Source organism: Pedococcus sp. P2_E4 (genome assembly GCF_056403935.1).
The window spans coordinates 1-41,549 of record NZ_JBFUEO010000031.1 but is presented as its reverse complement, the minus strand read 5'-3'; the positions used below and the strand labels follow the sequence as shown (position 1 = coordinate 41,549).

The following is a 41,549-nucleotide window of genomic DNA, read 5'->3' as shown; positions in this document are numbered from 1 at the left end:
GACGTCGCCGGGCCGGGCACCGTCGCGCAGCACCGGCTGCCGGCCCTGGAGGTCGCCGAGCGCGGTGATCGACACCATGAGCGTGCCTGCGGGGGCTGACGACAGGTCTCCGCCGGCGACGGCGACGCCCGCTGCGGCGGCACCGTCGCCGAGCGCACGGGCGAACTCGACCGCCCAGTCCGCGGGGGTCTGCGGGTCGGCCACGAGCGTGACGAGGATCGACGTCGGGACACCGCCCATGGCGGCGACGTCGGCGAGGTTCTGGGTGAGCGCCTTGGCGGCGACGTCCGAGGCAGTCGACCACTCGTCGAGCCAGTCACGCCCGCGCACCATCGAGTCCGTCGTCGCCACCACGCTGCCTGAGCAGGCGAGCACCGCGGCGTCGTCACCGGGACCTACGAGGACACCGGGGGTCGCCGCGAAGAAGGGGAAGATCTCGGCCAGCAGTGCCGACTCGCTCAGCTGCGCCAGGGTACGACCAGCCGTGACCATCACTTGACCTCCTGTGCACCTCCCGGGGGAGACGGGTGGGACACCGGCACGGTAGCGTCTGCCGTGGCCGCGGGTTCCGCCGCGGTCGGTTCTCCCGGGGCAACGATGTCCCGGCCAACCGGACATGACACGTTCCATCTTCGACAGAATTGTGAGGTTCCTCGTGGTGGTCCAGGCCTACATCCTGATCCAGACCGAAGTCGGCAAGGCGGCGTCCGTTGCCGAGGCCATTGCCGGTATTGCCGGTGTGGTGCTGGCCGAGGACGTCACGGGTCCCTACGACGTGATCGCCCGCGTCGAGGCCAACACCGTCGACGAGCTGGGCAAGCTCGTCATCGCCAAGATCCAGGACGTGCCCGGCATCACGCGCACGCTCACGTGCACCGTCGTCCACGTCTGAGCCTGACGCTGACCCGCATCGTCGTCTGAACGTGACCCGCGCCGCGCGTCGGCGCCTGCTCTTCGCAGCCGCCGGCCTCCTCGTCCTCGGGGTGGCCGGCGCTGTCATGTATGCCGTGTGGCCGCGTGGCGTCTCCGTCGCGGTCCCGTCGTACGACGGTCGTGGCTGCTCTTCGATCGGTTGGCCCTCGACCGTCGGCGGTCAGGAGATGACGGCGACCACTCCCCTGTCGCCACGCGCTGCCTCGTGGGGCGACCCGGCCATCATCGCGACCTGCGGCTGGCCGGCAATCGGTCCGACGGACAGGGAGTGCCTCGACGTCGACGGCGTGTACTGGGTGGCCGAGCCGCTGTCGGACGGGGTTAGGTTCACGACCTTCGGGCGCGACCCGGCGATCGAGGTCCTCGTGCCGGACGCGTACAAGCCAGAACCCTTGCTGTTGCCCGCTTTCCGACACGCCGCAGAGACGCTGCCGACCAACGGCCGCAACTGCGACTGACGCGGGCTGGCCTCCGTGCCGTCGGGGCGCGGTCAGCTCTTGGCCGTCTCGAAGCGTTCTGCGCTGATCGCCTCCTGGGCGAGACGCCGCAGCGCGAGGATCACCGGGTCGGTGAGCGCAGTGCCCAGGATCGCGAACTGGAGCGCCTCGGAGGGTGAGAGCCTGCCGAGCCTCGGCGACACGTCTGCGCGCGCCTGGATGAGCGCCGCCCTGGCCCACGCCTTGAAGGACCGCTCGCTGACGTCCCACCCTGCAGCTCGCGCCTCGGCGAGGGCAGTCGCAACCTGTTGGCTCGCGGACGACTGCGGGTGCGCCGGCCACCCCAGATTCAGCAGGAACGGCTCGTCGACAGCCGCGGACTCCCCCACGTCGGTCGCGCGCGGCGCGAGGACACGGTGCGCCGTGCCGAGCAGCTCATGGCGCGATGTGGGCGGGTCGTCGAGCGCGCGGGTTACCTCCCGCACCTGTTCGATGCCCAGACCGCCGACCGTGATCAGGGCGCGGACCAACTGGACCCGGGCCACGTGGCCCTCCCCGTACGACGCCTGGGTCGCCCCATGCCTCTCACCTGCGGGCACCAGACCCTCACGCAGGTAGTACTTCAGCGTGGCGATCGAGACACCGGTCTGCTCGGCGAGCTCGGAGATCCGCACCTTCTTCTCAACCCTTCGGCAGGTCGAGCGCCACCCGGCCAGCTGGGTCGACGCGCTCGGGGACGCCTGCGCGCCCCAGGAGTCGGATCACGGCTGACACGCCTGCCAGACCGACCACGACGATGCCGAGCGTCAGGGCCGTCATGCCGAGCCAGCTCTCCTGAAAGGCTTGCGGCACAAGGCGGCTCGGGACCGCGACCACCCCGATCAAGGCTCCCCACAGGCCTGCATAGGTGCCGATCATGTTGCCCGCGTGGGCGCGGATCCTGCCGCGACGCGCGTTCCACAGCCCCAAGGTCAGGGTGACGATGGTCAGGACACTCAGCCCGTGGATCCAGCTGAACTGACCGGGCCGCAGCTGCTGGATCCAGAACGAGCTGAATGCCGTGAAGTACATGAGCACCAACCACGCCCGCCCGATGGTGCGATGGGCAAGGTCGCCCCGGCGACGACGTGCCAGGTTGGTCGCGCCGAGGACGAGGCCGAGCGTCGCCGCCACGGCATGCGTGCCGATGAGAACCGTCCAAGCGTCGCGCATGGTGCCTCCCTCGTCCCATTGGATAGTGCCACTATCCAACCTAGCGCACCTTTCCGCAAGCGCTCCGGTTGGGCCCGCGTATGACCGGAATTGCGCGATCCGTCACCGTGCGTCCCGATGATGACGATCTCGAGGTGGGCTCGAAACGACCCCCCTCCGGATCGCGCCCCCACGACGTGTTGATGGGTGAGACTCTGGATCGGAGAGACCCATGGACACGTTGCGAGACCGGCTGTCGGAGCTGGCGGAGGACGCACCCACAGGAGGTGCACCACCGGCCGAGCTCTGGGCGCGCGGCAAGCGGGCCCAGCGCATCCGGGCCACGGCGTTTGCAGCTGCCGCGCTGGTGGTGGGCGCCGTCGGCACGGGAATCGGCATTGGCCTTGCCGATGCCGGTCCCGACCGTTCCGACCTCGCGCCGGCGAGGACCGTCGGCTTCGCGCTGCCGATCACGTACCCGGAGGGGGCGGCACTGCCAGACCTCGGGAACACACCGGGACCGCTCGCGGCGGTCTGGCTGGTGCCTCGCGAGGGAGACACGCTCGAGGCCGTCGGCCTGGTCGCGAAGACGGGGACGTTCGGCAGGCTCCCCATCGACCTCCCGCGCGACGACCCCGAGGCCCCGTGGAACCTGAAGGTCGCACTGTCGCCCGACGGCCGCAGGATCGCCTACCCCTCCGCCGAGGGCCAACAGGGCGTGCAGGACGCGGCGCGGAACCCGATCGTCCGCGACCTGGTCAGCGGTGAGACCCACACGTGGGCCTTCGGGTTCGACACCCGCGGGGTGGGGCTGTGGGCCGACGCCACGCACCTGTTCGGCCACGTCGCGGGAGGGAGCGACGGCGAGGGATGGCTGTGGGAGCCGGGCCAGTCACCCACGCGGGTCAACCCGTATGACGTCTCCTACGTCGGGTCCGAGGTGTCGGTTGCGAGCTGGCCGGCGTTGATGGCCCCAACGAACTTCGGGGACGGTTCCGGGTCTTGCACGACGCTGTCCGTCTACGAAGGCATGGGATCACCTCCCGCAGACGTGCCGGCGCTCTGCAACGTCCTGGGAGTCATCGGCTCCGACGTCCTGCTCGGCCACCGCCATGATGCGAGGGACAGCGACGGCACGGTGGTCGCCCTGCAGTTCGACGCCACAACACCCTTCTGCCCGTCGCCCCCTCAGCGGTGCACGCTGTCGGTCAACGACGCCCACCGTCGGGTCGTCGCCACAGCGGGAGCCCCCGGGCGGGTCACCTTCGCCACCGACCTGATCGGCGCGGCGCTCGATGCCAAGGTCGGCCGGTCATGACCGGCTACGCCAGCTTCGAGGAGTTCGTGGTCGCGCGCCGAGGCGCGCTGCTGCGCACCGCATACCTGCTGACCGGGAACCACCACGACGCCGAGGACCTCGTGCAGTCGGCCCTGGTCAAGGTGGTGCCGAAGTGGTCGCGGATCGAGGAGCGCCCCGAGGCGTACGTCCGGCAGGTGCTCGCGCGCGAGTCCGTGAACCGCTGGCGCAGTCGCCGCTGGCGTGAGATCGCCACCGACGTGGTCCCCGAGGTCGCGTCACACGGGAGTGCCGACGACGTCGACCGCATCGCTCTGCTCGAGGACCTGCGCAGGCTGTCGCCCCGCCAGCGCGCGGTGCTGGTGTTGCGCTACTTCGACGACCTGACCGAGGCCGAGACTGCTGCGGCTCTCAACATCTCCGTGGGAACGGTCAAGTCCCACGCCCGCGATGCACTGACGCGCCTGCGTCACCAGCGGTCCGACGAAGAGCAAGCAGCCGCCACGACGTGAGGCCCATGGGCCCTTCTCAGCCGTCGCCGGTCGAGTCGCCGTCCCGCTGAGTACTGCGCCCCATATTCGCCCTCGATGTCAGAGTTGGCGCTGACCTTGGGTGAACCGCGCCGCGCCATACGTCTCGTCGACAAGCCGGCCAGTGGCTGCTCGCCCAAGCGGCGTTCAGACGCTCGGCGTAGAGTAGAAACTCCAGGGCCGAACGCCCGGCGGACCTAGGCCACCTTCCAAACTCTGCACCACTCCAGTCATTCGACCAATGCGGCGCGCGACCCCCAAACCGGCGGGGACCCAGCCAGCACACGCCAACTTCACCGCCTCGATGCAATCCACGGAGTCGGGTCATGACCTCACCACATGACGAGAAGCCCCAAACCGGGAATTTTGCTGAGCTGTCGGAGGCCGAGTGCAAGGAACTCCTGGCGGAACACACGGCCGGCCGGGTCGGTTTCATGGCTGGCGAGGGTCCCCAGATCTTGCCAGTGACCTATCAATACCGCACCGGCAGCGTGATCTTCCGGACTTCCCCCTATGGCCCCATGGCCGGGCTCGCCCGCCGAACCAGTGTCGCCTTTGAGGTCGACGCAATCGATGAGCAGAACAAATCCGGCTGGAGCGTTCTCGTTCTCGGATTCGCAGAGGCGATGGCACACGACCACCTGCTCACGTCGGCTTGGGAGACCGGACCGGTGCCATGGGCGGACGGGGCTCGCAACCTCTTCATTGAGATCAAGCCGCGCAAGATCACCGGCCGCGCGGTCAGGTAAGCCACCAGCGCGTGACACCCGCGGACACGCCGGCCCTGCAACGATGAGCGCTGCTTGACCGCGGTTATGCGAGCCGTTTCCAGTTCCCCTCGGTCACGACCTCCACCCTGCCGGCGGCCACCTTGATGGCCGTCTGGTCGTCGATGGCGTATGCCGGACCCGCGATGTCGGCAGCCCACGGCTCCGCCTCGGCCAAGGTGTTGCCCGGGAACACGTCCAGGTGCGGGAAGATCGAGAAGTCAACGACCCCCAGGGTCCTGTCATCCGGCGCGGAGGGCCATTCCACGAAGTAGGCACCGATCCGCGGAGTCATCACCATGCTGCCGGCGCTCACTCCGACCCAGACCATCTCGGGCAGTGAGGGCAGGAGGTCCGCCAGTCCGGACTGCCGCATCCAGTGACACAGGTACGTCGCATCGCCGCCGTCCACCAGCAGGACGTCGGCCTCGCGCACCCACGGGACCCAGCGCTCTTCGCCGATGCTCGGCAGTGCGGTGAGCTCCAGGACGCCAAGCGACTTCCACCCCAAGGAGGACATGCCACCCCACGGGGGCAGGCCGCTGATGAGGCCACGCACCGAGACCGGCCCACACAGCGGGTGGCCCCATTGTGCGGTGGGGATGCAGAGGGCAGTGGATTCGGCGATCGGTTTGCCCAGCAGGTCGACCAGTGCATCGCGGATGCTCGCGTTCGTGACTCCACCGGATGTGAGAAGAAGCTTCACGATGCCTCCCGAATCGACTGCGCTGGATGGATGTGATGTAGACCGAAGGCCCTGGCCAAAGTCATCGCTGCTGGAGGAGATACAACCACTCCTGGGCGTGATGGCCTCCCTGGCGGTTGCGCGCCCCACCGTCGCAACCGCCGTGGGTCCGACCCTTGCTCTGAAGACCCACCCGCGGTTCCCTTGTAGGGATGCCCGACTGTGCCCGTGCTGGCGTTGCGGTAAGAGGAAGGTGACGCATGAACGGCGTGGCCGAGTTCGTCCTCATCATCGACGCCGTGATTCTGATTTGCGTGGCGCCGGTCGAGATGTTCTTTCTCGACCGGCCGTGGGCCAAGAACGTCCTTGGAGTCGAGTTCACCGACCGGAGTGACGTTGAGCTATGGGCGTTCTGCATTGGCGCTCGGAACTTGCTGGGCGCCGCTGCAGTCTTCGTCGGCGCGTGGATGCTGCACAGCGATCATCCGGGTTCGGGGCTCGTGGTCATGGTTGTGGCCGCCTGGTATCTCCTGCTGTCGAGCCTGGCGATGGGACTGGCCGATCTGCTCGGCAAATGGCACCCCCGTGGGGGGAGCATCCGGGGAACGGTGGGATCGAGCGTCCCACCCCTCGTAGCGCTGGTGGCCCAAGGGTTCTGGGGCTGACGATCTGGTGGGCCACGTCCAGCAATCCCCTTCGCGGCGAAAGACGCCCGCCTCGGTACGCGGCATTCGGCGCGATGCATTTCTGGGAGAGAGGCATGATGCATTCGTGCCTCGCGACGCCGTTCACACGCTCGAGTCTCGACTTCGACGGATGTCTTCAGAGGACCAGCGTCAGACGGCCATCGAACTGGCCACCGTGGTACTTCCTCTTGCGGAACTGACGCCCCTGGGCCAGCCGTCTGCGGGCCTTGGTGCCGTCGCCGACGCGATCCGGGCGCGGGTCAGCATCACCTCGGTGGACGAGGCGCGCCACACTCTGCTCGCCATACCGGAATTTGGCGAGGAGGAGGAGCCCGAGGGACTTGCATGGTTCACGTTCGGGGCAACCGTCGCCTGGGTCTACGCGGCCGATGCGAACACAACCTCGCCTGGGGACGGGGTTGTCCACACCTTCAACCGCGTTTCTGACCTGTTGGATGCGATCGACGGGGACCTCGAAGATACCGGGCTGATGAATCWGTTGTTGGCAGCCGTTGACGACATGGGCAAGCCAACCGAGTCCTGGTCGGCGCTGGTCGAGAGCGTGCAGGAAGCCGTCCATCGGCTTCGCTCCAGCTAACCGGAGGTACGCCCGCTGTTTGGGTCGATCGGGCAGACCGGCGCCTTGTCGCGGCGGAGGACGCATCTCAGTCGTTGGAATGGGAGGGGGCCGTTATCGGCCGCTGCCCAAGGGCTGCCAAGCGGGCGCTGCCTGGCGCAGTCCTGGCGTCGGTGCCACCACGCGCCGGTCGGAACCGTCGGTGCGGATGGTCTGGACGTAGCGCTGTCCAGTCGGAACGGGCCCGCCCGTGCCTGTGAAGGCGATCTGGGTGCCGTCCGGGGAGAAGGCCGTTCCGAATTCCTGGTTCGGGCTGGCGGTCAGGTTGACCTGGCTCGTGCCGTCGGCATTCATGATCCAGATGTCGTCGTCCGCGGCATACGCAATCTGCGCGCCGTCTGGGCTCCAGTCCGGAGTCTGGTCCTTGAACGTCGGGTCGAAGGTGAGCTGGGTCTCCTCCCCTGTGGAAACGTTCTTGGTCCAGAGCTGTCCGCCCGAGAAGCCGCCCGCGATGCGAACGAACAAGATCGTGCTGCCGTCGGGCGCCCAGACAGGGTTCTCCTCCAAGGTGTCCGGAGACCTCGTGAGCTGGGTCGGCGCACCGCCGCTGGTGGGCACGAGCCACAGGTCGGTGTTGGTCTGCCCCGACGGCCTCGCGGAGAAGGCAAGACGACCGCCGTCAGGCGAGAAGTCCGGGAAGACCGCGTAGGTCCCCAGCTGGGTGACCTGGCGCTCGTGCTTGCCGTTCGCGTCCATCACCCAGATCTCGTAGGCACCCGTCCGATCGCTGCAGAAGGCGATGTCCTTGCCGTCGGCGGAGTATGCCGGACAGATGTCGTGTCCGGGGGCGTCGGTGAGCTGGTGGAGGTCCTCCTCGCCCGGGCGGCTGGACCAGATGTCGGCCTGCCTGTTGCTCGCGAAGAAGGCGCCGAAAGCGATCCGGCCGTTGTTGCCTTCGAAGGTGGCGGCTGCTGGTGTGGCGGCGGCGCAGGCAAGCGCCAGCGCGCCGAGCATGCCACCGATGGTGAGACGTGCGGTCTTCGTGCGCATCACGATGCTCCTCTTGGGTTGTGCGGTTGGTCGTGGAGGTGACCCCTTCGGGGTCTTGGCCTTGGGCCGCGGCCTAGGGTTGCCAGTCGACGTACGCGGCGTCACCGGTGAACGAGATGGTGCGCACACCGTTGCCGGCGATGGTGACGACCTCGGCGTTCACAGCGCCGTGGGAGCCTCCCGCCGTGACGATGCGAGCGCCGTCGGGGGACCAGCTGATTGACCGGCCCTGGGTGCAGTCGGTGGTCAGCCTGGTCAGGTGGCGCACCTCGGGGTCGCTGCGGTAGAGGCACCCACCGTCGAAGTCGGCCTGGAAGGCGATCTGGGCTCCGTCCGGCGAGTACCGAGCGCCGGAGCCGAAGTCGCCGTCCTCCGAACGGAGAAGGCGCTGCCCACTCCCGTCCGGAGCCATGGCCCACAGCGCTGCGTGTCCGCCATCAGAGTCGTCGCGAAGGAAGAGAAGGGTTCCCCCGTCGGGAGACCAGTCCGCCAGCCACACCCGGTGTGATCCAGTGGGGATGATCGAGTCGTTGCGTCCGTCGCGCTGCATGACGTGGATGGACGGCAGGGACTCCCCACCGGTGCTGGAGGTGTACGCCAGGCGCAAACCATCGGGAGACCAGACCGGTCCTTCCTCCGTCTCCGGACTGTCGGTGAGTCTGGTCACGTCGGAACCATCGGCGCGGACGATGAAGAGGTCCGACTGGCTTCCGTCCCCTCCTGTGAAGGCGATCCACTGTCCGTCCGGAGACCACCTCGGCCAGCTGTCCGGTCCGGCGGTGTCGACCAGACACCGATCACCGGACCCGTCGGGCGACATGATGTGCACGGCGCCATCGGGTCGGGCGCTGGAGCCTGAGCTGGTCGCGGTGTAGGCGATCGCGTCGCCCGGCACCGTGGCCTGGACGGCACACGCGTTGGTCACCCGTGCGCGAGTGGTGGACTGAGCTGGCTGTGGGGCAGGCATCGCGTCGCGGCCCGACTGGTTCAGGGCAAAGCCGATCCCCGCGGCGACAACCACAGCAGCCGCCGCAGCGCCGGCGGCCCAGCCGAGGCGGGCCCTCACCTTGAGCGCATCGCCGCGCTGTCGGATGGCGGCGAGGTCCGGCAGATCGGGCGGATCTCCAGCGGCCTCGTCGAGCAGGGTTCGCAGATCAGGCATCGGTACCCACCTCGATGTCAGTTCCGATCACTGCGCGCAGTCCCACGAGGCCGCGTGCCGTGAGCTTCTTCACCGTTCCTGCGCTGCACCCCATCAGCTCACTCGTCTGCTCGACCGACAGGTCCTCGAGGAATCGCAACAGGATGGCGGTCCGCTGTCGGGGGCTCAGCGTCCGCAGGGCCTGGTGGACCCTCAACTGGTCGCTGAGGTCCGGCCCTGGCTGCGGGCTGTGCTCCACCAGTACGTGGAGCCGACCTCGTTCCACCCGCCGGTGCCGGAACTGGGAGTTGGCCAGGTTCACCGCGACCCGCTTGGCCCACAGGTCCGCCCGGTCCATCCGCTGGACCGTGCGCCAGTGTGCCCAGACGCGAGCCAGAGTCTCCTGGGTGACGTCTCGGGCCGTCTCAACGTCGCCGCAGTACAAGGTGAGGAACCGGAGGAGTGCCGGGTTCTGGCGCACACAGAACGCCTCGAACTCCAACGACTCATTCATCCCGCGCCTCCTCGCTCGTCATTGAAACGCGCAGGTGCATCTCGGGGTACCCCTCGTCACCGACGTGCTTCGGACGAACTCTGTGTTCGCGCCTCACCTCGCCACGGCGGCGCTATTAGTGCCGGCCCCACTAGTCTCGCGGTGTGCCCGAGTTCAGCTGGCGACCGGCCAACGACGCGACGAGTGAGGACATCGAGGCCGTGTTCGACACCGGCGGCGCCCGCAAGTGCCGCTGCCAAGCGCTCAAGGTCCCGGGCTGGATCTGGCGCGACACGACCCAGGAGGAGCGCGACGCCGCTCTCCTGGAGCAGGCCGGCTGCGGTACCAGCGGTCCCACGTCCGGTCTCGTCGGGTACCTCGACGGCGAGCCGGTCGGCTGGGTCGCGGTCGAGCCGCGGGAGAACTACCCGAGGATCTGGGCCCGGCAGAAGTCGTGGATGCGGACTGACCCCGACCTCGAGGGCGTCTGGTCCGTCACCTGCTTCGTCGTGCGCAAGGGCTTCCGTCGACAGGGACTGATGTACGAGCTCGCCGCCGCCACGGTCGAGTACGGCAGGCAGGTCGGCGCCCGCGTCCTCGAGGGCTACCCCACCGAGCCGCCCCCGGGGAAGACCGTCATCTGGGACGAAGCCTCGGTCGGGCTGCTCCAGGTCTTCCTCGACGCCGGCTACCAGGTGGAGGCGTCGCCCACCCTGCGCCGCAGGGTGGTGCGACAGCGACTCGGTGCGTCGTCCTGACGATCAGTGGCGCACCCTTATCGCGAATGACATTGCCCTGCAGCGGTTTTGCCGGCTTGTATGCCGGGTGATTCGGGCTCACTCAGACCCTGTGGGTACCTCTCGGGAACCTGCGTCGGTCTCGCGGGTGGTCAGGCTCTCGAGCCATTCCTCCGGCCGTACCCAGCGCGCAGGTGCCTTGGCAACCAGCTCGATGATTGGGTCGACGATGCTCCTTGGCTCGTCAGGGGCGTACCAGCCGAATCGGGCGAGATGGGCGCTGGACCCGACAGCTGCCATGACCTCGGCGCTGGGCGCCAGCTTGTTCTGGAACTGGAGCTCTTCCAGTGCAGGAGGGCTGGTCAGGTTCCGCCAGTCCGTGAGGGACCGCATCTGCCCCACGTCCAACCGCCTCAGATTCGCTAGTCGGGACAGGTCCGGCAGGTGTGTGAGCTTTGCAAGCCCATACAGGGAGAGGATCTCCAACCCGGAAAGCCGACTGACGGGATCCACGTCGGTGAGTCCGCGCACCTGGTTGATGCAAAGCCCCCGCAGGGTGACGCACTCACCGACGTCGTCGACATTGCTCCGGGTGCCCCCGCGCAGATCCAGCCACGTGAGCTGCAGTTCTGCGAGTGTCACCCCAGGCCCGAGGCGGACATTCCAGAGAGTGAGCCAGCGAGTGCCGTTGAGTCGCTGCACCGCGTCCCTGTCGAGGGTCAGATGCGACAAGAACGCGGATCCGTCAGGCTTCTGGTGCCATCGCGACTCAGGCCTCCCCATGGACCCACCCTGCCATGTTGCGCCTTGTCGCTGGAGCCAGCGCCACCCTGGCACGTCGGGGCCCGGAGTCGCGAGTGAGGTCCAGCGACAGTCGTGAGAGCCGGGCCGATGCATCCGGCGCTAGGGCGAGGAGACATTCGACGGCCGTCCGCAGTTGCTCGAGCGTGGCCGCGTTGGGGTCCAGTGCCGTCCCAAGGCCCGCCGCCTCGATCCCGGCCGCGCCGGCGAACTGATCGGTCGACAGGGGCAGGAGGAGCAGAGGCACGCCGGCTGCCATCGCCTCGGTGACGCTGTTGTTGCCACCGTGGGACACCGCCAGGGCGGCCTGGCCAAGGACCGTGACCTGGGGAAGCTCGCGACGGACCAGCCACGACGGTGGGATCGGACCGAGCTCGTCACGAGGTGTGGAGCCGGCCGTCAGCGCGACCCGCACCTCGAGGCTGCGCAGGGCTGCCGCGACTCTGGCGAGCACGTCCGACCGCACGGAGAGGAAACTGCCGAGGCTCACGTAGACGACGGGTTCGCGGCTGCGTGCGAGCCACGCATCCACCTCCTCATCGGGTTCCTCGGAGCGGACCGAGGATCCGAGGAAGGCGTGCCGCGGCAGCAAGGCGGTTCTCTCGGGCGGGTGCAGCTCTTCGGGGTAGTTGAGCAGCAGGACGTCGCCAGTCTCGGCGAAGGCGTCGTGGCTGGCGGCCGCGCCCGGGTCGAGGGTGGCCAGCACGGTGTTCCACTGCTCGGTGAACGCATCGCGCACACCCTCACACTGGCGGCGGAGGGCGCTGAGAGCACCCAGGTCGGGCTGCAGCCTTCTGGGCCAGGCCGGCGGGTAGCCGTAGACCTCGTCACCCACTGTCAGCGCGGAGGGGTGCCCAAGGACGACGTCCGCGTGGGGCACTTGCGCGCCCATGAGCCCTAACCTGGCGCTGAAGGCCAGGTGGTCCACGACGATCTGGTCGGGTCGGATCCGATCTACGAGGTCCTGCACCTCGCGCGCGACCCGCAGTGGCTCCCAGAGCAGGTCGTCGCCGCGTGCGGCCGCCTGGAACGCCAGGGTCGGCACGGCCCCGAGACGGGTCGCCTCGAAGAACCCCCGCAGGGCCTCGTCCTCGCCGCGGGGCTGGTCCTCGGCGCGGATCACTCCCGGGTTGGACCCGCGCCCCAGACGAAGGTCCTCGCGCTCGAAGCCAAACCTGCGCACGATCGCCTCCGTCGCCGCACCGGTGGCGACGACGACCCGTTCGCCCGCCTCGGCCCATGCGGTGCCGAGTGTGGCGAGTGGAAGTAGGTGCGAGGCGTAGTCAGGACTGATGACGAGCAGCGTCATGGGTGACCTCCGAGTAGACCGTGGCGAGGGACGAGGCCATCGTGGCGATGCTGAACTCATCGGTCACGACGGCTCTGGCGTGGTGGGCGCGTGCGGCGGCGTCCGGGGCGGCGGCCAGGCCCAGGGCGGTCACGACGGCACCGGCGAGCACGTCCGTCGATGCGGTGTCGATGAGGAGGCCTGTCACTCCGTGCTCGACGTAGGTGGCCGGTCCACCCCCTCCCGGGGCGACCACGACGAGTCCCGACGCCATCGCCTCGAGGATGGCGATGCCGAACTCTTCCTTGAGGCTGGCAGACACGTACACCCCACCCGGCGCGCTGAAGCCGGCCCTGCCCAGGCGGACGGCTGCCAACCAGATGGCGACCACTCCGTTCGGGCGGTGACCCGCCAACAGCAGACCGCGCTCGGCGGCCTCTGGGCGGGGAACCGAGGCATCGATGCGGGCGAGCTGCTCGGCCTCGTCGTCGGAAGGGTCACCCAGGTCGCCGCCGACGACGAGTAGGTTGCACCGCTCGGCGCACGTTGGGTCGGACGCCCACGCCTCCACGAGCGTCGCCATGCCCTTCACGCGGTGAAGCCGCCCGACGGTGATCGCGAGCGGGAGCGTGCGGCGCTCGGGAGGCAGGGTCGAAAGCAGGAGGTCGAGCTCGGCCAGCGCACGTCGAGCCGCTGCGGGGACTTCGCCTCCGTGAGCGGCCGCGGCCACCTCACGTGCGGCGCGGTCGAGGGGGGCGAGGTCGATGCCCTCGGGCACGACGACGGGACGGGCGCCCGCGTCCGGGTCGAGGTGCAGGAGGTCGCGCAGGTCGCGCTCGAGCTGCGGCCGAGGGAAGACGACGAGGCCCGCCGCGGCGGCGGCCAGCTCGCGCAGCAGAACCACCCGGAAGACGAGGTGCTCCGCGTGGTCTGCGGAGCCGAAGTTGGCGCGGGTGAGCATGCCCGACGCCTGACGTGCGGCGATGAGCGCGTGCGGGTCCGGCGCGAGGGTCAGCACCGTGGGAATCCCCATCTCGCGCGCCACCTCCGCCGCGGCCCACGAGCCGACGTCGGCCATCCGCAGGTGTAGGACGTCGACGGGAGAGGCTGCGCGGAGGGCGCGGCGCAGCCCCTGCCGGACGGGCACCCGAAGCGGCCAGGTGGCCGCGGCGGGAAGAACGGGTCCGGGAAGGGAAATGCCGAGGTAGTGGTGGCCGGGTGCCTGCCGGTCCTCGGGCCTCCGACCGCCAGCGTCGTGGCGGCGCGAGAGGGTCAGCACCCGCGCGATCCGGGGGTCGTCGACAAGCGAGTCGCCCAGTTGGACGAGCAAGGTCGCGATCCCACCGGTGTCGCCCTTACCCGCGTTCATGAGGCTCCCGTCGATGTCGGCATGCAGGAACAGCTGAGCGACCGTGAGGCCGGACGGGTGGGGGTCCGCGGGACGCGCCAGGAGAGGGTCCGCGAGGTCATCCTCGTCCGGTCCGAGGAACCCCCAGGCCTCAAGCGTCGACTCGGCGAGCATGCCGACGAAACCGCCTTCCTCCATCGTCACTCGCAGGGTGGCGAGGGCATCCGGCACCACGGGGCACAGGCGCATGGCCCACACGGCGTGCTCCCGGAGGAAGGGCACGGGGGAGGTCAGCAGGGGAAGCACGAGCGCGGCGGCCACGGCTGCTCCCGCGGCAGCCGCCGCGTGCACCGCGACAATCGCCGTCAGTTGGTCGGTGTGGTCGTCGATGGCGTCGCTCAGCGCGCACTGGGCGGCGTCGCCGTCGACGCGGACGATGTCCACGAGCGGATCGATGAGGTCGATCGCCTGGAGGAAGGAGGGTGCGGACCGGACCGCATCGAGCCGCCCCAGGGTCGGCGCAGGAAGGGTGGACGTCACGCACGCATGGTAAGTCGAAACCTTGGACAAACCCTAGACATGATCGGGTGTGGATGCCGCCGCACTCTCGGATGAACGGGCAGCTCAGCGCAAGAGCAGGTTGAGACCGACTGTCAGCACGACCGAGAGAAGCACTGACACGAGGATCATCGTGAGGCAGCCTGCAGTGCCCCCGAGGGGCCGGACGTCGACTCTTCCCATGCGCATGCCGCCTCTCTACCCCGTGCTGGCTACATCCACACAGTGCGCGTAAGCCCGGGAGCCCAGTGGGGCCGTCACGGCTGCGGCGTCCTCCAGCAGAGGCATGCCCCCACTGCTCCTACGCCGCGGAATGACGCGCATTACAGCCCACGGAACCGACCGGCCCGCTGTCCAGGCATCTGTGCCTGTCTCGATTGGCGCAGACTTCGACCCGGAGTTACTCCGAAGGTGCGCTCGACGGGTTGCCGAGGTGTGACAAGTCCACCCCGCTCTCCGGTAACGCAATCACGGGTTCGATGATGTCTTTGAACTCGTCGGTGTCATCCGCGAAAGCGGTGAGGTTCACCGGCTCGTAGCCACCCTCCTGGAAGTGCGTGACGGCGCTGCTGGCAACGCGGACGGACAAGGCACGCTCGTTCGTGAGGCGACGCATCCCGCCACTGAAGCCGCTGCTCTTCGTGCTCCTCACCTTCGACTTCGCGGTGAGAACCAGGTTGTCCATCCTGTACATGCGGTTGAGGGGATTGTGTCGAATTGGGTCAGAGCCGCTGTTCACGTAGTGGTTCAAGAGCGGTACGTCGAACACCAGGCCGGCGTCGTGGGCTTCCCGTGCCATCCACAGCAGCGACGTGTCCGAGAGCCCGGTCTCGGGGTAGCCGCCTCCAACGTCGGAGTGCGCACCCTCGAACCAAACCTGCTTGACCCGCCCATCCTCGGTTGGTGCTACCGGAGGTTCGCCCGGGGCTTCCCAAAACGTGGGGGCGAACTTGAGGCGCGTCTCGTCCAATGCAAGCGCGTGCCGTGCGCGCAGTACCTGTCCGCTCAGCTGGATGTCGTGGAATCGTGGGGCACGACTCATGAAGCCCGGCACGCCGAGGGCGCCCACGGTGTCGAATACGCCGAGGAAGTTCACCTTGGCGGGATGGCAGTGGTCGTGCTTGAAGTCGTTGACACTCCCTCCAAAGGCGCCTCCAGGCATCTCCGTCCCCTGATAGAGGTGCACTGCAGCGGGCAGCCGCTCCTCGACGAGGGCCAACTTGGTGAGCAGCCCTACCCGCCCGACCATGCCGGCCACTGAACGCGCCGTGTAGGCCCCGCGGCTGAAGCCGATGATGAAGATCTCGTCGCCGGGCTCGTAGTTCTGGGCGAGGAACCGATAGCACGCGATCACGTTGTGGAACAGGCCGAACCCGAACGCACCACCCAAGAGTCTGTCGGCCGCGTAGCTCCCCGCCCCGACGCCGCTGACGTAGTACACGAGCTGGTACGCGCCGCCCGTCGCACCTGGGTCGCTCTGCACCGTGCGAGCCAGCTTCTCGACATTGGTGATGGTTTGGTTGTCCGGCTTGTTCCACGTCCCGTCGCAACAGACCACCAAACGCTTCATACGGTCGATGCTCGCAAACCTGAAGGTGTTGTGCACGCCCTGATCAACCATGACGCCATGTCACAGACTCAGCTCTGTGCCGACTGCAGCGAGAAGTCGTCGCGCGGCCACCTGGCTCCCGTTCGTGCGCTTTCGGGTACGTGCTCACGAAAACCTGGGCCAGCTCCTTCAAATCCGCACCCCTAGGCTGCTGCCATGTCGATGGTCCACGACGACGCGGTGTTCTTCGAGGACGACAAGGCCTTCGAGACCTGGCTCGTCGAAAACGCCTCGACCGCCACGCACGTCTGGATTCGGATGGCCAAGAAGGGCACCGGCGTCGCGTCGATCAACTGGACGACGGCCGTGGACGTTGCCCTTTGTTTCGGCTGGATCGACGGCATCGCCCGGCGGCTCGACGACGAGTGGTACGTGCAGCGGTTCACCCCGCGGCGCGCGAAGAGCCTCTGGTCGAAGATCAACCGCGAGCGCATCGAGCGGCTCACCGCCGAGGAGCGGATGCGCCCCGCCGGCCTGGCCGTGGTGGAAAAGGCGAAGGCGGACGGCCGCTGGGACGCCGCCTACGACAGCCCGGCTACCGCAGTGGTGCCCGACGACCTTGCCGCCGCCCTGGCTGCGCGCGACCTCACCGACGTCTACGCGGCGCTGGACAGCCGCAACCGCTTCGCCTTCCTGAATCGCATCCAGACCGCGGTGCGCCCGCAGACCCGCACCCGTCGCATCGAGCAGCTCACCGACGCCCTCGCCCAGGGCAAGACCCCATTCCCTGCGCCGACGAAGAAGTCCGGCACCTAGGGCTCGGACACCAGACTGCCGGAACGTAGCCGGATGCACCCCCACCAGGCGCCTCGACGTCGTAGCCCCATCTGGGCGACGTGACGCGCCCGGGTTTCGCGCCTCAGCGCAGGCCGACGGGGCGCTCGAGGGCGAGCTGAACCAGCTCGTCGATGAGCTGGGGGTACGCCAGCCCGGTGGCCTCCCACATCTGCGGGTACATCGAGTGCGGCGTGAACCCAGGCATCGTGTTGATCTCGTTGATGATCACGTCACCGGTGTCGGTGTAGAAGCAGTCGACCCGAGCCAGCCCCTCACATCCCAGCGCCTCGAACGCCGCTCCGGCCAAGCGTTGCACCTCGAGGGACACCGACTCCGGCACGTTCGCCGGGCACGACAGCACCGCCCCGTCGTCGAGGTACTTGGCCTCGAAGTCGTAGAACTCGTGACCACCCTCGGCGGTCACCTCGATCTCGCCGACGTGCGACACCCGCGGAGCATCGGTGCCTCGCCCCTGGAGGACGGCGCACTCGATCTCGCGGCCGAGGATCCCCTGCTCGACGATGACCTTCCGGTCGTGCTCGCGCGCGAAGTCGATCGCGGCCTCGAGGGCCTCAGGAGTAGAGACGCGCGAAATGCCCATGCTCGACCCGGCCCGCGCCGGCTTCACGAACACCGGGTAGGTCAGCGCGCCCACCGCATCCATCGCGGCCGCCTTGTCGCGCCGCCACTGGGAGTCGGTGATCACGGCGTACGGGCCGACGGGGAGCCCGGCCGACGCGAACACGACCTTCATGTAGTGCTTGTCCATGCCGGCCGCGGAGGCGAAGACGCCGGACCCGACATACCGGATGTCGGCCAGCTCGAGCATCCCCTGGATCGTGCCGTCCTCACCGAAGGGCCCGTGCAGCAACGGGAACACCACGTCGACCTCGCCCAGCGACTCCGGCACCTGCGCGGGCTCCAAGGTGGTCAGCGTGCGGTCGGTCGTGGCCAGGGGCACGACGACCCCCGCCCCGGACGGCGCGACCTCGGGGGTGCGCTCGGCGGTCAGCTCGAGGTGGGCCGGGTCCCCGTCGGAGAGCACCCAGTGCCCGTCGCGGGAGATGCCGATCGGGATGACGTCGTAGGCGTCGCGGTCGATCGCGCGCATGACCCCGGCCGCGGTCGCGCACGAGACGGCGTGCTCCGAGGAGCGTCCGCCGAAGACGATGGCGACGCGAGGCTTGCGGGGTGCGGGCTGGTCCGTAGTCATCGCCCGTGAGCGTATCCCGCCCACCCGCCGGGCAGGCACAGCGGCGCGTACCGGGCCCCCCTACGCTGACCTGCGTGAGCGACCACGACCTCGACCGCCTCTCCCCCGCCTCCCTCGTGGTGGCCTTGGGCCGCCAGGACCGTACGCCGGGTGCCGGCGTCAACGCGCCCCTCGAGTTCTCCTCGACGTACGTCGCCGACGGACCGGTGAACTACGCGCGCGGGGGCAACCCGACCTGGTCGGCGTTCGAGGAGGCGCTCGGTGGCCTCGAGGGCGGCGACGCCCTCGTCTTCGCGTCGGGCATGGCCGCCGTGAGCGCCGCCCTGTCACTGGCCGACCACGGCGCCGTCGTCGTCGCGCCACGGTCCGCCTACAACGGCACGGTGGCGACCCTGCTCGAGGCCGAGCGCACCGGACGGTTCGAGATGCGCTGGGTCGACCCGTCCGACACTGCCTCGGTCACGGCGGCCCTGGACGGGGCACACCTGGTCTGGCTCGAGTCGCCGAGCAACCCGCTGCTCGAGGTGGCCAACCTGCCAGCGCTCGCCGGGGCGGCCCGCGAGCACGGCGTCATCTCGGTGTGCGACAACACGTTCGCGACCCCACTCGTGCAGCAGCCCCTCAGCCTCGGCGTCGACGTCGTCGTGCACTCGGTGACCAAGTACCTCAGCGGTCACAGCGACCTGATCCTCGGCGCCACCGTCACTGCCGACACCGAGCGCGGTCGCGCGATGGCCGAGCGGCTGCGCACCCACCGCCTGCTCGCCGGCGCCATTGCCGGGCCGATGGAGACCTGGCTGGCCTTGCGCGGGCTGCGGACCCTGCACGTGCGGATCGAGCGGGCCACAGCCAACGCCCAGGAGCTCGCATCGCGGCTCGCCGAGCACCCGGCGGTGACCAGGGTCCGCTACCCCGGCTTCGGCGCGATCGTGTCCATCGAGGTGCCCGGGGGTGCGGACGGTGCCGAGCGCGTGGCTGCGGCGACGGCCCTCTGGATGCACTCGACCAGCCTCGGCGGGGTCGAGTCGCAGATCGAGCGGCGGCGCCGACACCCCGCGGAGCCCGAGGTCGTGCCCGAGGACCTGCTGCGGCTGTCRGTCGGCATCGAGGACGTCGAGGACCTCTGGCGCGACCTCGATGCGGCACTGCGCACGGGCGCCACCAGCGACGCCGACGCCCCCGGTGGGGACACAGAGGCCGGCTGAGCCGGCGCCGACCGGAAAGGGCGTCTACGCCGTCTCGGTCTTCAGCGAGCGCAGCATCAGGGCCCCCACGACGTCCTCGGGCGAGCGCCCGTCGTGCACGACCGCGGCGACCTGCTCGATGATCGGCACGCGCACGCCGTGGTCGTGGGCCAGCTGCAGGATCGACTCGCAGGACTTCACGCCCTCGGCGGTCTGCTTGGTGACGGCGATGACCTCCTCGACGCTCATCCCCCGCCCGAGGTTGAGGCCGAAGGTGCGGTTGCGCGACAGCGGCGACATGCAGGTGGCGATGAGGTCCCCGACCCCGGCCAGCCCCGCGAACGTCATCGGGTCGGCCCCGAGCGCGAGTCCGAGCCGGGTCGTCTCGGCCAGGCCACGCGTGATGATCGACGCCTTGGAGTTGTCGCCCATGCCGAGCCCCTCGGCCATGCCGACGGCAAGCGCGATGACGTTCTTGACCGCGCCGCTCAGCTCGGTGCCGACCACGTCGGTGTTCGTGTAGGGGCGGAAGTACGGCGGGTTCGACGCCTCGGCGACCATCTCCGCGGTGGCGGCGTCGACGCAGGCCACGACGCTCGCGGCCGGCTGCTTGAGCGCGATCTCCTTGGCCAGGTTGGGCCCGGAGACGACGACGATGCGCTCGGCCTCGACTCCCCCGACCTCGGCGATGACCTCGCTCATCCGCTTGGTGGTGCCGAGCTCGACGCCCTTCATCAGCGACACGATGGCGGCCCCGCGCGGCAGGACCGACCCCCACTCGCCGAGGTTGGCGCGCAACGTCTGCGACGGCACCGCGAGCACGACGATGTCGGCCCCCTCAGCTGCCGATGCCGGGTCGGCCGTGGCCGTGATGCCGGGAGGGAGCGCGATGCCGGGCAGGTAGTCCTCGTTGCTGCCGGCGTTGATCTGGTCGACCACCGCCTGGCGTCGTCCCCACATCCGCACGGTCGTGCCGCCGTCGGCCAGCACCGCGGCATACGCCGTGCCCCAGCTCCCGGTCCCGAACACCGCAGCAGTCGTCATCGGTCGTCTCCCGTGTCGTGCGTCGCCCCGTCACCTTTGACGCGGCGGAAGTTGCCCGTGGTGGGCAGCCCGTGCTTGCGCGAGTCGAAGCGCTCGACCGGCGCCGGACCTCCCCGCAGCTGCGCGAGCTGAAGGGTGATGGCGGTCATGATCCGGTCGGTCGCTTCGCGCAGCAACGTCGCGGTCACGGGCTTGTCGTACAGGTCACTGAGGTCGACGGGCGGCCCCGCGACGACGTGCATGGTCTTGCGCGGGAACAGCCGCAGCCGCTTGGCATACGGCGCCAGCAGGTCTGCCGGCCCCCACTGGGCGACCGGGATGACCGGGCACCGGGTGGCCAGGGCGATGCGCGCGGCACCGGTCTTGCCGACCATCGGCCACAGGTCGGGGTCGCGGGTCAGCGTGCCCTCGGGATAGACGCCCACGCACTTGCCGCTGTTGACCGCGGCCACGGCAGCGCGGAAGGCGTCGGCGGCCTGACCGGTGTTGCGGTAGACGGGGATCTGCTCGGCTCCGCGCAGGATCGCTCCCACGACCGGGACGCGGAAGACGCCCTCCTTGCCGAGGAAGTACGGCGGGTGCCCGTTGTCGAGCATGAAATGCCCGAAGATGAACGGGTCCACGTGCGACAGGTGGTTGGGGCAGGCCACGAAACCGCCGGTCGTGGGCAGGTTCTCGGCACCGCGCCAGTCCCGCTTGGTGAGCACCATCAGCAGGGGGCGCACGATGCGCACCACGAATCTGTAGGCGAACGGCACGGCAGCCTTGCCTCGGGCGGTCAAGTAGCAGCTCCTTCGGTGGACGCTGGGGGGGTGGGCGGTCCGAGAGGTGCATCCTTTCGGCTCGCGGGGTCGGTGTCGAGCGACGCCGCCGGGACTGGGACGATCGTCGCGATGACCGCTGTTCCGACGACTCCCCCCGACTGGCACCTCGTGGTCCCCGTCAAGGGCGGGTCCGCCGCGAAGTCCCGGCTGCACCCTCCCGCGGGAGTGCCCCGCGCGGCTCTGGCCCTGGCGCTGGCCCGCGACTGCCTCACCGCCTGCGCCGAGGGTATGCCGCGTGGCCGGCTGTTCGTCGTCACCTCCGACCCCACCGTGGGAGCCATGGCAGACGCCCTCGGGGCGAGGGTCGTCCCCGACCCGGGCGACGGGCTCGACGCCGCAGTGCGCGCCGGGCGCGACGCCGTGGGCTCGGGCGCGGCCACTGGAACCAGCAGGGACGTTGCACCCTCGGTCGCCGTGCTGCTCGGCGACCTGCCTGCCCTGCGCTCGGGTGACCTGCGCGCGGCCCTGGGCGCTGCAGCGGCATACCCGCTGGCCGTGGTCCCGGACGCCGCCGGGACGGGCACCGTCCTGCTGACGGCGCTGGCGGCCCAGGTGCTGGAGCCCGCGTTCGGGGCCGGGTCTGCGGCGCGGCACGTCGAGTCCGGCCACCACCGCCTCGAGCTGGACCTGCCTCGCCTGCGGACCGACGTCGACGACGACCGCGACCTCGCCGCGGCCCTGGAGCTCGGCGTCGGGCCCGCCACGGCGGCCCTGCTCGGCGCGGCGGCTACGCTGCCGACCATGCAGGCCAGCGTGCACCGGTTCGAGGAGTCCAGCGGGGCGGGGTCGGTGCTGCTCGACGACGGGCTCGAGGTCGCCTTCGACTCCGAGGTGTTCGCCCGCAGCGCCCTGCGCCACGTCCGCCCGGGTCAGCGCGTGAGCATCGAGGTCAGCGGCTCCGCAGCGGCGCCCACCGTCACCCGGCTGTGGATCGTGGGCATCGGGGACGACCAGACCATCGGCTGAGCCGGCCGGCGCCGCGGCGCTGTGCGGACGCCGGCCGCCCCAGTGGGGTCAGCCCACCTCGTAGTCGGCGCCCAGGGCGTCGAGCTTCTCGGAGAACCGCTCGTAGCCGCGGTAGATGAGCTCGATGCCGTGCACCTTGGACTGCCCCTCGGCGGCGAGGGCCGCGATGAGGTAGCTGAAGCCGCCGCGCAGGTCGGGGACGGTGATCTCGGCGCCCTTGAGCGGCGTCGGGCCGGAGATGACCGCGCTGTGCCGGAAGTTGGTGCGGCCGAACCGGCACGGTGAACCGCCGAGGCACTCGCGGTAGAGCTGGATCACCGCCCCCATCTCGGCCAGCGCCTCGGTGAACCCGAGCCGGTTCTCGTAGACCGTCTCGTGGACGATCGACAGCCCGGTCGTCTGGGTCAGCGCCACGACGAGCGGCTGCTGCCAGTCGGTCATGAACCCCGGGTGGACGTCGGTCTCGAGGACCAGGGAGTTGAGCGTCTTGCCCGCGTGCCAGAACCGGATGCCCTCGTCGTCGATGTCGAAGTCGCCGCCGATCTTCCGGTAGACGTTGAGGAACGGCATCATCGCCAGCTGCTGGGCCCCGCGGACGTAGATGTCGCCCTTGGTCGCGAGCGCGGCGCAGGCCCACGACCCCGCCTCGATGCGGTCGGGGATGGCCGTGTGGTCGTAGCCGCCGAGGCGGTCGACGCCCTCGATCTTGATGGTGCGGTCGGTCTCGACGCTGATGATCGCGCCCATCTTCTGGAGCACCGCGATGAGGTCGAGGATCTCGGGCTCGACGGCCGCGTTCTGCAGCTCGGTGACGCCGTGGGCCCGCACGGACGTGAGCAGCACCTGCTCGGTGGCTCCGACGCTCGGGTAGGGCAGCTTGATCTTCGCGCCGTGCAGCCCCTCGGGCGCGGTGAGCCGCAGACCCTCGGGGCGCTTCTGGACGTCGGCGCCGAACTGGCGCAGCACGTCGAGGTGGTAGTTGATCGGGCGGTCGCCGATCCGGCAGCCGCCGAGGTCGGGGATGAACGCCTCGCCCAGCCGGTGCAGGAGCGGTCCGCACAGCAGGACGGGCACGCGCGAGGTGCCGGCGTGGGCGTCGATGTCGGCCACGTGAGCCTGCTCGACGTTGGTGGGGTCCAGCAGCAGCTCACCGTCGCGGTCGGTGGTGTCGACCTTGACCCCGTGGAGCTCGAGCAGACCCGTGACGATCTTGACGTCGGAGATCTCCGGGACGCCCCGCAGGCGGCATGGCCCCTCGGCCAGCAGGGCCGCCACCATGGCCTTCGAGACCAGGTTCTTGGCGCCGCGCACCTCCAGGTCGCCGACCAATGGTGCTCCGCCGTTGACTGTGAGGATGTTGGCCATGGCGCAAGCATCCCAAACACCGGCGGAGGCCGACACCCCGAGGGGTGCCGGCCTCCGTGGCGGGGGCGATCCGGGCTCCGGACAGCGTCCCCGTGGTGCTGGTCGGGCGCGGTCAGGCCTTCTTGGCCGTGCGCTTGGCGGCGGCCTTCTTGGCGGGAGCCGCCTTCTTGGCCGGGGCCGCCTTCTTCGCGGGAGCGGCCTTCTTGACGACAGCCTTCTTGGCCGGAGCGGCCTTCTTGGCGGGAGCAGCCTTCTTGGCGGGGGCGCTCTTGCTGGCCAGCGCCCTGCCGGCCGTGGACTTCTTCGCCGTCGAGGTCTTCTTGGTGGCCAGGGTCCTGGCGGCCGTCGTCTTCTTGGCCGGGGCCGCCTTCTTCGCGGGTGCGGCCTTCTTGGCCGGTGCCGCCTTCTTCGCGGGAGCCGCCTTCTTGGCCGGGGCCGCCTTCTTCGCGGGTGCGGCCTTCTTCGCGGGTGCGGCCTTCTTGGCCGGTGCCGCCTTCTTGGCCGGAGCGGCCTTCTTGGCGCCTGCCGCGGCGGCCTTCGTGGCGGTGCCCGCAGCCGCGCGGGCCCCGGCGACGGCAGCCTTCGGGAGGGAGCGCGGGTTCTTCACGACGTCCTTGAACGCGGAGCCGGCGCGGAACTTGGGAACGACCGTCTTCTTGATCTTCACGCTGGCGCCCGTGCGCGGGTTGCGTCCGGTCCGGGCCGCGCGAGCTGCCTGCTCGAACGTGCCAAAGCCGGTGATGGCCACGCTGCCGCCCTTGGCGACCTCGCGGATGATCACGTCGACCACCGCGGTGAGTGCATCGCTGGCGGCCTTGCGGCTGCCGAGACGGGCCTCGAGCTCCTTGATGAGTTCTGCCTTGTTCACGTCTTCCCCTCCACAGGGTTGGTGTCGTCGGACCCCTTAGTCCGGCAAGGTGAGCGGCCGGGCCACTGCCCGACTTGCGTCCGACGTTAGGGCTGTTGGCCGGGCGAGTCCACCATCCCGGCCTCCTGATCCTTTGTGTCGCAACGGAATCAGGCGCTTGGTGGCGACTCTGCGGAGGGCTGGCGACCCTCGCAGAGCCCCGCGGGGTTCAGGCACGAAAGGTGGGCCGCGACGTGCGATGTCGTTGTGCAGCAACGGATTTCGGCGACGCCATGCTGGTGTCAGCAGCCCCCTGAGCACACGACGAGACCCCCGACGCGGGGCGTCAGGGGTCTCCTGGGGCGATGGAGGGGGCCTTTCGAATTGCTCGCGTGCGTGTCGGCGCGCCGCGAGCGTCAGGCGACCGTCGTGGTGGGCTTGTATGACGGGCGGCGCGACTCGAACTCCGTCACGTCGGCCTCGTGGCGCAGCGTCAGGCTGATGTCGTCGAGCCCCTCGAGCAAGCGCCACCGGGTGTAGTCGTCGACCTCGAAGGGGGCCACGATGTCGCCGGCCGTGACGGTGCGTGACACCAGGTCCACCGTCACCGAGGCGCCCGGCTCGTTCTCGAGGTACTTCCAGATGAGCTCGATGTCGTCCTGGGCCACCTGGGCCGTCAGCAGCCCCTGCTTGCCGGAGTTGCCGCGGAAGATGTCGGCGAACCGCGACGAGAGCACCACTCGGAAGCCGTAGTTCATCAGCGCCCAGACGGCGTGCTCGCGCGAGCTGCCGGTGCCGAAGTCCTGGCCGGCCACGAGGACCGAGCCCGCGGCATACGAGGGGTTGTTGAGGATGAACGTCTCGTCCTTGCGCCACGCCGCGAACAGGCCGTCCTCGAAGCCCGTGCGGGTCACCCGCTTGAGGTAGACCGCCGGGATGATCTGGTCGGTGTCGACGTTGCTGCGACGCAACGGGACGCCGATGCCGGTGTGGGTCGTGAACTGTTCCATCAGAGGCTCCCGGGGGTCGAGTCCGCGCCGGCGGCGACGGGCTCGCGGTCGTCGAGGTCGGCGGGGCTGGACAGCGTGCCGCGCAGCGCGGTGGCCGCGGCCACGAGCGGACTCACCAGGTGGGTGCGGCCGCCCTTGCCCTGGCGTCCCTCGAAGTTGCGGTTGGAGGTCGAGGCGCTGCGCTCCCCCGGTGCGAGCTGGTCGGGGTTCATGCCCAGGCACATCGAGCACCCGGGCAGCCGCCACTCGGCGCCGGCTGCGGTGAAGACCTGGTCGAGGCCCTCCTGCTCGGCCTGGAGGCGCACCCGCGCGGAGCCGGGGACGACGAGCATGCGTACGCCCTCGGCGACCTTGCGGCCCTTGACGACCTCGGCTGCGGCCCGCAGGTCCTCGATGCGACCGTTCGTGCACGACCCGACGAACACGGTGTCGACCCTGATCTCGCGCAACGGGGTGCCGGCCGTCAGGCCCATGTACTCGAGGGCGTGCCGGGCGGCGGCCTTCTCGGTGTCCTCCATCGTCTCCGGGTCGGGCACGGCCGCGCTCAGCGGCAGGCCCTGGCCCGGGTTGGTGCCCCAGGTGACGAACGGCGTGAGCGCCCCGGCGTCGAGGTGGACCTCCGCGTCGAAGACCGCGTCGTCGTCGCTGCGCAGGAGCTGCCAGTCGGCCACCGCGGCGTCCCAGTCGGCCCCGGCCGGGGCGTGCTCCCGCCCCTTGAGGTAGTCGAAGGTCGTCTCGTCGGGCGCGATCATGCCGGCCCTGGCCCCGGCCTCGATCGACATGTTGCAGACGGTCATGCGGGCTTCCATGGACAGTGCGCGGATGGCACTCCCGCGGAACTCCAGGACGTAGCCCTGGCCCCCGCCGGTGCCGATCTTGGCGATGACGGCGAGGACGACGTCCTTGGCCGTCACGCCGGGCTGGAGCTCGCCCTCGACGTTGATCGCCATGGTCTTGAACGGCTTGAGCGGCAGCGTCTGGGTCGCGAGCACGTGCTCGACCTCGGACGTGCCGATCCCGAACGCGAGCGCCCCGAAGGCGCCGTGCGTCGAGGTGTGCGAGTCGCCACAGACGATGGTCATGCCCGGCTGCGTGAGGCCGCGCTGGGGGCCGACGACGTGCACGATCCCCTGCTCGGCGTCGCCCATCGGGAAGAGCCGGACGCCGAACTCCTCGCAGTTGCGACGCAGCGTCTCGACCTGGGTCCTGCTGACGAGGTCGGTGATGGGACCCGGCGTCGTGGGGACGTTGTGGTCCTCGGTGGCGAGGGTGAGGTCAGGGCGGCGGACGGTGCGACCCGCGAGCCGCAGCCCGTCGAACGCCTGCGGAGAGGTCACCTCGTGGATGAGGTGGAGGTCGATGTAGAGCAGGTCCGGCTCGCCCTCGGCGCGCCGGACCACATGCGCATCCCAGACCTTCTCGGCCAGCGTTCCTGACACGTCTCCCAGCCTCTCTCTCAGGGCAGCCTTCTGCCATGTCTCGTGAGCACGCCACTGTGCTGCGATCCCACGTTCGCACGCAGGACACGCCGAGGGATTTGCGTCTCATCGAATGAGACGTCAATATCATCCCATGGACAACACCAGTGGAGTCGGCGTTCTCGACAAGGCGGCCATCGTCCTGGGCGCCCTCGAGGCCGGGCCGTCGACCCTTGCGCAGCTCGTCACGGCAACCGGGTTGGCCCGCCCGACAGCCCATCGCCTCGCCGTGGCACTGGAGCACCACCGGCTGGTCACGCGCGACCTGCAGGGCCGGTTCGTGCTCGGGCCCCGCCTCGCCGAATTGGCCGCGGCGGCCGGTGAGGACCGCCTGCTGGCAGCGGCCGGACCGGTGCTCGGAGCCCTGCGGGACCACACCAACGAGAGCGCGCAGCTCTTCCGTCGCCAGGCTGACCAGCGCATCTGCGTCTCGGCGGCCGAGCGCCCCGTGGGCCTGCGCGACTCCATCCCGATCGGCGCCACCCTCTCCATGCTCGCCGGGTCGGCCGCCCAGGTGCTGCTGGCCTGGGAGGAGCCGGACCGCCTGCACCGCGGGCTGCACGGTGCCAAGTTCACGGCCACGACGCTCTCCGGCGTCCGCCGCCGGGGCTGGGCACAGAGCGTCGGCGAGCGCGAGGCCGGCGTCGCGTCGGTGTCGGCGCCCGTCCGGGGCCCGTCGGGCCGCGTCGTCGCCGCGGTCTCGATCTCGGGCCCCATCGAGCGGCTCTCGCGCCAGCCCGGGCGGCTGCACGCCGCCACGGTGGTCGCCRGCGCCAACAAGCTCACCGAGGTGCTCGCCCGGCACCACGCGCAACAGCAGCAGCAGAACCACGCCTGACCGCACCGCGCGCGCCCGCCGAGGGCGCGCGGGGTCCGGCGCCACGCGCCATACCTCGCCTGTCCCTGGCGGATGCGTAGCCGCGGGCGCCTGGCTGCGGGCACGAGTAAGGCCCCCGTCCGCTGGACGGGGGCCTGCTCTGTGGTAGCCCCGACGGGATTCGAACCCGCGCTACCGCCTTGAGAGGGCGGCGTGCTAGGCCGCTACACAACGGGGCCCTAGCTGGTTGCCTGTGCACTCTGCAGCGCGCAGGCAGCGGAGAGAACCATACCGGCAGGTGGTGGAAATCTCCGAATCGGCGTGTGCCACAAGGGCTGCGCCAGCGCTGGGGTACCAGGACTCGAACCTAGAATGACGGTACCAGAAACCGTAGTGTTGCCAATTACACCATACCCCAAGGGGGTATCACTTCCTGCGCGCCCGAAGGCCTTCAGGGAGTGAACCGAGACGCGATACTACCGGCCCCTCGGGCGCGTTCCCAAATCGGCCGTGTGCCGGGTTGTCCCGGCCCCGGCCAGCAGACCTTGCGTCAATCCGGACAGGGTGCAACCTGTCCGGATTTCGCCAACCCCTGCTAGCAGAGGTCAGGCACGCAGCGAGCGAGCGTCAGGCCAGCTCGTCGTGCAGCCGGTGGAGCCGCGCGAGCGTCGAGGTCTTGCCGAGGATCTCCATCGACTGGAACAGCGGCGGGCTGATCCGGGCACCCGACACGGCGGTGCGCAGCGGGCCGAACGCGAACTTCGGCTTGATGCCCAAGCCCTCGACGACCGCCTCGCGCAGCGCCGCCTCGATGACCCCTGCGGTCCAGCCGCTCTCTGAGCCCAGGACCCCCGTGCGCGAGTCGTCGACGTCCTCGAGCGTGGCGATGGCCGCACCGAGCACGTCTCGCGCGTCGTCCTTGAGCTGGGCCCTCGCGTCCTCGGCGATCTCCAGCTCGTCGTCGCCGACGAAGAACGGCCGCACCAGCGCGCTCGCCTCGGTCAGCAGAACCATGCGGGTCTGGATGAGCTCGGTGATCTTCTCGAGCCGGGCCAGCTCGCCGAGGCTCGGGTTGTCGCCGAGGACTCCCTCGGCCTCGAGGAACGGCAGCAGGCGCGACGCGAGCTCGCCGACCTCGAGCCCGCGGACGTAGACGCCGTTGAGCCAGTCGAGCTTCTTGAGGTCGAAGATCGGGCCGACCGGGTTGACCTTGCGCCAGTCGAAGTCCTTGCTGAACTCCTCGAAGGTGAACACCTCGACGTCGTTGCCCTCGGCGTCCTGCGCCGGCGGGTAGGCCAGGAGGGCGAGGAAGTTCACCAGCGCCTCGGGCAGGTAGCCCTGCTCCTGGAACCACGTCAGCCGCGCGGCGGGGTTCTTGCGCTTGGAGATCTTCGACTTGTCGGTGTTGCGCAGAAGGGGCATGTGGGCGAACTGCGGCGGCTCCAGCCCGAGGTCCTTGTAGAGCTGGATGTGCTTGGGGGTGCTGGAGATCCACTCCTCGCCGCGGACGACGTGGGTGATGCCCATCTCGTGGTCGTCGACGACGACGGCGAGGTGGTAGGTCGGGAAGCCGTCGCCCTTGAGGATCACCTGGTCGTCCGGTCGCGGTGCCGAGACCCGGCCGCGGATGAGGTCCTCGAAGGTCAGCTCGGCGTCGTCGGGGATGAACATTCGCACGACGGGCGTCTCGTTGAACCCGGGCAGCTCAGCCCGCTCGTCACGGGTCTTGCCGTGGCAGAGCCGGTCGTAGCCCGTGGGCTGCTTGAGCTTCTGCTGCATGTCGCGCATCTGCGCGAGCCGCTCGGTGGAGCACCAGCAGTGGTAGGCGCGGCCGTCGGCCAGCAGCCGCTCGACATACGGCCGGTAGGTCTCGAGCCGCTCGCTCTGCCGGTACGGCGCGAACGGCCCACCGACGTCCGGGCCCTCGTCCCACTGCAGCCCCAGCCAGTGCAGCGTGTCGAACACCTGCTGCTCACTGTCCGCGCGGAACCTCGCCCGGTCGGTGTCCTCGATGCGCAGGACGAACGACCCACCCTGCTGACGCGCGAACGCGAGGTTGAACAAGGACATGTAGGCCGTGCCGACGTGCGGGTCGCCCGTCGGGGACGGGGCGACGCGCAGGCGGGGGGCAGTGGTGGGCTTCTCGGTCATGGTGGTCCTGATTCTAGGAGCCGGTGCGAGAGGTGCCGTATGCCGCGGGGCCCGGCCCCACGGCATACCTCACCTCAGCGGCGGACGAACGGGTTGGAGAGCGTCCCGATGCCCTCGATCTCGACCTCGACCCGCTGCCCCGACTCGACCGGGCCGACGCCCGCCGGCGTGCCCGTGAGGATGAGGTCACCGGGGAGCAGGGTGAACGCGGCACTGGCGTGTGCGACGAGGGTCGCGACCTTGTGGACCATGTCGGCCGTGGTGCCGTCCTGGACAACCTCACCGTCGAGGCGGGTGCGGATCGAGAGGTTGTCGACGTCGAGGTCGGTCTCGATCCACGGGCCGATCGGGGCGAAGGTGTCGAACCCCTTGGCGCGGGCCCACTGCCCGTCGGAGCGCTGGAGGTCACGGGCCGTGACGTCGTTGGCGCACGTGTAGCCGTAGATGACGTCCTTGGCGCGCTCGGCCGGGACGTCCTTGGCGATGCGCCCGATGACCACGGCCAGCTCGCCCTCGTAGTGCACCTCCTGGGTCATCGCGGGGATGACCACCGGGTCGCCCGGTCCGACCACCGCCGTGTTGGGCACCAGGAACAACAGTGGGGTCTCGGGCACTTCCGTGCCCATCTCCTTGGCGTGGTCGGCGTAGTTGCGGCCGATGCCGATCACCTTGGACCGCGGGATGACGGGTGCGAGCAGCCGGACGTCCTCGACGAGAAGGGTCTCGCCGGTCAGCTCGATCTTCTGGTAGAGCGGGTCACCGGTGATCGCGGCGATCTTCTCGCCCGCCCCGTCGACCAGCCCGAAGGCCGGGTCCTCACCCGTGGTGTACCTCGCGATGCGCATGGCCCGAGCCTATCCGGGGCGCGGCGGGGCCCCTTGGGGCCTGGTGCCGGCGGGGTCGCTCAGCGCGTGGAGAAGGCGTCGCTCAGCGCGTGGAGAACTCGCGGCGGTAGCGCTGCGGGCTCGTGCCCACCACGGTCTGGAAGTGGGTGCGCAGCAGCGCCGCCGACCCGAAGCCCGCGTGGGAGGCGACCGACTCCACGGGCAGGTCGGTCTGCTCGAGCAGCTCGCGGGCCCGCAGCACCCGCTGCTGGACGATCCACTTGTGCGGCGTGGTGCCCGTCTCGGCGACGAACCGCCTCGCGAACGTGCGCTCCGACATCATCGCCAGCCGGGCCAGGTCGGGCACGGTGTGCGAGGCGTCGAGGTTGTCGGTGATGTGGTTGAGGACGGGCTGGATGCTCTCGCACTCGGTCTCGGGCACGGGCGACTCGACGTACTGGCGCTGGCCGCCGTCGCGCTGCGGCGGCACCACCATGCGGCGCGCGATCCGCGTGGCCACGGCGCTGCCGAGCTCGCGGCGCACGAGGTGCAGGCAGGCGTCGATGCCGGCCGCCGTGCCGGCCCCGGTGATGATTTGGCCCTCGTCGATGTAGAGGACGTCCATCGAGACCCGGGTGCGGGGGAAGCGTGCGGCGAACCGCTCGGCATACCGCCAGTGGGTGACCGCGGACTTGCCGTCGAGCAGGCCCGTCGCCCCGAGGATGAAGGCCCCGGTGCAGATGGACAGGATCGTCGCGCCCCGCGCGTGGGCCGCGCGGATCACGTCGAGCAGCTCCGTGGGGTACTCGTCACGGATGCCACCGGCCGGGATGACCACGAGGTCGGCGCCGACGGCGTCCTGCCAGGCGTGGGTCGGGATGAACATGCCGCCTGTGGTCGCTGCCACCGGCTCACCCGCGCGCTCACCACAGGTGATGAACTCGAACGGCGGTACGCCGTCGTCGGTGCGGTCGACGCCGAACACCTCACAGGCGAGAGCCATCTCGAACATGGCCATCGGGTTGCTCGCGATGGCGGCGATGGAGTGCAGGGCCATCCGGCCAGTATGGCAGGAAGCAGGGGGATGCGACAGGTTTCTGCCAGGACCAAGGTTCAGGGAGACCCTGCCCTACCCTTGACCGCGATGGACGTGAGGGTGCTGGCGCAGCGGGAGTGGGAGCGCCTCGAGGTTGCGCACGCCGCTCGGGCCGATGCCGCGACGGCAGCGCACCGCGGGCGACGGCACACGGGGGTCCCGCACCCGGTCGAGGACTTCCTCTTCACCTACTACCCCTTCAGGCCGGCACTGTTGCGCCGTTGGCACCCCGGCCCGGGCGTGCGGCTGGAGGGTGCCGCGGGTCTCGACCGGGCGAGCTGGCGGTTCTACCGCGAGGTGGGCTCCGACGTGGAGCTGGACCGCGCGGCATACCTCGAATCCCGTGGGGGCACGGTCGACTTCGTGCGGCGCCTCGTGTCGGCCACCCACGGCAGGCCGGCGCAGCTGGGCTGCTTCGGGCTGCACGAGTGGGCGATGGTCTATCGCCAGGCTGCCGACGAGGTGCGTCACTCGGCCTGGCCGCTGCGCCTCGGCGCGGACGGCACCGACGACGTCGTCGAGGGCCTGCAGCTCCGGTGCACGCACTTCGACGCGTTCCGCTTCTACACCCCGCCGGCGAGGCCGCTGAACGTGCTCCAGCCGACGCGCGAGGGCCAGGTCGCGCTCGAGCAGCCCGGCTGCCTGCACGCCGGCATGGACCTCTACAAGTGGGCGATGAAGCTCGCGCCCGCCGTGCCCGGCGACCTCGCGCTCGACTGCTTCGACCTCGCGCGCGAGATCCGCGAGCTCGACATGCGCGCCTCGCCCTACGACCTCGCGGCCCTGGGCTACGAGCCCGTCCGGATCGAGAGCCCCGCCGGCCGGGCGGAGTATGCCGCCGCGCAGCGCGACTTCGCGGCACGCAGCCAGGGCCTGCGGGAGAGACTCCTGCAGGCCCTGGAGGTGGTGGTGGACGGCTACTCCGTCGGCGCGTCCGCGGTCGCGGCGTCCTCGGAGGCGCCGGTCGGCTCCTCGGAGAGGATCCGATAGAGCGAGCGTCGCGCGTCGGCGAGCACCTGCTGCGCGGCCTCGAGCTGGTCCGGGTGGCCGGCGACGACCACCTGCTCGACGGCCACCGCGAGCTGACCGAGCTCGCGGCGCATCTCGCGGAAGCCGCGACGGGGGGTCGTGGCCGCCTGGAAGGCCTGGGCCAGCTCGTCGGCGTGGGCGTCGGCATAGGCGCGTCCGTCCTCGGTGAGGGCGAACACCTTGCGGCGCGGGTCGTCGTCCGAGGTGTCGGGGGCGATCAGCCCCTCCTCGTCGAGCGCCCGCAGCGCCGGGTAGACCGAGCCGGGGCCGGGCTGCCACGAGGCGTCCGACCGCTCGGCGATGGCGGTGATGATGCCGTAGCCGTTCATGGGCTCCTCGGCGAGCAGCGCGATGATCGCCCGGCGGACGTCACCGCGACGCCCGCGGCGCGGACCGCGCTCGCCGCCGCGCGGGCCATGCCCGCCGAAGCCGCGACCGAAGTCGGGGCCGGGCCCGAAGCCCGCGCCGGGGCCGAAGCCGGGACCGAAGCCGGGCCCCCCGGCGACGTCGCCGTGGTGGCCACGGCCGCGTGGGCCGCCCCGACGGGGCTGGTCCAGGGCGATCGTGAGGTTGAGGTGGTTCCTGTGGTTCTGGTGGTTCATGCGGTTCATGGGTTTCTCCAAGGGTGTGGGGTGCGGGCGCCGTCACTCTCACGGACAGCTCTTCACTCGCACCATCGGCGATCTCTCGTCGATATATCGAAATCATGAACCTATCGATATATCGATGTCAAGTCCGGGACTCACCGGCGACGCTGGCATCCCTCACCCGCCGCGGTCCCCGGCGCACTGCGGCGGCCACGGACCGGACCCGTGTACGGCCCCGCGCAGCGCCCCGTAGGCTGACCTACCGTGTCTAAGGTTCTGACGTCCCTGCCTGTTGGTGAGCGTGTCGGGATCGCCTTCTCGGGCGGTCTGGACACCTCGGTCGCCGTTGCGTGGATGCGCGAGAAGGGGGCGATCCCCTGCACCTACACGGCCAACCTCGGCCAGTACGACGAGCCCGAGATCGACACGGTCCCGGCGCGCGCGGGCGAGTACGGCGCCGAGCTGGCCCGCCTCGTCGACTGCAGGGCCGCCCTCGTCGAGGAGGGGCTGTCCGCCGTCGCGTGCGGCGCCTTCCACATCCGCAGCGGCGGCAAGACCTACTTCAACACCACTCCCCTGGGCCGTGCCGTCACCGGCACCCTGCTCGTGCGGGCCATGAAGGACGACGGCGTCGACATCTGGGGCGACGGCTCGACGTTCAAGGGCAACGACATCGAGCGCTTCTACCGCTACGGCCTGCTCGCCAACCCCTCGCTGCGGATCTACAAGCCGTGGCTCGACGCCGACTTCGTGGGCGAGCTCGGTGGCCGCCACGAGATGTCACAGTGGCTCACCGCCCGCGACCTGCCCTACCGTGCGAGCGCCGAGAAGGCCTACTCCACGGACGCCAACATCTGGGGCGCCACGCACGAGGCCAAGACGCTGGAGTTCCTCAACGAGTCCATGGAGATCGTCGAGCCCATCATGGGCGTGCGGTTCTGGGACGAGTCGGTGTCCATCGCCTCCGAGGACGTCCGGGTCCGGTTCGAGCAGGGGCGCCCGGTCGCCATCAACGGCAACGACTTCGGCGGTGACGCGGTCGCCCTCGTCGACGAGGCCAACCGCGTCGGCGGTCGCCACGGCCTGGGCATGTCCGACCAGATCGAGAACCGCATCATCGAGGCCAAGTCCCGTGGCATCTACGAGGCTCCGGGGCTGGCGCTGCTGCACCTGACCTACGAGCGGCTGCTCAACGCGATCCACAACGAGGACACCGTCGCCAACTACCACGCCGAGGGCCGCCGGCTGGGCCGGCTGCTCTACGAGGGCCGCTGGCTCGACCCGCAGTCACTGATGCTGCGCGAGTCGCTGCAGCGCTGGGTCGCGTCGGTCGTCACGGGCGAGGTCACCGTCCGGCTGCGCCGCGGCGACGACTACTCGATCATCGACACCCAGGGCCCCGCGTTCAGCTACCACCCCGAGAAGCTCTCGATGGAGCGCACCGAGGACGCGGCCTTCGGCCCCGTCGACCGCATCGGCCAGCTGACCATGCGCAACCTCGACATCGCGGACTCCCGGGCCAAGCTCGAGCAGTATGCCGCGCAAGGCCAGCTCGTCGCCCGTCACCAGGACCTCGTGGGCGACCTCGAGCCCGGCGGCGCCAGGGCGATCTCCTCGAACCCGCGTGCGGCGCAGGGCGACGACGACGCGCTCGACCGCGCCGCCATGGAGTCCGGCACCGACTGACGCCACTCGGCGCAGGCCGAGTGCTCAGCGGACGGGCACGCCCGCGCGGACGAGGCCGTAGGTCACGCCGTCGACGAGGGCCTGCCACGAGGCCTCGATGATGTTGCCGGCAACGCCGATGGTCTCCCACGACGTCGAGCCGTCGGAGGTCTCGATGAGCACCCGCGTGACGGCATCGGTGCCGTGCGCGGCGTCGAGGATGCGCACCCGGAAGTCGATGAGCTCGAGCTTGTCGAGCTCGGGGTAGGCCGGGGCCAGCGCCTGCCGCAGCGCGTGGTCGAGGGCGTTGACCGGTCCGTTGCCCTCACCGGTGGCGACGACGCGCTCTCCCCCGGCGACCACCTTGACGGTCGCCTCGGACAGGGCGTTGCCGCCCCCTCGCGCGTCGGTGATGACGCGCCAGGACTCGGTCTCGAAGAAGTCGTAGCCGTGGCCGTCGACCTCACGCCGCAGCAACAGCTCGAAGGACGCGTCGGCGGCGTCGAAGGTGTAACCGCGCAGCTCGAGGTCCTTGACCTTGGCGAGCACCCGGGTCAGCAGCTCGTTGTCGCCTGACAGGTCGTAGCCGAGCTCGCGCCCCTTGAGCTCGATGCTGGCGCGACCGGCCATGTCGGACACCAGCATCCGCATGTCGTTGCCGACATACTGCGGGTCGGTGTGCTGGTAGAGGTCGGGGTCGACCTTGATGGCGCTGGCGTGCAGCCCGGCCTTGTGCGCGAAGGCGCTCGCCCCGACGTACGGCTGGCGCGAGTAGGGCGGCACGTTGGTGATCTCGCTGATGCTGTGCGCGATCCGGGTCGCGTCGCGCAGCCGCCCCGCCTCGAGCAGCGGCAGGCCACGCTTGATCTGGAGGTTGCTCACGACGGTGAGCAGGTCGGCGTTGCCGGTGCGCTCCCCGTAGCCGTTGATGGTGCCCTGGACGTGCGTGGCGCCGGCGTCGACGGCCGCCATCGAGTTGGCCACCGCGCACCCGGTGTCGTTGTGGCAGTGGATGCCGACCCTCGCGCTCGTCGCCGACACCGCGTCGGCGACGACATCGGAGATCCGGTCCGGCAGCATGCCGCCGTTGGTGTCGCACAGGGCGACCACCTCGGCACCGGACTCCATCGCGGCAGAGATGACCTCGAGCGCATAGGCGCGGTCCGCGGCGTACCCGTCGAAGAAGTGCTCGGCGTCGAGGAACACCCGCCGGCCCTCACCCGCGAGGAACGACACGGTGTCGCGCACCATGGCGAGGTTCTCCTCGAGCGTGGTGCGCAGCGCCGACTCCACATGGCGCACATGGGATTTCGCGACGAGGGTCACGACCGGCGCCTGGCTGTCGAGCAGGGCGCGGACGAGCGGGTCGTCGGCCGCGCGACCGCCGACCCGCCTGGTCGCGCCGAACGCCGCGAGGGTGGCGTTCTGCAGGTTGAGCTCGGTCGCGGCGCGGGCGAAGAACTCGGTGTCCTTGGGGTTCGCGCCGGGCCAGCCACCCTCGATGAAGCCGACTCCGAGCTCGTCGAGGTGCGCCGCAATGGCGAGCTTGTCCGACACGGAGAGGTTCAGCCCCTCTTGCTGCGCGCCGTCGCGCAGGGTGGTGTCGTAGACGTGCAGGTCGCTCATCGTGGTCATTCCTCGCCGAGTCGTCATCGCTGTCCTGGTGGTCATTGTCCCCGGTGTCGCGCCCCGCTGCCCGGCTGGGGTGTGCTGGCAGTGGCCTCTCCACGCATCCGAAAATGCGAAAGACCCCCCGGGTACGGGAGGTCTGCGCGACGAGGGGGTCTCGTCGCGCTAGTCGATAATCACCATGGCGGTAGCCACGTGCCAGGACGTCACGGGATCACTGTGACAGGTCGCGTCCACGCGTTGAACCCCGAGTCCGCATCGTGGTCACACTCCCGAGTCCGCCGCCCGGCGCTCACGGGCCGCCTGCACCAGGGCGTCGAAGAGCCTCGGGTCGTCGCCCACCTCGGGGTGCCACTGAACGCCCAGCCGGAACCGCGCAGACGGGTCCTCCATCGCCTCCAGCGTGCCGTCGTCCGCCCACGCCGCGGGGGTGAACCCCGGATGGCTCAGCACCGACTGATGGTGGTAGCTCGGCACGTCGGCGGCGTCACCGAGCACGGTCGCCAGCCTGGTGCCGGACACCGTCGTGACCGGGTGCCGCCCGTAGACGGCGACACCGGGTGAGTGGTCGACGTGCCCGACTCGGTCGGGGACGTGCTGCTCGAGGGCTCCCCCGGCCGCGACCGCCATCACCTGCATGCCCCGGCAGATCCCGAGCAACGGCAGGTCGGCTGCGGCCGCTGCCGTCGCGAGCGCGATCTCCATGGTGTCCCGGTCGTGCCGTGCCTCCTGGACGTCGGGGTGGCGGTCGGCCGCGGCATACCGGTCCGGGTCCACGTCCGCGCCACCGGCGATGATGAGCCCGTCCAGCCGTGACACCAGGTCGTCGGCGAGCTCGGGGGCACCGTCGGTGCGGGGAGGGATGACCAGGACGGCTCCCCCGGCCTCCTCCACCTTGCGGACGTAGTCGTGCGGCAGGACGACGCTGGTCACGTCCTTCCAGTCGCCCCGGCTGGTGGGTTCGACGTAGCAGGTGATCCCGATGAGTGGTCGTGTCACCGTGACCTCACAGCGGGGTGACGTACGCGCCGGAGATCCCTCCGTCGACCAGGAAGGTGGAGGCCGTCATGAAGCTCGACTCGTCGGACGCGAGGAAGAGCACGGCGTTGGCCATCTCCTCGGGCTCTCCGAAGCGACCCATCGGCACGTGGACCAGCCGCCGGGCAGCGCGCTCCTCGTCCTTGGCGAACAGCTCCTTGAGCAGCGGGGTGTTGACCGGTCCGGGACACAGCGCGTTGACCCTGATGCCGTTGCGCGCGAACTGCACCCCGAGCTCCCTCGTCATCGACAGGACGCCACCCTTGCTGGCGCTGTAGGAGATCTGCGACGTGGCCGCCCCCATGACCGCGACGAAGGAGGCGGTGTTGATGATCGACCCCGACCCCTGCTCGAGCATGTAGGGCAGGGCGGCCTTGCAGCACAGGTAGACGCTGGTGAGGTTGACCTCCTGCACCCGTCGCCAGGCATCGAGGTCGGTGTCGAGGATCGAGTCGTCCTCGGGCGGGCTGATGCCGGCGTTGTTGAACGCGATGTCGAGGCGCCCGAACCGCTCCTTGGCGGTGGCGAACAGTCGGTCGACGTCGTCCTTGTCGGCGACGTCGCAGTGGACGTAGGCGCCCCCGATCTCCTCGGCCAGCGCCTCACCGGCACTGTCGTCGAGGTCACCGACGACGACCTTCGCACCCTCCTGTGCGAACCGGCGAACGGTCGCCAGGCCGATGCCGGAGCATCCCCCGGTGACGACGGCCACCTTGCCGTCGAGCCTGCCTGCCATGTGAAGTCCTCTCAGGGTGTGGTGGAGATGCTGTGGTTTGAAAAGAACACGTTCTTGACGTCCGTGAAGGCATCGAGGGCGTCTGGACCGAGCTCGCGCCCGATCCCGGACTGCTTGAAGCCGCCGAACGGGGTGGAGTACCGGACGCTGCTGTGCGAGTTGACGGACAGGTTGCCCGCCTCGACCCCGCGGGCCACCCGCAGGGCGCGCCCCACGTCGCGGGTCCAGATCGAGCCGGAGAGCCCGTATGCCGTGTCGTTGGCCTTCGCGACCGCGTCGGCCTCGTCGTCGAAGGGCATCACGGCCACGACGGGTCCGAAGACCTCCTCCTGCCAGACGCGGTCGGTCGTCGACCGCGGGAGCACGACGGTGGCGGGGTACCAGTACCCGTCGCCCGTGGGTGCCTCACCGCGGAAGGCGATGTCGACGTCCTCGGCGGCGCCCTCGACGAAGGACCTCACGGTGTCACGCTGGCCGGCGCTGATGAGCGGCCCCATCTCGGTGGCCTCGTCGCCCGGATCCGCCACCACGACCCCCTTGACGGCCGGCTCGAGCAGCTCCATGAACCTGTCGAAGACGCTGCGCTGCACCAGGATCCGGCTGCGCGCGCAGCAGTCCTGGCCGGCGTTGTCGAAGACGCCGTAGGGGGCGGTCGCTGCCGCGGTCTCGAGGTCGCAGTCGTCGAACACGATGTTGGCGCTCTTCCCTCCCAGCTCGAGGGTGATCCTCTTGACCTGGTCGGCGGCCCCGCGCATGATCCGCTGCCCCACGGCCGTCGAGCCGGTGAAGCACACCTTGCGCACCGCCGGGTGGGTGACGAAGCGCTCCCCCACGACCGACCCCTTGCCCGGGATGACGGTGAAGACGCCCTCGGGGATCCCCGCCTCGAGAGCGAGCTCGCCGAGCCGGATGGCGGTCAGCGGGGTCAGCTCGGCGGGCTTGAGGACCACCGTGTTGCCGGCCGCCAGCGCGGGGGCGAACCCCCAGCCTGCGATGGGCATGGGGAAGTTCCACGGGACGATGATGCCGACGGTGCCGAGCGGCTCCTTGAAGGTCACGTCGATCCCGTCGGCCACGGGGATCTGCCGGCCGAACAGCCGCTCGGGAGCCGCTGCGAAGTAGGCCAGGACGTCGCGGACGTTGCCCGCCTCCCACCGTGCGTTGCCGATCGTGTGGCCGGAGTTGGCCACCTCGAGCTGCGCGAGCTCCTCGAGGTGGGCGTCGACCTGCTCGGAGAACCGCCGGAGCAGCCGTCCGCGGTCCGCCGGAGCGACTGCCCGCCACGCGGGGCCGGCGGCCTCGGCAGCCGCGATCGCGGCGTCGGTCTGCTCGACGTCGGCCAGCGGCACCTGGGCCACGACGGCCTCGGTGGCCGGGTTGAGGACCTCGTGCTGCATGGGTTCTCCTGCTACGCCCGGAGCTGTCACAGCCGCTCGAACCCCCTGATCCGCTCCCAGTCGGTGACGGCGGCGTTGAAGGCGGTCAGCTCCACCTCGGCGGCGTGCGAGTAGTGGTCGACGACGTCGTCACCGAAGGCCGCGCGGGCGATGGCCGAGCTCGAGAACAGGTCACGTCCCTGGCTGAGCAGGTACGGCACCCGCGCCTTGTCGGACACGTAGGCGTTGCCGGTGAGCGCGGGCTCGAGGGGCAGCTCCTCGCGGATGCCGTGCAGCCCACCGGCGAGCATGCCTGCCACCGCGAGGTACGGGTTCACGTCGCCACCGGGGACGCGGTTCTCGACGCGCAGCCCGGCGCCGTGGCCGACCACCCGCAGTGCACACGTGCGGTTGTCGGTGCCCCACGCGATCGCCGTCGGGGCGAACGAGCCGGGCTGGAACCGCTTGTAGGAGTTGACGTTCGGCGCGTAGAGGAGGGTGAACTCCCGCATGGTGGCCTGGATGCCCGCCACGAAGTGCTCGAAGAGCTGGCTGCGGCCGCCGTCCCGCTCGTCGTCCGCGAAGACGATCTCGCCGTCCGTGCCTCGTAGCGACAGGTGGATGTGGCACGAGTTGCCCTCGCGCTCGTCGAACTTGGCCATGAAGGTCAGGGACTGCCCGTGCTTGGCGGCGATCTCCTTGGCGGCGGTCTTGTAGACCACGTGGTTGTCGCAGGTGCGCACCACGTCGTCGTAGAGGAAGGCGATCTCGTGCTGGCCGAGGTTGCACTCTCCCTTCGCGCTCTCGACGGTGACGCCGCCGGCATACATCTCGTTGCGGATGTCGCGCAGCAGGGGCTCGACCCGCGTCCCCCCGAGGATGGAGTAGTCGACGTTGTAGCGGTTGGCCCCGGTGAGCCCCTGGTAGCGCCGGTCCCACGCCTGCTCGAAGGTCTCCTCGAACACGATGAACTCGAGCTCGGTCCCGGTGAGCGCGACGAACCCCAGCTCCGCAGCGGCGTCGACCTGGGCCTTCAGCACCGACCGCGGCGACTCGCGCACCAGGCCGGTGCCGTCGAGCCAGGACAGGTCGCACTGGACCGTGGCGGAGTACGGCTGGCCGGGCGTGCGACGCAGGGTCCCGAGGTCGAGGTCGAACATCATGTCGCCGTAGCCGCGCTCCCACGAGCTGATGGCGTACCCGTCGACGGTGTTCATGTCGACGTCGACCGCGAGCAGGTAGTTGCACCCCTCGGTGCCGTGGCCAAGCACCGAGTCGAGGAAGAACTGGGCGTGGATCCGCTTGCCCTGCAGGCGTCCCTGCATGTCGGTGAACGCGACGATCACGGTGTCGATCGCCCCGGTGGCGATGTCGGCACGCAGTTCCTCGACCGTGAGCTGCGGTGGAGCGGTCATGCGGGTCTCCTGGTGTCTCGAGCGGTCGTCATCCGATGAGTCCCCGCAGCAGCGCGGCGGTGGCGTCGCAGTGCTCCTCCATCGCCTCCCTGGCCCGGGGGCTGTCGCCGTCGAGGATCGCCCGGACGACGGCGTCGTGCTGGTCGTTGGAGTGCGCGATGTTGGTCGGCAGCACCGGGATCGCGGAGAGGAGTTCGTTGAGGGCGGCCTGCGCCCGGGTCACGGCCTCGATGAGCATCGGCGACCCCGAGAGCGTGGCCACGGCCAGGTGGAACCGACTGTCGGCCAGCCGGTGGGCCGCGTTGTCGGGGGCCTCTCGGGCTGCGAGCGCGCTCTCCACGAGCCAGGCC

Annotated in this window: 42 protein-coding genes and 2 tRNA genes; 14 read left to right on the top strand and 30 right to left on the bottom strand. The window is 70.1% G+C overall.

The window, feature by feature from the left end; genetic code table 11:
• Nucleotides 1-492, bottom strand: a 492-nt coding sequence (locus AC1DV7_RS14015) for a thiamine-phosphate kinase (RefSeq protein ID WP_477597748.1), incomplete at its 3' end; no start/stop codon positions are given.
• Nucleotides 493-658: 166 nt separating this feature from the next.
• Here AC1DV7_RS14015 and AC1DV7_RS14010 point away from each other — a divergent pair.
• Nucleotides 659-892 carry an Lrp/AsnC family transcriptional regulator gene (locus AC1DV7_RS14010; protein WP_056884115.1) on the top strand — a complete coding sequence of 78 codons (234 nt, stop codon included), beginning with the start codon at nt 659-661 and terminating at the stop codon, nt 890-892.
• A 31-nt stretch (nt 893-923) separates the two neighbouring features.
• Nucleotides 924-1,391 carry a hypothetical protein gene (locus AC1DV7_RS14005; RefSeq protein ID WP_477597747.1) on the top strand — a complete coding sequence of 156 codons (468 nt, stop codon included), beginning with the start codon at nt 924-926 and terminating at the stop codon, nt 1,389-1,391.
• A gap of 32 nt (nt 1,392-1,423) precedes the next feature.
• Here the strand turns inward: AC1DV7_RS14005 and AC1DV7_RS14000 are convergent, their stop codons facing one another.
• Both AC1DV7_RS14000 and AC1DV7_RS13995 read right to left on the bottom strand, forming a co-directional pair.
• Nucleotides 1,424-2,044, bottom strand: coding sequence for a MerR family transcriptional regulator (locus tag AC1DV7_RS14000; RefSeq protein WP_477597746.1), 621 nt, complete (start codon nt 2,042-2,044; stop codon nt 1,424-1,426).
• 7 nt (nt 2,045-2,051) lie between these two features.
• On the bottom strand, nt 2,052-2,582 hold the full coding sequence (locus tag AC1DV7_RS13995) for a DUF2306 domain-containing protein (protein WP_477597745.1): 531 nt from the start codon (nt 2,580-2,582) through the stop codon (nt 2,052-2,054).
• A 211-nt stretch (nt 2,583-2,793) separates the two neighbouring features.
• Here AC1DV7_RS13995 and AC1DV7_RS13990 point away from each other — a divergent pair, with 211 nt between their 5' ends.
• The 3 genes from AC1DV7_RS13990 (at nt 2,794) to AC1DV7_RS13980 (ending at nt 5,137) form a co-directional block, all read left to right on the top strand.
• Complete coding sequence (locus tag AC1DV7_RS13990; protein WP_477597744.1) at nt 2,794-3,879, top strand: hypothetical protein; 1,086 nt, start codon at nt 2,794-2,796, stop codon at nt 3,877-3,879.
• The gene (locus AC1DV7_RS13985) at nt 3,876-4,370 is read left to right on the top strand and encodes a SigE family RNA polymerase sigma factor (RefSeq protein WP_477597743.1); all 495 of its coding nucleotides are present in this window, start codon (nt 3,876-3,878) and stop codon (nt 4,368-4,370) included. The genes AC1DV7_RS13990 and AC1DV7_RS13985 overlap by 4 nt, the downstream gene beginning before the upstream one ends.
• Nucleotides 4,371-4,714: 344 nt before the next feature.
• On the top strand, nt 4,715-5,137 hold the full coding sequence (locus tag AC1DV7_RS13980; RefSeq protein ID WP_477597742.1) for a pyridoxamine 5'-phosphate oxidase family protein: 423 nt from the start codon (nt 4,715-4,717) through the stop codon (nt 5,135-5,137).
• 64 nt (nt 5,138-5,201) lie between these two features.
• Here the strand turns inward: AC1DV7_RS13980 and AC1DV7_RS13975 are convergent, their stop codons facing one another.
• The gene (locus AC1DV7_RS13975) at nt 5,202-5,861 is read right to left on the bottom strand and encodes a Type 1 glutamine amidotransferase-like domain-containing protein (RefSeq protein WP_477597741.1); all 660 of its coding nucleotides are present in this window, start codon (nt 5,859-5,861) and stop codon (nt 5,202-5,204) included.
• 239 nt (nt 5,862-6,100) lie between these two features.
• Between AC1DV7_RS13975 and AC1DV7_RS13970 the strand changes: the two genes are divergently transcribed.
• Nucleotides 6,101-6,505, top strand: coding sequence for a DUF1304 family protein (locus AC1DV7_RS13970; protein WP_477597740.1), 405 nt, complete (start codon nt 6,101-6,103; stop codon nt 6,503-6,505).
• 151 nt (nt 6,506-6,656) lie between these two features.
• Nucleotides 6,657-7,124, top strand: coding sequence for a hypothetical protein (locus tag AC1DV7_RS13965; protein WP_477597739.1), 468 nt, complete (start codon nt 6,657-6,659; stop codon nt 7,122-7,124).
• A gap of 93 nt (nt 7,125-7,217) precedes the next feature.
• Here the strand turns inward: AC1DV7_RS13965 and AC1DV7_RS13960 are convergent, their stop codons facing one another.
• From AC1DV7_RS13960 to AC1DV7_RS13950, 3 genes are all read right to left on the bottom strand, one after another.
• A complete protein-coding gene (locus AC1DV7_RS13960; protein ID WP_477597738.1) occupies nt 7,218-8,153 on the bottom strand; it encodes a TolB family protein in 936 nt (311 codons plus the stop codon).
• A 73-nt stretch (nt 8,154-8,226) separates the two neighbouring features.
• Nucleotides 8,227-9,315 (bottom strand): TolB family protein, encoded by a 1,089-nt coding sequence (locus tag AC1DV7_RS13955; protein ID WP_477597737.1) that lies wholly within the window; start codon nt 9,313-9,315, stop codon nt 8,227-8,229.
• Nucleotides 9,308-9,808 carry a SigE family RNA polymerase sigma factor gene (locus AC1DV7_RS13950; RefSeq protein ID WP_477597736.1) on the bottom strand — a complete coding sequence of 167 codons (501 nt, stop codon included), beginning with the start codon at nt 9,806-9,808 and terminating at the stop codon, nt 9,308-9,310. The genes AC1DV7_RS13955 and AC1DV7_RS13950 overlap by 8 nt, the downstream gene beginning before the upstream one ends.
• 143 nt (nt 9,809-9,951) lie before the next feature.
• Between AC1DV7_RS13950 and AC1DV7_RS13945 the strand changes: the two genes are divergently transcribed.
• Nucleotides 9,952-10,545 (top strand): GNAT family N-acetyltransferase, encoded by a 594-nt coding sequence (locus tag AC1DV7_RS13945; protein WP_477597735.1) that lies wholly within the window; start codon nt 9,952-9,954, stop codon nt 10,543-10,545.
• 78 nt (nt 10,546-10,623) lie between these two features.
• Here the strand turns inward: AC1DV7_RS13945 and AC1DV7_RS13940 are convergent, their stop codons facing one another.
• The 4 genes from AC1DV7_RS13940 to AC1DV7_RS13925 form a co-directional block, all read right to left on the bottom strand.
• Nucleotides 10,624-11,307, bottom strand: coding sequence for a hypothetical protein (locus AC1DV7_RS13940; RefSeq protein ID WP_477597734.1), 684 nt, complete (start codon nt 11,305-11,307; stop codon nt 10,624-10,626).
• Nucleotides 11,294-12,634: a nucleotide disphospho-sugar-binding domain-containing protein gene (locus tag AC1DV7_RS13935; RefSeq protein ID WP_477597733.1), complete on the bottom strand. Its 1,341-nt coding sequence runs from the start codon at nt 12,632-12,634 to the stop codon at nt 11,294-11,296. Before AC1DV7_RS13935 ends, AC1DV7_RS13940 begins: the two co-directional genes overlap by 14 nt.
• On the bottom strand, nt 12,609-14,501 hold the full coding sequence (locus AC1DV7_RS13930) for a glycosyltransferase (RefSeq protein ID WP_477597732.1): 1,893 nt from the start codon (nt 14,499-14,501) through the stop codon (nt 12,609-12,611). The genes AC1DV7_RS13935 and AC1DV7_RS13930 overlap by 26 nt, the downstream gene beginning before the upstream one ends.
• 418 nt (nt 14,502-14,919) lie before the next feature.
• Nucleotides 14,920-16,140 (bottom strand): DUF2235 domain-containing protein, encoded by a 1,221-nt coding sequence (locus AC1DV7_RS13925; protein WP_477597731.1) that lies wholly within the window; start codon nt 16,138-16,140, stop codon nt 14,920-14,922.
• A 144-nt stretch (nt 16,141-16,284) separates the two neighbouring features.
• On the opposite strand from AC1DV7_RS13925, the gene AC1DV7_RS13920 reads away from it, so the two are divergent.
• On the top strand, nt 16,285-16,884 hold the full coding sequence (locus tag AC1DV7_RS13920; RefSeq protein WP_477597730.1) for a YdeI/OmpD-associated family protein: 600 nt from the start codon (nt 16,285-16,287) through the stop codon (nt 16,882-16,884).
• Between the two features lie 103 nt (nt 16,885-16,987).
• Here AC1DV7_RS13920 and AC1DV7_RS13915 read toward each other — a convergent pair whose 3' ends face one another.
• Nucleotides 16,988-18,133, bottom strand: coding sequence for a D-alanine--D-alanine ligase family protein (locus AC1DV7_RS13915; RefSeq protein ID WP_477597749.1), 1,146 nt, complete (start codon nt 18,131-18,133; stop codon nt 16,988-16,990).
• Nucleotides 18,134-18,192: 59 nt separating this feature from the next.
• Between AC1DV7_RS13915 and AC1DV7_RS13910 the strand changes: the two genes are divergently transcribed.
• On the top strand, nt 18,193-19,323 hold the full coding sequence (locus tag AC1DV7_RS13910) for a trans-sulfuration enzyme family protein (protein ID WP_477597729.1): 1,131 nt from the start codon (nt 18,193-18,195) through the stop codon (nt 19,321-19,323).
• 24 nt (nt 19,324-19,347) lie between these two features.
• On the opposite strand, the gene AC1DV7_RS13905 is transcribed toward AC1DV7_RS13910, so the two are convergent.
• Together AC1DV7_RS13905 and AC1DV7_RS13900 are read right to left on the bottom strand one after the other, a co-directional pair.
• Nucleotides 19,348-20,346: an NAD(P)H-dependent glycerol-3-phosphate dehydrogenase gene (locus AC1DV7_RS13905; RefSeq protein WP_477597728.1), complete on the bottom strand. Its 999-nt coding sequence runs from the start codon at nt 20,344-20,346 to the stop codon at nt 19,348-19,350.
• Nucleotides 20,343-21,128: a lysophospholipid acyltransferase family protein gene (locus AC1DV7_RS13900; RefSeq protein WP_477597727.1), complete on the bottom strand. Its 786-nt coding sequence runs from the start codon at nt 21,126-21,128 to the stop codon at nt 20,343-20,345. Before AC1DV7_RS13900 ends, AC1DV7_RS13905 begins: the two co-directional genes overlap by 4 nt.
• 111 nt (nt 21,129-21,239) lie before the next feature.
• Between AC1DV7_RS13900 and cofC the strand changes: the two genes are divergently transcribed.
• Entirely contained in the window at nt 21,240-22,136 is an 897-nt protein-coding gene (gene cofC / locus AC1DV7_RS13895; protein WP_477597726.1) for a 2-phospho-L-lactate guanylyltransferase, read from the top strand.
• A 48-nt stretch (nt 22,137-22,184) separates the two neighbouring features.
• Here cofC and murA read toward each other — a convergent pair whose 3' ends face one another.
• From murA to leuC, 4 genes are all read right to left on the bottom strand, one after another.
• Nucleotides 22,185-23,501: a UDP-N-acetylglucosamine 1-carboxyvinyltransferase gene (gene murA / locus AC1DV7_RS13890; protein ID WP_477597725.1), complete on the bottom strand. Its 1,317-nt coding sequence runs from the start codon at nt 23,499-23,501 to the stop codon at nt 22,185-22,187.
• A gap of 112 nt (nt 23,502-23,613) precedes the next feature.
• Nucleotides 23,614-24,369 (bottom strand): HU family DNA-binding protein, encoded by a 756-nt coding sequence (locus AC1DV7_RS13885; protein WP_477597724.1) that lies wholly within the window; start codon nt 24,367-24,369, stop codon nt 23,614-23,616.
• Nucleotides 24,370-24,764: 395 nt separating this feature from the next.
• Nucleotides 24,765-25,358, bottom strand: a complete 594-nt coding sequence (leuD, locus tag AC1DV7_RS13880; RefSeq protein WP_477597723.1) for a 3-isopropylmalate dehydratase small subunit — start codon at nt 25,356-25,358, stop codon at nt 24,765-24,767.
• Entirely contained in the window at nt 25,358-26,797 is a 1,440-nt protein-coding gene (gene leuC, locus AC1DV7_RS13875; RefSeq protein WP_477597722.1) for a 3-isopropylmalate dehydratase large subunit, read from the bottom strand. The genes leuD and leuC overlap by 1 nt, the downstream gene beginning before the upstream one ends.
• A 133-nt stretch (nt 26,798-26,930) precedes the next feature.
• Between leuC and AC1DV7_RS13870 the strand changes: the two genes are divergently transcribed.
• Entirely contained in the window at nt 26,931-27,674 is a 744-nt protein-coding gene (locus tag AC1DV7_RS13870) for an IclR family transcriptional regulator (protein WP_477597721.1), read from the top strand.
• Nucleotides 27,675-27,816: 142 nt separating this feature from the next.
• Here AC1DV7_RS13870 and AC1DV7_RS13865 read toward each other — a convergent pair.
• From AC1DV7_RS13865 to AC1DV7_RS13845, 5 genes are all read right to left on the bottom strand, one after another.
• A tRNA-Glu gene (locus AC1DV7_RS13865) sits at nt 27,817-27,892 on the bottom strand.
• Nucleotides 27,893-27,999: 107 nt separating this feature from the next.
• A tRNA-Gln gene (locus AC1DV7_RS13860) sits at nt 28,000-28,071 on the bottom strand.
• A 209-nt stretch (nt 28,072-28,280) separates the two neighbouring features.
• Entirely contained in the window at nt 28,281-29,804 is a 1,524-nt protein-coding gene (gene gltX, locus AC1DV7_RS13855) for a glutamate--tRNA ligase (RefSeq protein WP_477597720.1), read from the bottom strand.
• Nucleotides 29,805-29,878: 74 nt separating this feature from the next.
• Nucleotides 29,879-30,649 carry a fumarylacetoacetate hydrolase family protein gene (locus tag AC1DV7_RS13850; RefSeq protein WP_477597719.1) on the bottom strand — a complete coding sequence of 257 codons (771 nt, stop codon included), beginning with the start codon at nt 30,647-30,649 and terminating at the stop codon, nt 29,879-29,881.
• A gap of 82 nt (nt 30,650-30,731) precedes the next feature.
• The gene (locus AC1DV7_RS13845) at nt 30,732-31,685 is read right to left on the bottom strand and encodes a GlxA family transcriptional regulator (RefSeq protein ID WP_477597718.1); all 954 of its coding nucleotides are present in this window, start codon (nt 31,683-31,685) and stop codon (nt 30,732-30,734) included.
• An 87-nt stretch (nt 31,686-31,772) separates the two neighbouring features.
• On the opposite strand from AC1DV7_RS13845, the gene AC1DV7_RS13840 reads away from it, so the two are divergent.
• Nucleotides 31,773-32,714, top strand: a complete 942-nt coding sequence (locus tag AC1DV7_RS13840) for a 3-methyladenine DNA glycosylase (RefSeq protein ID WP_477597717.1) — start codon at nt 31,773-31,775, stop codon at nt 32,712-32,714.
• Here the strand turns inward: AC1DV7_RS13840 and AC1DV7_RS13835 are convergent.
• Nucleotides 32,642-33,364, bottom strand: coding sequence for a PadR family transcriptional regulator (locus AC1DV7_RS13835; RefSeq protein ID WP_477597716.1), 723 nt, complete (start codon nt 33,362-33,364; stop codon nt 32,642-32,644). The genes AC1DV7_RS13840 and AC1DV7_RS13835 overlap by 73 nt on opposite strands.
• A gap of 240 nt (nt 33,365-33,604) precedes the next feature.
• Between AC1DV7_RS13835 and argG the strand changes: the two genes are divergently transcribed.
• Nucleotides 33,605-35,026, top strand: a complete 1,422-nt coding sequence (argG, locus tag AC1DV7_RS13830; protein ID WP_477597715.1) for an argininosuccinate synthase — start codon at nt 33,605-33,607, stop codon at nt 35,024-35,026.
• A 24-nt stretch (nt 35,027-35,050) separates the two neighbouring features.
• Here argG and cimA read toward each other — a convergent pair whose 3' ends face one another.
• The 6 genes from cimA to AC1DV7_RS13800 form a co-directional block, all read right to left on the bottom strand.
• Complete coding sequence (gene cimA / locus AC1DV7_RS13825; RefSeq protein ID WP_477597714.1) at nt 35,051-36,631, bottom strand: citramalate synthase; 1,581 nt, start codon at nt 36,629-36,631, stop codon at nt 35,051-35,053.
• 267 nt (nt 36,632-36,898) lie between these two features.
• Nucleotides 36,899-37,633, bottom strand: coding sequence for a gamma-glutamyl-gamma-aminobutyrate hydrolase family protein (locus tag AC1DV7_RS13820; protein WP_477597713.1), 735 nt, complete (start codon nt 37,631-37,633; stop codon nt 36,899-36,901).
• 7 nt (nt 37,634-37,640) lie between these two features.
• A complete protein-coding gene (locus AC1DV7_RS13815; RefSeq protein ID WP_477597712.1) occupies nt 37,641-38,408 on the bottom strand; it encodes a 3-oxoacyl-ACP reductase in 768 nt (255 codons plus the stop codon).
• Nucleotides 38,409-38,419: 11 nt separating this feature from the next.
• On the bottom strand, nt 38,420-39,805 hold the full coding sequence (locus AC1DV7_RS13810; protein ID WP_477597711.1) for an aldehyde dehydrogenase family protein: 1,386 nt from the start codon (nt 39,803-39,805) through the stop codon (nt 38,420-38,422).
• A gap of 26 nt (nt 39,806-39,831) precedes the next feature.
• Nucleotides 39,832-41,199: a glutamine synthetase family protein gene (locus AC1DV7_RS13805; protein WP_477597710.1), complete on the bottom strand. Its 1,368-nt coding sequence runs from the start codon at nt 41,197-41,199 to the stop codon at nt 39,832-39,834.
• 28 nt (nt 41,200-41,227) lie between these two features.
• Nucleotides 41,228-41,549, bottom strand: a 322-nt coding sequence (locus tag AC1DV7_RS13800; protein ID WP_477597709.1) for a FadR/GntR family transcriptional regulator, incomplete at its 5' end; no start/stop codon positions are given.

Bases quoted from the DNA above. Each gene is read 5' to 3' on its own strand.
- AC1DV7_RS13995 (WP_477597745.1), bottom strand. From the start codon at position 2,582: ATGCGCGACGCTTGGACGGTTCTCATCGGCACGCATGCCGTGGCGGCG.
- AC1DV7_RS13990 (WP_477597744.1), top strand. From the start codon at position 2,794: ATGGACACGTTGCGAGACCGGCTGTCGGAGCTGGCGGAGGACGCACCC.
- AC1DV7_RS13985 (WP_477597743.1), top strand. From the start codon at position 3,876: ATGACCGGCTACGCCAGCTTCGAGGAGTTCGTGGTCGCGCGCCGAGGC.
- AC1DV7_RS13980 (WP_477597742.1), top strand. From the start codon at position 4,715: ATGACCTCACCACATGACGAGAAGCCCCAAACCGGGAATTTTGCTGAG.
- AC1DV7_RS13970 (WP_477597740.1), top strand. From the start codon at position 6,101: ATGAACGGCGTGGCCGAGTTCGTCCTCATCATCGACGCCGTGATTCTG.
- AC1DV7_RS13960 (WP_477597738.1), bottom strand. From the start codon at position 8,153: ATGCGCACGAAGACCGCACGTCTCACCATCGGTGGCATGCTCGGCGCG.
- AC1DV7_RS13955 (WP_477597737.1), bottom strand. From the start codon at position 9,315: ATGCCTGATCTGCGAACCCTGCTCGACGAGGCCGCTGGAGATCCGCCC.
- AC1DV7_RS13950 (WP_477597736.1), bottom strand. From the start codon at position 9,808: ATGAATGAGTCGTTGGAGTTCGAGGCGTTCTGTGTGCGCCAGAACCCG.
- AC1DV7_RS13940 (WP_477597734.1), bottom strand. From the start codon at position 11,307: ATGGGGAGGCCTGAGTCGCGATGGCACCAGAAGCCTGACGGATCCGCG.
- AC1DV7_RS13935 (WP_477597733.1), bottom strand. From the start codon at position 12,634: ATGACGCTGCTCGTCATCAGTCCTGACTACGCCTCGCACCTACTTCCA.
- AC1DV7_RS13925 (WP_477597731.1), bottom strand. From the start codon at position 16,140: ATGGTTGATCAGGGCGTGCACAACACCTTCAGGTTTGCGAGCATCGAC.
- AC1DV7_RS13920 (WP_477597730.1), top strand. From the start codon at position 16,285: ATGTCGATGGTCCACGACGACGCGGTGTTCTTCGAGGACGACAAGGCC.
- AC1DV7_RS13905 (WP_477597728.1), bottom strand. From the start codon at position 20,346: ATGACGACTGCTGCGGTGTTCGGGACCGGGAGCTGGGGCACGGCGTAT.
- cofC (WP_477597726.1), top strand. From the start codon at position 21,240: ATGACCGCTGTTCCGACGACTCCCCCCGACTGGCACCTCGTGGTCCCC.
- murA (WP_477597725.1), bottom strand. From the start codon at position 23,501: ATGGCCAACATCCTCACAGTCAACGGCGGAGCACCATTGGTCGGCGAC.
- leuD (WP_477597723.1), bottom strand. From the start codon at position 25,358: ATGGAACAGTTCACGACCCACACCGGCATCGGCGTCCCGTTGCGTCGC.
- gltX (WP_477597720.1), bottom strand. From the start codon at position 29,804: ATGACCGAGAAGCCCACCACTGCCCCCCGCCTGCGCGTCGCCCCGTCC.
- AC1DV7_RS13850 (WP_477597719.1), bottom strand. From the start codon at position 30,649: ATGCGCATCGCGAGGTACACCACGGGTGAGGACCCGGCCTTCGGGCTG.
- AC1DV7_RS13845 (WP_477597718.1), bottom strand. From the start codon at position 31,685: ATGGCCCTGCACTCCATCGCCGCCATCGCGAGCAACCCGATGGCCATG.
- AC1DV7_RS13840 (WP_477597717.1), top strand. From the start codon at position 31,773: ATGGACGTGAGGGTGCTGGCGCAGCGGGAGTGGGAGCGCCTCGAGGTT.
- AC1DV7_RS13835 (WP_477597716.1), bottom strand. From the start codon at position 33,364: ATGAACCGCATGAACCACCAGAACCACAGGAACCACCTCAACCTCACG.
- cimA (WP_477597714.1), bottom strand. From the start codon at position 36,631: ATGAGCGACCTGCACGTCTACGACACCACCCTGCGCGACGGCGCGCAG.
- AC1DV7_RS13815 (WP_477597712.1), bottom strand. From the start codon at position 38,408: ATGGCAGGCAGGCTCGACGGCAAGGTGGCCGTCGTCACCGGGGGATGC.
- AC1DV7_RS13810 (WP_477597711.1), bottom strand. From the start codon at position 39,805: ATGCAGCACGAGGTCCTCAACCCGGCCACCGAGGCCGTCGTGGCCCAG.
- AC1DV7_RS13805 (WP_477597710.1), bottom strand. From the start codon at position 41,199: ATGACCGCTCCACCGCAGCTCACGGTCGAGGAACTGCGTGCCGACATC.